The following is a 57,671-nucleotide window of genomic DNA, read 5'->3' as shown; positions in this document are numbered from 1 at the left end:
CCCGAACCCCTTCTCGTCGCCGACCGCGCTGCCGCCGCCCTATCCGGCGAACACTTACGCGATGAACCCGGCGCTGGTGGATGGCATCGGCTCGGGCGCCCACGGCCAGGTGTCCTCCGACCTGCTGCATGCCAACACGGCCTTCAACCCGAAATACAAGGCCAACAACGAAACCTATATGCTGAACTGGGCGCAGACGATCGCGCCCTGGCTGAAGTCGACCCTCGATGTCGGCTATGCGAGCACCTATCAGTTCACCCAGCAGAACTACAACGACTCGACACCCGAGAACATCAGCAGCCTGATCGGGCCCGCGGTCGCCGGCTTCGGCGTCCTGTTCGGCAATGGCAACGGCGCGCCGGGCCTCGTCAACGGCACGAACGCCACCGGCATCTACAATCCCTACTTCGCGCCCGCCGGCACGCTGCCGATCTCGAACACCTATTACAACGGCAAGTTCGGGTCCTATGCGGGCAGCATCGACCAAGCGCATGGCGTGCTCGCCAACACGCCCTATTTCATGGCCTATGACGAGGACCAGGGCTCGTCGCGCGAATGGACCGGCGAGCTTCGCGTGCAGACCAGCTTCGACGGCCCGCTGAACTTCTCGGCCGGCGCGTTCTGGATGTCCTATGACGGCCGCAACCAGTACTGGGTCGCGTCCGACGGCCTCGACTGGGAGTCGATCGCGCTCGGCGCCTTCACCGGCGGCAATTTCGGCAACGCCGCGCTGATGGCGGCGAACCCGACCTTCGACAGCGAGACCCGCCGCGGCGCGGTGCAGTCGCGGTCGGTCTTCCTGGAAGGCACCTATGACATCACCGACACGCTCAAGCTGATCGCCGGCGCGCGCTACAACGACGACCGCACGAGCACGCTGACCACGCCGATCCAGAACCAGCCCCTGTACATCGGCGGTCCGAACTCGTCCGTCGGCGGCGGCCTGCTGCTCACCAACGGCTTCTATCCGGTGGGAACGCCGAGCTGCGGCCCGAGCCAGGTCCAGACCGAGCCCGCGACCCTGCCTTGCGTCGGCTACCCGGGCGTGTTCCGGCTGCCCACCGACGTCACCGGCCAGGCGAACAGCGTGACCGACAAATGGACCGGCCGCGTCACGCTCAACTGGATGCCGCACCTGTCCTGGACCGACCAGTCCCTCGTCTACCTGACGCTGTCGCGCGGCGAGCTGGCCGGCGGCATCAACAAGACCAACACGGCGGCCACGCCGGCCGCGCCGCTGGTCTATCAGCCCGCCACGGTCGACGCGGCGGAGCTGGGCACCAAGAACACGCTGCTCGACGGCAGCCTGCAGGCCAACCTCGACGTCTGGTACTACAATTACGAGAACTACCAGGTCGGCATCATCTCGAACCGCCAGGCGCTCGAGCTCAACATCCCGGCCCATCTCTACGGCCTGGAAGGCGAGCTCGTGTGGCAGCCGCAGGACGATCTGTCGTTCAACCTGACGCTCAGCCTGACGCAGTCGCAAGCCGGCACGGCCTACCTCATCGACCAGCGCAACCCGACCGCCGGCCAGGCCAACTCCATCCTGGTCAAGGACATCACCAACGGCTCGCTCTGCGTGATCGTTCCGACCATGGCGCAGACGATCGGCCATACGCCGGGCGATTCCAGCGCGGCGCCCGCCAACACCCCCGGGGCGCATGTCAACAACTTCTACCTGCCCAATGGCGGCAACGCCGCCATCGACGCGCCCTACGGCGTTCCGCTGGTCAACTACGGCGTCTGCAACGCCGCGTTGCAGCCCCTGCTCGCCGCGGCCGGTTACTCCTACTCGACGGCGGTCAACAGCAAGACCGGCGCCGCGACGGGCATCATCGACGGCAACGGCATCGCGACCAATGTGAAGGGCAACCGCCTGCCGCAGATCCCGAACGGCCAGGTCGGCATCGGCGGGCAGTACACGTTCCACATCAACGAATACACCCTGGTCCCGCGCGTCGACTACTACTGGCAGTCGAGCATGGAAGCGCGCGTGAACAACGATCCCGGCTCCGACTATATCGGCGCCTGGGACACGATGAACGCGCAGATCCAGCTCAATGCGCCGGACAGCGCGTGGTACGCGAAGGTGTTCGCGACCAATGTCTTCGACAAGCACAACCCGACGGGCGAATACCTGACGGACCCGACCTCGGCCCTGTTCACCAACGTCTTCACGGAGGACCCGCGCGTCGTGGGCGTCTCGGTGGGCGCGAGCTGGTAGGTTTCGGGCTTGAACTCGCGGAAAAGGGCGCCGGCGACGGCGCCCTTTTTTGTTGCCTGCCGCTTGCGGCATCCCGACGCGTCCATATTGCTCATCGTTCGATGAATTTCGTTGACGGCTCAGCCGCCCGGATTTATTCATTGACTGGTGAATTAAATTGTTTGCGGCTGCGTTCCATCATTTGATGCGTCGCAACAAGCGTTTTACCCGTCGGAACGGCGCCTTACCCAGGGGACCCTCCGGCGGCAGAATCCCCCAGCCGGCGCTCCTCCTCGGGCAGGGCTGGGGGATGTTCTCCCTCCCGAATCACCTCCCGATTTCGTGTCGTCCGCCCTGGTTGCCGGGGCTTTGCCCCGACCGGCGTCCAAGGCAATCTCCTGCCGGCGATTTTGTCCGGAACGCGCATGCCCAGGCCTTTGAATGTGCTGTTCATCACGGCCGACCAATGGCGGGGCGAATGCCTGTCGGCCCTGGACCATCCGGTCGTGCGGACGCCGCATCTCGATGCGCTGGCGCGGGACGGGGTGCTGTTCGCGCGCCACTTCGCCAATGCGGTGCCTTGCGGCCCCTCCCGCACCTCACTGCACACCGGCATGTATCTGCAGAACCACCGCTCGGGCATCAACGGCACCCCGCTCGAGGCGCGGCATACCAACTGGGCCAAACAGGCCGCGGCGATCGGCTATGACCCCGTCCTGTTCGGCTATACCGACACCAGCATGGACCCGCGCGAATTGGCGCAGGACGATCCCTGGCTGCGCACTTATGAAGGCCCGCTGCCCGGCATCCGCCCGCTCGTGATGATGGGCGAGACGCCGTATCCCTGGACCGACTGGCTCAAGGCCCAGGGCTATCCGGTGCCCGAACCGATCTCAGGCGCCTACGGCCTGCGCGGCGACGGGCCGGACTATGAGGACGGCGCGGCGGTGCCCAAACCCCTGCTTTATCCGCCGGAAATGGACGAGCCCAACTTCCTCGCCGACCGCTGCATGGACTATATCCGCGGCGCCAAGGGCCCGTTCGTCGCGCATCTCTCGATCTTGCGGCCGCATCCGCCCTTCGTCGCGCCGGCGCCTTACAACGCGCTGTACGATCCGGCGGCCATGCCCGGCTTCTCCCGCCTCGCAACGCCGGACGACGAAGCGGCGCAGCATCCCTGGCTCGCGCATCAGCTGACGCGCCGCCAGTTCCGCGCCGGTGCCGACGAGAAGAAGCTGTGCCGGATGAAGGCGGTCTATTACGGCTTGATGAGCGAAGTGGATGCCGCGCTCGGCCGCGTCTTCGCCTTTCTGAAGGAAAGCGGCCGCTGGGACGATACGCTCATCATCTTCACCTCCGACCATGGCGAGCAGATGGGCGATCACTGGCTGCTTGGAAAATGCGGCTACTTCGACGCGTCCTACCGGATCCCGCTGATCGTGCGCGATCCGCGCCGGTCGGCCGATGCGGGGCGCGGCGGCGTCGTGACGCGCTTCACCGAGAACGTCGACGTCATGCCGACCCTGCTGGATGCGATCGGCGCGGAGATTCCGCTGCAATGCGACGGGCTTTCGCTGCGGCCCTTCATCGAGGGCCAGGGCGCGCCGCCGAACTGGCGGACGGAGGCGCATTGGGAGTTCGATTTCCGCGATCCCACCGACGACAGCGCCGAGCGCGCGCTATCCCTCACGCTGCACCAGTGCACGCTCAACGTGATCCGGGACGAACGCTTCAAATATGTGCATTTCACCAAGCTGCCGCCGCTGCTGTTCGACCTGGAGAAGGATCCCGGCGAGTTCGTCGATCGCGCCCGCGATCCGGACTATTTGGCGACCGTGCTCGAATATGCGCAGAAGCTGCTCTCCTGGCGCATGAACCATGACGAGCAGGTTTTGACGCATGTCGCGCTGACCCATGCCGGGCCGGTGGCGCGGCCGTCGGCCCGCTATTGAACGGCGCCCACACAAGCCTATCTTTCGCCAAACGAGGGGTTCTCATGCTGTCCATCCGCGACCTGGTCCACGTCTATCCAAGAGGCGTGCGCGCCCTCAATTCCGTCAGCCTCGAGATCCCGGCCGGGATGTTCGGTTTGCTCGGGCCCAACGGCGCGGGCAAGTCGACGCTGATGCGCTGCATCGCGACGCTGCAGACGCCCACCAGCGGCGAGATCCGGTTCGGCGACATCGACGTGATCCGCGAGCCGGAGAAGCTGCGCCGCGTCCTCGGCTACCTGCCGCAGGATTTCGGGGTCTATCCCCGCGTCTCGGCGCTCGACATGCTCGATCACATGGCCGTGCTCAAAGGCGTCACCGGCGCCCGCGAGCGGCGCGAGACCGTGGAGGCGCTGCTCAACCAGGTCAATCTCTGGTCGGTGCGCAAGAAGCCGGTCGCGGGCTTCTCGGGCGGCATGCGCCAGCGTTTCGGCATCGCCCAGGCGCTGATCGGCCGGCCTTCGCTGCTGATCGTGGACGAGCCGACCGCCGGTCTCGATCCGGAGGAGCGCAACCGCTTCCTCAATCTCCTGTCGGAGGTCGGCGAGCAGATCGTCGTGATCCTGTCGACCCATATCGTCGACGACGTCTCCGATCTGTGTCCGCGCATGGCGATCATCGCCGACGGCCGGATCGTCGGCGCCGGCGCGCCAGAGGACCTGACCCGCGCGCTCAAGGGGCGCGTCTGGAAGAAGACGATCGACAAGGACGCGCTCGACGCCGCGCGGGCGCGATATGCCGTGATCTCGACCCGGCTGGTGGGCGGCCGGACCGTCGTGCACATCGTGTCCGACAGCGATCCGGGCGACGGCTTCGCCGCGGTCGAGGCCGGTCTCGAAGACGTCTATTTCTCGACGCTGATCAACGCCCGCAAGGCGGCGTAATCGATGTTCGCCAAGATCGCCGGCTTCGAACTCCGCTATCAGATGCGCTCGCCCGTCTTCTGGGTTTCGGGCATCGTCTTCTTCCTGCTCACCTTCGGCGCCACCACCATCCAGCAGATCCAGATCGGTTCGGTCGGCGCGGTCTACCGGAACGCCCCGTTCGCGATCCTCACGGAACTGGGGATCATGTGCGTGTTCTTCATCTTCGCGCTGACCGCGTTCGTCGCGAACATCGTGGTGCGCGACGACGAGACCGGCTACGGCCCGATCGTCCGCTCCACCCGCATCACCAAGTTCGACTATCTCTTCGGCCGTTTCGCCGGCGCTTTCGCGGCCGGCGCCGTGCTCGCGCTGGCGCTGCCGCTCGGCATCTTCGTCGGCTCGCTCATGCCCTGGCTCGATCCGATGAAGATCGGGCCGTTTCGCCCGCAGGACTATCTCTACGCCTACTTCGTCGTGATGCTGCCGACCCTGTTCGTCCTGGGCGCGGCGTTCTTCGCGCTGGCGACGGCCACGCGCTCGATGATGGCGACCTATGTCGGCGTGATCGGATTCCTGGTTCTCTATTTCGTGCTGACGGCGCTGTTCCAGAAGCCGCAATACGATCACATCGTCGGCTTGCTGGAGCCGTTCGGCGTCGGGGCGGTCCAGGAGCTGACGAAGTACTGGACGACCTCCGACCGCAACGCGATGCTGCCGCCGCTGGCGGGCCTCATGCTCTACAACCGGGCGATATGGCTGGGGCTCTCCGTGCTCCTGCTCGCCGTCGCCTATGCCAGCTATCGCTTCGAGACCCGCGGCGCCAAGGCCGGCAAGGCGGAGAAGAAAGAGGCCGTCGTCGTCCGGGCGCATGTCGGCCCGCTGCCGGCGCCGCATTTCGACGCCGCGAGCCTGGCCGTCATGGGCTGGAAATGGACCCGCTTCGAGATGGCGCAGGTGTTCAGGAGCCCGGCCTTCTTCGTGCTGCTGGCGCTCGGCCTGCTCAATTCGCTGGGCGGCCTCGTCTTCGCGACCGAGCGCGCGGACTTCACGGTCCTGCCCGTCACCAACCTGATGATCCAGACGCTCAACGGCGCCTTCTCGATCATCCCGATGATCGTCGCGATCTACTACGCCGGCGAGCTCGTCTGGCGCGAGCGCGACCGCCGCACCCATGAGGTGTTCGAGGCCGCGCCGGTGCCCGACTGGGCCTTCGCGATTCCGAAGATCGTCGCCATCGTCCTGGTGCTGACGGCGATGATCGCGATCTCGGTCCTCGCGGGGGTCGCCGTGCAGGCCTCCAAGGGCTACTTCAACTTCGAATGGTCGCACTACCTGGTCTGGTACGTGGTCCCCAACGCGATCGAGGCGGTCGAGCTCGCGGTGCTCGCGATCTTCGTGCAGACCCTCTCGCCGAACAAATATGCCGGCTGGGGCGTGATGGTGCTGCTGCAGATCGTCCTGATCACCTTCGGCAATATCGGCTTCGAGCATCACCTGTATCTCTACGGCACCACGATCGGCGTGCCGCTCTCCGACATGAACGGCCAGGGCAAGTTCTGGATCGGCCGCGGCTGGTTCCAGGCCTATTGGAGCGCCTTCGCACTCATCCTCGCGGTGCTGGCCTACGGCCTGTGGCGGCGGGGCACCGAGACGCGGCTGCGGCCGCGCCTCCGGCGGCTGCCGCGCCGCCTGGCCGGCGCCGCCGGTGCTCTGCTGGCGCTCGGCGTCCTCGCCTGGGCGGGGAGCGGTGCCTATATCTTCTACAACACCAACATTCTCAACGAATACCGCACGAGCGAGGGCGACGACCAGTATCTCGCCGACTACGAGAACGCGCTCTACAGATTCCACACCCTGCCGACGCCGCGCGTCACCGACGTCGCGCTGACCGTCGCGATCTATCCGCACGATCCGCGCATCGTCACCACGGGCCACTATGTCGTGCAGAACAAGACCGGCAAGCCGCTGACCGAGATCCATGTGCGCTGGCGGCGCGACCTCAAGATGGAGGCGCTCGACGTCGAGGGTGGCCGCGTGAAGCGGGATTTCGGCCGCTTCAACTACGTGATCTACGCCTTCGACAAGCCGATGCAGCCGGGGGAGAGCCGCACCGTGGGCTTCACGACCGTCTGGGCCCAGAAGGGCTTCCGGAACCGCGGCAACCTCACGCGCATCGTCGACAACGGCACCTTCGTCGACAACACCGAGATCGCACCGGCGCTGGGCATGGACGAGAACATGCTCCTCACCGATCCGGTCAAGCGGCGCCGCTATCATCTGAAGCCGGCGCAGCTGCGGCCGCCCAAGCTGGGCGACAAGTCCGGGCCCTCGGTGGGTTTCTTCACCGATGCCGACTGGGTGAATACGGACATCGCGGTCTCGACCGTCGCCGACCAGACGCCGATCGCGCCGGGCTATCGCGTGTCGGAAACCGTGGCCGACGGCCGCCGCACGGTGCGCTTCAAGAGCGAAGCGCCGATCCAGTTCTTCTTCTCGGTGCAGTCCGCCGCCTATGTGCACAAGACGGCGAAATGGCACGACGTCGACCTGACCGTCTACTACGACCCGCATCATCCCTACGAGATCGGCCGGATGCTCAATTCGATGAAGGCATCGATGGACGTCTATACGAAGGCGTTCGGTCCCTACCAGTTCCGCCAGGCGCGCATCATGGAATTCCCGGGCTATGCCGATTTCGCGCAGTCCTTCGCCAATACGATTCCCTATTCCGAGAATCTGGGCTTCATCCAGGACGACCGGGCGATCCGGTCCGACACCGACAAGATCGATCTCGTCACCTTCGTGACGGCGCATGAGCTCGGCCATCAATGGTGGGGCCATCAGCTGAGCGCCGCGAACATGCAGGGCAGCACGATGCTGATCGAGACCTTCGCGCAGTACTCGGCGATGCTCGTCATGGAGCACCTCTACGGTCCCGAGCACGTCCGCAAGTTCCTGAAGGAGGAGCTCGACAACTATCTGCGCAGCCGCGGCAGCGAGGAGATCGAGGAGCTTCCGCTCGACCGGGTCGAGAACCAGGGCTACATCCACTACCGCAAGGGCGCGGTGATCATGTACCGCCTGAAGGAGACCGTGGGCGAGGCGGTCGTCGACCGCGCGCTGCGGCGCATGCTGGCGAAATTCGCCTTCAAGCCCGCGCCTTACCCCACGACGCTGGACTTCCTCAAGATCCTGCGCGAGGAAGCCGGCCCGAAATACGATGCGCTGATCGGCGACCTGTTCGACCGCATCACGCTCTACGACCTGCACGCCGACAGCGCGGTGTGGGCGCGGCGGCACGACGGCCGCTACGACGTGACGCTGACCGTCACGGCGCACAAATACTACGCCGACGGCAAGGGCAAGGAGACGGAAGCGCCGATGAATGAGGCGGTTCCGGTCGGCCTGTTCACCGCAAGCCCGTCGGCGGCCGATTTCGGCAAGGGCAAGATCCTCTCGCTGGCGCCCGTCGCGATCGTGTCCGGCCGGCAGGTCCTGCACTTGGTGACGGCGGCGCCGCCGAAATTCGCGGGCATCGATCCGTACAATGAGTGGATCGACCGCAATTCCGACGACAACGTCGTCGCGGCGGGTTCCGGCAGCGGAAGCTGACGCTCTGGCGCGGAGCGGCATTTTGGGGAATATGGTCGGCCGACCACCGGAGCCGGAAGTCTCCTTGGACTCGCTCGATCACCTCGACGGCGTATTGCCGGTCAATCAGGCCCGCAGCCGCGACGCCCGCGACCGGCTGCTGGCGGCGGGCGAGCGCGTCTTCGCCAGGGTCGGCTATGACGCGGCGCATGTGAGCGACATCGCCCAGGCCGCGGGCTGCTCCGTCGGCAGCTTCTATCGCCGGTTCCGCGACAAGGAGGCTTTCTTCAAGGCGCTGCATGCCCGCTTCACGGAGCGCAATTTCGACAGCGCGGCGCGTTTCTTCGCCATGCCGGAATGGGACGGCCGGCCGACCTCCGCCGTCCTGCGCACGCTGATCGGCAATACCGCGCATATCATGAAGCGCAATCACGGCTTCTTCCGGGCCCTGTTCCAGCGCTCGCTGGCGGGCGCCGGCGCCGATTACTGGCCGCGCATGCGGGCCGGGACGCAGCGCCAGGGCGAGCTGTTGGCGGCGTTCCTCGCGGCGCGGGGCCAGGGCGGCGGCGAAAGCTTCGTCCAGGATTGCGTCTTCGCGCTGCGCTCGGTCGACGGCACGCTGGTCCATCGCATGCTCAATGACGGCCCGGCCATCGAGGACGAGGTGCTGGTCGATTCGCTGTCGCGCATGGCGCTCGGCTTCCTGAACATTCCCGACGACGGACCGAAATTGCCCAGCCGCGAATGATGCTCCCGCCCGGGACGCTTCGAAGCCCTATCCCTCCGCCACCATCTTCGCCTCCAGCGCGCCGATCCGGTCGATCTCGATCCGCACCGTGTCGCCGGCCTTGAGGAATTGCGGCGGCTTCATCGACTGGCCGACGCCGCCCGGCGTGCCGGTGAACACCATGTCGCCCGGCTCCAGCGTCATCGCCTGGCTCAGATAGGCGATCTGGTCGAAGCAGTTGAACACCAGGTTCTTGGTGTTGGAGTTCTGCTTGATCTGCCCGTTCACCAGGCAGCGTATGCCCAGGGTGTGCGGATCGCCGATCTCGTCCGCGGTGACGATCCACGGGCCGATGGGCGCATGGGTGTCGAACGACTTGCCCACCAGCCATTGCGCGGTGTGGAACTGCCAGTCGCGCACCGAGACGTCGTTGCCGCAGGCATAGCCGAAGATCACCTCATGCGCCCTCTCCTTCGGCACGTGGCGGCAGCGCTTGCCGATCACGAACACCAGTTCGGCTTCCCAGTCGATGGCCGTCGAGGCTTTCGGAACCTGGATCGGATCGTAAGGCCCGTTGATCGCATTGCCGAGCTTGCCGAACCAGATCTGCTTCTGCGGCGTCTCGGCGCCGCTTTCCGCGATATGGTCGGCATAGTTGAGGCCGATCGCCATCACCTTCTGCGGCCGCGGCACCGGGGCTAGCAGATGGACGTCCTTGAGCGCGTAATGCGGCGGCTCCTCGGCCGCGCGGCGCGCCACCTTGTCCTTCAGCGCCGGCCATTGCGCGATCAGCGCGATCATGCCGGGCGCCAGGTCGGTCAGTTCGACGATGCCGTCGCCGCTGACGAGACCGGTCCGCTCGCTGCCGTCCGCTTCGAAAGTCACCAGCTTCATGTCGCGATATCCCCGAGTGTCGATGCAAAGAAATCCACGGCAAGCCGATGCGCCTGCCGCGCCGTCTCGGGATTATAGCGCATGATCACCGTGCCGCCCTTGCCCTGATTGCCGAACGGGTCGTTCACCTCCAGGTCGGCGCCCGGCATGTCGAAGCCGTGATGGCTGTCCGGCAGGACTTCGAGCGCGATCCGCGCGCGGTCGGCCGGCGCCAGCCCCGCCACCAGCTTGGCCGAGATGTCCGGGTCGTTGTCGTATTGATCGCGCGCGCCGGTGATCAGCAGCATGGGCGCATCGACCAGCTCGCCGAATTCGAACCCCGGCACCCGGTTATAGGCCCAGGTCGCGGGATAGACCGGCAGGAACGCCGCGAAATGCCCGCCGGGCAGGAAGGCGTCGTTTCGCGCCCGCGTCGCCGCGAACATGCAGACGACACCGCCGAACGAAAATCCCGCCACGCCGATCCGTGCCGGATCCACAGCCGGATGGGCCGTGAGAAAGGCCCGCGCGCCATAGAGGTCGGCCAGCGCATCGGCGGGCCGCGGCCGCCCCTCGGCGCCGCCTTTGAAATGCCGCGCCGCCCACAGGTCGGGCTCCAGCGTCACGCAGCCGGCGGCGTTGAGCGCGTCCGCATAGCCGCCCTCGCGTCCGGACGGCCCCGCCGAGCCATGCAGCAGGATGACGGCCGGATGCTGAGCGCGCCCGTCCTGCGGCACGCGCAAACGCGCGGCGATGGTGAGGGGTTCGGCGTGGAGCGAGGGGAACGCGATGTAGTGGAGAGAGATCATGCGACAGTCTAAGCGCCAATAAACTTACCTGTCATCCCGGACGGATGCGCAGCGTCCGATCCGGGACCCAATGAGCGTGATGCGCGATAGGTCCCGGCTCTGCGCGATGCGCACGCATCGCTTGGCCGGGACGACAAAGTGCACGCGCTAGCCCATCCGTTTCGCAGCCGCAAACGCCACGGGCATCGCCTGCGGCCCGGAGATGAAGTTCGACGGCAGCCATTTCGGCGGCGCCTTCAACCGGAAATCCTTCATCCGCGTCAGGACCTCGACCAGCATCGCGTCGATCTCGATCCGCGCGATGTGCTGGCCCAGGCAGCCATGCGGCCCGGTGCCGAAGGCGATGTGCGCGTTGGGCGTGCGCGACAGGTCGAGCTTGTGCGGCGCCGCGAATTTCGCCGGATCGCGGTTGGCGGCGCCGAAATACATCACGACCTTGTCGCCCGCCTTGATGTCCTGTCCGGCAAGCGCGACGTCGCGCGTCGCGCGCCGCCGCATATAGATCACCGGGCTCGTCCAGCGCAGCAGCTCCTCGCGCGCCGAAGGCAGGCGGCCGGGCAGGTCCTCCATCAGCCATGCGTGCTGATCGGGATTCTCCAGCAGTGCCAGCATGCCGGCCGACAAGAGGTTGCGCGTCGTGTCGCCGCCGGCGTCGATCAGCAGCAGGAAGAACAGCAGGAATTCGATGTCGTCCAGCTTCCTGCCGTCGACCTCCGCCTGCAGCAGCTTGGTGGCGAGATCGTCCTTCGGGCGCGCCCGCTTTTCGTCGATCAGCTTGCGGCCGTACTCGAACATCTTGAACACCGCGACCGCGCCCTCCTGCGTCGGCGTGCCGCCGGCGGTGGTGTGGATCGCCTCGGTGAGCTTGTAGAGCTCGCGCCCGTCGTCCAGCGGCATCCCCATCAGCTCGGCAATGACATAGGACGGCATCTCGCCGGCGACCTCGGAGACGAAATCGCATTCGCCGCGCGCGATCACCGCGTCGACGATCTGGCGCGCCAGCGCCTGCAGGCGCGGCGTGCGGCCGGCGGCGGAAGGCTGGGTGAACTCCTGGCGGATCAGCTTGCGGAACGCGGTGTGCTGCGGCGGATCCATCATCAGCATCATCTTGTGGCCGCCGAAGCTCGTCGCCTGGTCCGGCGCGTCCTGGATCATGATCGTCGGCTCCGACGAGAAGGCCTGGAAATCGCGGTCGACGTCATAGACGTCCTGCCAGCGCGTCACCGCCCAATAGCCGGGGCCGTTCGGCTCGGCCTGGAAGTGCAGCGGCGCGTTGGCGCGCAGCCAGTCATACTGCGCATGCGGATGGCCGGCGGCGAAGCTGTCGGGATTCCAAAGATCGATCTTCATGCCGTCGTCCTGCCTGTGAAGCACCCGTCGGCAATTCTGAGAACATCCGCGGCGCGCCGCAATCGCGTTGTCGGCCTGCCGCGCAGTCACTACAGTGCTGCAAACGGCGCGCGGACCAGGTTTCCGCAGCGTCATGCAGGGAGATACGCAATGCCGTGGAATTTCGGCGACATCCTGGACGCGATCGAGACCGTGCTGCCGCCGGACGCGCCGGCCTTCGTGCACGGCACGCGGCGGATCGGCTGGGGCGAAACCTCGAAACGGACCAACAACCTGGCCCGGGCGCTCATCGCGCGCGGCGCCAAACCGCGCGACAAGGTCGCGTTCTACATGCGCAACCGCCCGGAATATTGCGAGACGCTGGCGGCCTGCTTCAAGGCGCGGCTGACGCATGTGAACGTCAATTACCGCTACAAGGCGGACGAGGTGTTCTACATCTTCGACAATTCGGACGCCCAGACCGTGGTCTATGGTGCGGAGTTCCGCGACGTGATCGCCCAGATCCGGCCGCGTCTCGGCAAGGTGCGGAATTTCGTCGAGATATGCGACGGCGGCGAGCGCGCCGATTTCGCGCTGGATTTCGAGACGCTCGCGGCCGAAGGCGACGGCACGCCGCTGAAGATCGCGCGGTCGCCGCAGGACGAGTTCTTCATCTACACCGGCGGCACCACCGGCATGCCCAAGGGCGTGATCTGGACGCATGACGACCTGCGCGAGACCTCGCTGATCGCGCTGCGCAAGCTGGGCCCGGTGCCGGAGAACCTCGATGAGGTGGTGGCGGCGATCCGGCTTGCCGGTCCGGGCGGCCGGTTGCTGCCGGCCTGCCCGCTGATGCACGGCACGGGCCTGCTGATGGCGATGAGCGTCATGATGAGCGGCGGCTGCGTCGTCACGCTGGCGCATCCTTCGCTGAATCCGCACGAACTGTGGGCGGCGGTGGAGGCGAACAAGGTGATGACGGTTGTGATCGTCGGCGACGCCTTCGCCAAGCCCATGCTGGCGGCGCTGGAGGAACAGCCGGGGCGCTACGATATGTCCAGCATCGTGAACATCGTGTCCTCGGGCGTGATGTGGTCGCGCGAGGTGAAGAAGGCCCTGCTCGCGCACATGCCGCAGGCGATCATGGTGGACAGTTTCGGCTCGTCGGAGGCGGTGGGCTTCGGGACCTCGATGATGACGGCGGCCGGCGAGGTCGCGACCGCGAAATTCCAGATCGGCGACCGCTGCAAGGTGTTCGATGCGGAGGATCGCCCGGTGGTGCCGGGGTCGGGAACGCCCGGCATCATCGCGATGCCGCAGCCTATTCCGCTCGGCTACTACAAGGACGCGAAGAAGACGGCCGAGACGTTCAGGACGATCGGCGGCGTGCGCTATTCGATGCCGGGCGACTGGTGCGTGGTCGAAGCGGACGGTGCGCTGACCCTGCTGGGCCGCGGCAGCGTCTGCATCAACACCGCGGGCGAGAAGGTCTATCCCGAGGAGGTCGAGGAGACGCTGAAGCTGCATCCGGCGGTCGAGGACGCGCTGGTGGTCGGCGTGCCGGACGACAAATGGGGTCAGGCGGTGACTGCCGTGGTGGTGACCAGCGGCGATTTCGACGAAGAAGGCATCCGCCTGCACGTCCGCGAACGCCTCGCGGGCTACAAGACTCCCAAGCGGGTCCTGATCACCGGCGTCCCGTTAAGAGCCCCCAACGGCAAAGCCGACTACAAAAGCGCCCTGGAATTCGCGAAGAGAGAATTGGGCATCGTTTAAGCTCCTCCACCGCGAAGCGGGGGAGGGGGACCGCCGAAGGCGGTGGAGGGGGCAGCCACGCGTGCGATCCCTTCCAGCACATTCTCCATATTGTCTTTCTTCAAGACATCTACCGCCGGAATACGCAGTACGCGAATGCCCTGCTCCGCGAGCCACGCATCGCGCCGCTCGTCATGGGCAACGCGGCCTTCGTGACTCACACCGTCGACCTCCACCGCCAACCGCGCTTTCGCGCAGTAGAAGTCCAGCACATAAGGCCCTTCCGGATGCTGATGGCGGAACTGCAAGCCGCGAAGCTTTCGGCCGCGAATCTCGTCCCACAGAAGAATCTCCGGCAGCGTCATCTTCCGCCGCAGCTTGCGAGCCCGCTTGATCGACAACACCGGTGCGCGCATCTGCCCCCTCCACCATCGCTGCGCGATGGTCCCCCTCCCCCGCTTCGCGGTGGAGGAGCTCATCTGAGCACGCTTGGCCATCATGATCCTCCCCCGCGTTCACGGGGGAGGGGGACCGCCGAAGGCGGTGGAGGGGGCAGCCACGCACACCGATCTCGGTAACGCCTTACTCACGCCAGCATCCGCTCCAGCGTAGCCAATTCATCCGCTTCGCGCGACGGCTTGTCCCAGCGGATCCGGTTGATGCGCGGGAACCGCATCGCGACGCCGCTCTTGTGCCGGGTCGAGCGCTGCAGGCCCTCGAACGCGACCTCCAGCACCAGGCCGAAATCCCTGTCCGCCCGCACGCTGCGCACCGGGCCGAAGCGCTCCACCGTGTTGTCGCGCACGAACTTGTCGATCTGCTTGAGTTCCTCGTCGGTGAAGCCGAAATAGGCCTTGCCCACCGGCGTCAGCGCCCTGGTGCCATTCGCATCCTCGCGCCACACCCCGAAGGTGTAGTCGGAATAGAAGCTCGAGCGCTTGCCGTGGCCGCGCTGGGCATACATCAGGACCGCGTCGATCAGGTGCGGATCGCGCTTCCACTTGAACCACGGCCCTTTCGGCCGTCCCGCCTCATAGAGCGAATCCCAGCGCTTGAGCATCAGCCCTTCGGCGATCCTCGGATCGCCCTCCGGCGGCTCCGCGCGCAGCCGCGCGAGATCCTGCCACGACTCGAAAGGCTGCAGCGGCGACAGGTCGATACGCGAGGATTTCAGCCGCGCGACGAATGCTTCCAGCCGCTTGCGGCGCTCCGCGAAGGACAGTGCGCGGATGTCTTCGGCGCCGTCCATCAGCAGGTCGTAGGCGCGGATGCCGGCCGGGAATTTGGCGATGGTCTTGGGATCGGGGTTCTTGCGGTTCAGCCGCTGCTGCAGGTCGCCGAAGCTGTCGACCCGGCCGTCCTGCATCACCAGAAGCTCGCCGTCGATCACGCCTTCGAAATTGAGCGCCGCCATCACATCGGGAAAGGCGTGGCCGATGTCGTCGCCGGTGCGCGAATAGAGCCGCTTCTCGCCACGCTCGGAGGCGGCCTGCACGCGGATGCCGTCCCATTTCCATTCGGCGGCGTAGTCCTTCGCATCGTATTTCGCGAAATCGGTCGCCTCGTCGATCGCCTGCGCCAGCATCACCGGGCGGAAGCGCGCCGGCGCGTCGGGCGAAGGCTTGTCGCTGCGCTTCTCCAGCCAGGCGAAGAGGTCTTCGTAGGGCGGGCGCTGGCTGTGCCAGACCTCCTCGATCTCCGCGACGTCGATCCCGCCCAGATCGGCCAGCGCCTGTTTGGCCAGCCGCGCCGAGACCCCGACCCGCAAGCCGCCGGTGAGCAGCTTGAGCAGCGCCCAGCGCCCGTCCGCGTCCAGCGCGTCGAGCCAGTCTTCGAGCAGCCGCTGCACCTCGCCCCGCGACGCGCTGCGCAGCGCGTCGACCACCTCGGGCAGTTCGGGCTCGCGGTTGGCGCCGGGCCGCGCCGGCCAGATCAGCGCCACGGTCTCGGCCAGGTCGCCGACGAAATCATAGGACAGCGCGAAGAGCGCCGGATCGACCCGCGCCTCGACCGCCTTGCGGATGAAGCCCGGCTTGGCGGCGTCGAAGCTCAAGACGCCGGTCAGCGCCGCCAGCGCCCAGCCGCGCTCGGGATCGGCGGCCTCGCGCAGATAGTCGCGCACCAGGGTCAGCTTGGTGCTGCGCGACGGCGTGAAGGCGAGGCTGTCGAGCAGGCGGGCGAAGGCGCGCATCAGGCCTCGCCCTCGTTGGAATCGTAACCCACCAGAGACAGCGCCCGCGCCCTCTGGCCGTTGAGTTCGGCCCAGCGCAGCAGCGCCTCTTCCTCGCCATGGGTGATCCACAACTCGTCCGGCTTGAGCTCGGCGGCGGTGGCGGTGAGCTCGTCCCAGTCGGCATGGTCCGACAGGATCAGCGGCAGCTCGACACCGCCCTGCCGCGCCCGCGCGCGCACCCGCATCCAGCCCGAGGCGAAGCAGACGACGGGATCGGGGAAGCGCCGCGACCAGCGGTCCTGCGTCGCGCTCGGCGGCGCGATCACGATGGCGCCCGCGAAATCCTGCTTCTTGCCCGTGGTCGCCGGCGCCAGCGTCCCCAGTTCGATGCCGAAGCTTTCATACAGCGCGTTCAGCTTCTCCAGCGCGCCATGCACATAGATCGTCTTGTCGTAGCCCGCCTCGCGCAGCAGGCAGATCACCCGCTGCGCCTTGCCCAGCGCATAGGCGCCGACCAGGTGCGCGCGCTCGGGGAATTGCGCGACCGACTTCAGGAGCTTGGCGATCTCGTCGGTGTCCGGCGGATGGCGGAACACCGGCAGGCCGAACGTCGCCTCGGTGATGAACACGTCGCAGGGCACCGGCTCGAACGGCGCGCAGGTCGGATCGCGGCGGCGCTTGAAATCGCCGCTCACCACCATGGTCAGGCCCTTGCCCCGCACCACCGCCTGGGCCGAACCCAGGACGTGCCCGGCGGGCGCCAGGCTGATACTTATGCCGTTGATCTCGATCCGCTCGCCATAGGCGAGGCTTTGCGTCGCCGCCGCGAAATCCTCGCCATAGCGTGCTTCCATGATCGCCAGCGTCTCGCGCGTCGCGAGCACCTTGCCGTGCCCGGCGCGGGCGTGGTCGCCATGGCCATGGGTGATGAGGGCGCGGTCGACGGGGCGCACCGGATCGATATGGAAGTCGCCCGCCTTGCAGTAGAGCCCGGCGGGGCTGGGGCACAGAAGGTCTTCGTATTTGGGCATTGCGGGAGTGTAACGCGGGGAGGGGGAAGGGTATCCAGCCCATCCGTCAGGCGCACCCCAATCCTCCCCCTTTCAGGGCGAGGCCTTGATGCATCGCACCGATTTCATCGCGAGCGTCACCATCCATCGCCCGGCAGCGCGCCGGCATCGCCTATCGCCTCATAGGCCTGCGCCACCGCGAGACTGAACCTCGCCGCATGCGCCAGCGCACGCGGGAAAACGCCGTCCAGGCCCAGGAACAGCATCGTGTCGTTCGCCGCTTCGCCGGTCGTCGCCGCGCCAAGCTCCAGCAACCGGCCGCGCAGCGGATCGATCAGCTCGCCGCCATCGCGCGCCCGCGCCCGCACGAAGCGCATCCAGGCGGCGATGGGCACCGCGAGCCGGTCCAGCGGCCGTCCCGCCTCCAGCGCCGCTTCGATGGGCCCAAACAGCCGGTAAGGCAGCTTGAGCGAGCCGTCCCAGGCGATCTGGCTGAGCTGATGCGTGATGGCGGGATTGGCGATGCGCTCCAGCACCGTGTCGATATAGGCGGGCAGGTCGAGGCCGGGCGGTGGCGTCAGCGACGGCGCGATGTCCTCGCCGACCAGCGCCCGCGCGAACCGCGCCAGCATCGCATCGGCCATCGCATCGCGCGTGGTCTTGCGGCCGCGCAAAAGGCCCAGATAGGCGAGGGTCGAATGCGCCCCGTTGAGGATGCGCAGCTTGGCCTGCTCGTAGCCGGCGACGTCGCGCGTGACGGTCACGCCCGCGGCGGCCCAGTCCGGTCCCGGCATGCCGGGGCTGTCTTCCATCACCCATTGCACATAGGGCTCGCGCTGGACGGGGATCTGGTCGAGCACGCCCAGCCGGGCGGCGACGCGCGCCTTGAGCGCCTCGTCGCCCGCCGGCGTGATGCTGTCGACCATGGTCGAGGGGACATGCGCCTCGCCCTCGATCCAGCGCGCCAGATCGGGATCGCGCGCCTGGGCGAACTGCACCACGGCACGTTTCAGGCGCGCGCCATTGTCGGCGACATTGTCGCAGCTGATCATCGCATAGGGCGGCAGGCCGGCGCGGCGCCGTTGTGCCAGGCCTTCCACCAGCCAGCCGATCAGGCTCATGGGCGCCTGCGGCGCGGCAAGGTCATGGGCGATCTCCGCGCGGCCGGTGTCGAGGTCGCCGCTGCGGGTGAGGCAATAGCCGTTCTCGGTCACCGTCATCGTCACGGCCTGCACCGTTTCGGCGCGCAGCCGCGCAAGCACGTCTTCGGCTTGGCTGCGGGCGGCGAAGGCTTCGCGGATCGACCCGACCACGCGGTAGGCCGGCGCGCTGCGCATCTCGGCGATGGTGAAGAGGCCGTCTTGCGCCGTCAGTGCGTCGGTGATGCTGGTGCCACGCAAGGCGACGTCGCAGATGCCCCAGCGCGGATCGGCCTTGAGCAGCCGGTCGACATGGAAGGCCTGGTGGGCGCGATGGAAGGCGCCGGGACCGAAATGCACGATGCCGGTCCGCAGGGTGGCGCGATCGTAGTCCGGCCGCGCGACGCCCGCCGCGATCCGGCCCAGCGTTGCGTTCGAAAGACGGGAAGGAGGGGAAGCCGTGGTCACGCCAACACGATGCCTTTCGCGGAAGAGGCTGGCAAGGTAACCGGTATCATCATAGGATAACGGCCTTTCTCTTTCTCGGTGATTTGGTGACATCGCGAAAACGCGCCGGCCATCCCGTCGCCGCCGTCTCGGCGCCGCCGGAGGCCGGCCGGGCCAGGCGCCCGACGATCAACGACATCGCGCGTCTGGCGAACGTCTCCAAGAAGACCGTGTCGCGGGTGATCAACGAATCGCCCTTCGTGCGCGGGGAGACGCGCGAGAAGATCAGCGCCATCATCGCCGAGCTCGGCTTCGTGCCCGATCCCCAGGCCCGCGGCCTCGCCTTCCGCCGCTCCTTCCTGATCGGGATGATCTACGACAGCCCGACGCCGCAATATATCGTGAGCATGCAGCAGGGCATCCTCGATGCGATGAAGGGCACGAGCTTCGAGCTCGTGATCCGTCCCTGCAGCCGCCAGGATCCCGGTTTCCTCTCCGACATGCGCGCCTTCATCGAGCGGCACAAGCTGTTCGGCGTCGTCCTTCCGCCCCCGGTGTCCGAAGACGAGCGGCTGATCGCGATCCTCGACGAGACCGAATGCCCCTATGTCCGCATCGCCTCGATCGCGCTGGACATGCCCGACAGCATGGTGGTGACGCACGACCATATCGGCGGGCTCGAGGCGGCGCGCCATCTCGTGAAGCTCGGCCATGCGCGGATCGCGCATATCTCGGGCCCGTCCCTGTTCCGCTCGGCGCATGAGCGGCGCCGCGGCTTCGCCCAGGGACTCGGCGAAGCGGGGCTGAAGCTGTCGAAGGCGCTCGATCGCGAGGCGGCCTATTCCTTCGAGAGCGGCATCGAGAGCGCGGCCGCCCTGCTGGCGCTCGAGCCGCGGCCGACCGCGATCTTCTGTGGCAATGACGAGATGGCGGCCGGCGTCTACAAGGCGGCGCGCGATGCGGGGCTCGTCATCCCGCGCGACCTCTCGGTGGTCGGTTATGACGACAGCGCACTGGCCTCGCGGCTCTATCCCTTGCTGACCACGGTGCGGCTGCCGATCCGCGACATGGGGCGGATGGCGGCGGCCAAGCTGATCGCCACGACGCGCGAGCGGCGCACCAACACCGGCGACAAGACCGAAATCGTACCCACCCTTGTCGTGCGCGAATCCACGGCCGCGCCGCCGAAATAATCCCGGCCCACGCCCACCGTCATTGCCCGCGGATGCGGCGGACAACCGGCGCCCATTGTCATGATTCGAAAATCTCGCGCGGGATAACGCGGAACAAGATCGCCTCTCGTCCTTGATTTGTCTGCATTCGAACAAATCTTGTCCCCCCTTTCCGGACCGGCCCCATACTCCGCGCGTCGGAAACGCTTGAGGATGGTATGATCTAACCGCGTGCAGCATGAGCCCATACAGGTCGGGGCGCGCGCTCGTGCTCGCCCGCGCGAACAACGCCTCGCGGATGCCGCTTCCAACAAGAAGGCCCGGCAGCGCGAGTGCGGGACGGCACAGGACTGTGGGGAGACGCGATCAGTGCCTGTCGGTGCGCCGGATGCGGCCCGCCGCTGGCCGGCGGCGCGCGCCAGGGACGGAAACGCGCAGGCGATTCCGTCCTTTATTTCTTTACGAGACTGTCATCCCGGACGGACGCGCAGCGTCCGATCCGGGACCCATCGCGCAAATATCTCGATGGGTCTCGGATCGGCGCGATGCTGGCGCATCGCTTGGCCGGGATGACAGGCAAGGACACCCTATGCCCCCGTCCGCGCCTTGAAGAAGGCGATCACGCGCCGCTCGGTCTGCTTGCTGGGCCCGTCGGGGAGAAGCTCGTTGAGATGGATCGTCAGCACCGAATGCGGCGCCATGCCGGTCTCCTTCGCGGCGTGCTCGTCCGCAAGCTCGACGATCTCCATCTTGTCGCCGAAGGTCTTCTTGAGGGTCGCGAAGCGCGCATCGGGCACCAGCCGGTCGGAGGGAAAGCGCAGGGCCATCGCCGAGAGGTCCTCCTTGTCGAAGCGGTCCTTCACGCAGGAGATTTCCGCCGGCGACAAGCCGATGCCGGCGCGGCGTTCGGCGCCGAGGGCGAAGGGCAGGGAAGGCTGCGACAGGACCGGCGCGACGACCGCGGGCTCGGTCATCATCGCGAGCGCGAAATTGCCGGTGAAGCACATGCCGACCGCGCCGACGCCGCGGCCGCCGCATTCGCCATGCGCCTTCCGCGCCAGCGCCCGCAGCCAGTCGACGATCGGGCTCGAGCGGTCGGACGACCAGACGTCGAACTCGCGGCGGATGCAGACCGCCTTGAAGATCTCGCGCATCGCATAGCCGGGCGTGGCGACCTTGCCCGGCGTGCCGAACAGGCTGGGGAGGAACACCGTCATCCCGGCCTCCACCACATGATCGGCGAAGCGCACCACCAGGGGATGCAGGCCGGGCATTTCGTGGATCACGATCACGGCCGGGCCCGTCCCGCGGCGGTACACCGGCCGGGTCCAGCGCCCGTCGCTGAAATCGAACTGCGTATAGTCCTTCAGAACATCCGCTTCGGCCATGACCGTCCCCCCAAGGTTCCCTCCGAACCTAGCAACGGGTTAATCGCGGCGTAAGGCTTGCAGGCCATCCTTCCGTCATGAGCCGCCTGGGACAGATCGCGCGTGGGCTCGGCCGCTTCATACCGGCCGAAGCGGCGCGGCCGTTCGGCCGCCCGGCGGCGGTGCTGTTCCACGGCGTTGCGCCGGCGACGCGCGATCCGAAGCTGCAGACCAACCATCACGAGACGGCCGATTTCGTCGCGATCGCGCGCAGTTTGAAGGCGAATTTCGACGTGCTGCCGCTGGCCGCGCTCGACGACGTGCTGAAGGCGCCGACGCGGCATCCGCGCGCGCTGTTCCTCATGTCGGACGACGGCTACGCCAATACGCTGAGCGTCGCGGCGGACATCCTGGAAGAGCTTGCGCTGCCCTGGACCTTGTTCGTCAGCACCCACCACATCGATACCGGGGCGCGCAACCCGATCTTCCTGGCGCAGCTGTTCGTCCGGCGGGCGCCGGCCGGCCGTTACGCCATCCCGCATCTGCCGCAGCCGCTGGTCCTCGGCACGGCGCGCGATGCGCAGGCGGAGCAGATCGTCTGGCAGCTCCGGGCGCTCGACATGGTGAGCGCGCAGCAGGCGGTCGACGCGATGATGGCGCAGTTCGATCCCGTCCGGTTGGCGGACCTGCTTGCGACCTTCGACTCGGAGCGCTTCCTCGATTGGGACGGGGTGCGCGCGCTGGCGCGCCGCGGCGTGACCATCGGGGCGCATGCCCATCGGCATTGGCCGATGAACGCCTATCAGGCCCCGGCGATGCTGCGCGAGCAGGCCGTGCTCGCCAAAGGCCGGGTCGAGGCGATGGTCGGGCCTTGCCGATATTTCGCCTATCCCTTTGGGAACACGGGCGATGTCTGCCGGGAGGCGTGGCAGGCGGTGCGCGACGCGGGCTACGATTACGGCTTCACGACACTGTCGGGCACGCTCGATGCGGCGGCCAATCCGTTCCTCCTGCCGCGCTACGGCCTGGCGCCCCGGGCCTCGCATCTGCCGACCCTGATCTCGCTGCTGCGCGCCGGCAATCCGCGCCTGGCGCGCTGGCAGCGCTCATTGGCGGGGTAGGAGTCTCGCGGCGGGACTCGTTCCCGGCGGCCGTCTTCCTTTACGCGCGTTAAGCCTGCAACGGCACGCTTCCGTGCCAAAGCGGCACGGAAGCGTGCCCGGGGGCGCTGGCCCGCCCGATGCAATCCATCTCTCGCAACACAGCGAGAGACGGCCGTGAGCCTGCAGAAGCAATTCGCCCAAGACGTGACCGCCGCGCGCCCCGGTGCGGATGTGCTGTGGGTCGCTTCCAACGACATCGCCAAGGCCTTCCAGCTTTCGCCCGAGAATCTGTGGCGCGCCCCCGCCAATCTCGACAGCCGGCCCGCCCGGCTGCAGCCCATCCTCAAGCGCCTCCTCGACCTGGCGATCGCGCTGCCGGCGCTGGTGATCTTGTCGCCGCTGCTGGCGCTGCTGGCGCTGATCGTCCGCCTCGACGCCGGCGGCCCGGTCTTCTTCCGCCAGACGCGCCTCGGCCAGGGCGGAAGGCCCTTCGACATCTTCAAGTTCCGCACGATGACCGTGATGGAGAACGGCGATACCGTCATCCAGGCGACGCAAGACGACTGCCGCGTGACGCGCTCGGGCAAATGGCTGCGCGCGACCAGCCTCGACGAACTGCCGCAGCTGCTCAACGTCATCGCGGGCGACATGTCGCTGGTCGGGCCGCGGCCGCATGCCCGCGCCCATGACCGGCACTATGCCGGCCTGATCGCGAACTACACGCTGCGCCAGACGGTGAAGCCGGGCGTCACGGGCTGGGCCCAGGTGAACGGCCATCGCGGCGAGACCCCGACGGTCGGGACGATGCGCGCCCGGGTCGATTTCGACATCTGGTACGCCAAGAACGCCGGTCTCGGCCTGGATCTGCTGATCCTCGCCCGCACCCCGTTCGAAGTGCTGCGCGCCCGGAACGCCCATTGATGAACGCCGCGCTTCAAACCCGTCCGCAGCCCGAACGCCGCGCCTTCCCGCGCCCGGCCAACGACCAGTATGCCGAGGTGGTGGTCGGCGGCCTCAAGACCGCCTGCGTCAGCCGCGAGCAGATGACCCAGATCATGGTCGAGGATTGCTTCGTGGCGCGCCGCCGCGAGCAGGCGCCGAAGCTGGTCTTCGCCTCCAACGGGCACGCCATCGCGATGGCGGCGACCGATCCGAGCTTCCGCGCGCTGTTCGCGCAGGCCGACATGATCCATGCCGACGGCCAGCCGGTGGTGTGGGGCGCGAAACTCGCCGGCACGCCGATCCCAGAGCGCAGCGCGACGACCGATTACATCCACGATGCGGCGAAGGCCGCGGCGGCCTTCGGGCTGCGCGTGTTCCTGCTCGGGGCGACGGAAGCGGCCAACGCGGCCTGCGCCGACATCCTGCGCTTCACCTATCCGGGCCTGCAGATCGTCGGACGGCGCAACGGCTACTTCAAGCGCGGCGAGGACGCGGCGATCTGCGCGGCGATCAATGCTTCGGGCGCCGACATCGTCTTCGTGGGCCTCGGCGTGCCGCTGGAATACGAATTCTGCGTCCGCAACAAGCATCGCCTGAAGGCTGGCTGGATCGTGACCTGCGGCGGCTGCTTCAATTTCGTCACCGGCGATTACAGGCGGGCGCCGCGCTGGATGCAGGACTGGGCGCTGGAATGGCTGTACCGCCTGGCGCGCGAGCCGAAGCGGCTGTTCTGGCGCTATGCGGTGACCAATCCGCTGGCGGCGTTCCTGATCCTGACACGGTCGCACCCGGCCGTTTAGACCCTGTGGAACAAGGATTTTCCACCGTCCGATTGGCATCGGGCTTGCAACCTCGTCTCCCAACAGGAGACAGCCCTTGCAAACCGCGACACTCGCAAATCCCGCCGCCGGCCTCGAGCGCGTTGCGGCCGTTCCTTCGCCGTTCGTGAAGCCCCTCGCGATCGCGCGCCGCTACGCCCTGTCCGTCGCGGGCCCGCTCGCCATGTCCGGGGCGCATTTCGCGGCCGCCGTGCTCGTGCTCCACACCCTCTCGCCGATCCATTTCGGCTTCTTCTCCTTCGTGATGACGATCGTGCCGTTCTGCATCAGCGCGGCCGCCGCGCTGATCGGCGCGCCGACCACCATCGGCATCCGCAAGCGCGGCGCGGTCGATGCGGCGGAACTGGCGACCTTCCAGAAGGCGAATCTGCTGCTTGCGCTCTTCGCTTTCGCGGTCGTGACGGTGTCGCTGGCGGCAAGCGGCTTGGGCTTCGAAACCGCGGCGATCTTCGGTCTCTACGGCGCGACGATGAGCCTGCGCTGGCTGGGCCGGGTCTACGCTTACGCCACGGATGCGCCGGGCCGCGCCGCGGGTTCGGACGTCGTCTACGGCGTCTTGCTGGTCCTGGGTCTCGGCATCCTCTATCTCGCCGACCGCATGACGATGACCTATGCCGCGGTCGTGCTGTTCGGCGCTGCCGCGGCGAGCCTCCTGATGTTCGACAGGTCCTATCTCGTGAAGCAGCTCGCGCCGTCTGCCGCCGGCCGCCTTGCCGACTATGCGCCGGTGTGGCGCGATCTCACCCGCTGGTCGCTGCTCGGCGTCGCGGCGACGGAACTCACGATCAATGCGCATGCCTATTTCGTGACCTTCTTCTCCGGCCCGGGCGCCTTCGCGCTGCTGGCGCTGGGCAGCCTGCTGATGCGGCCGGTGGCGGTGGTTCTCTCCGCGTTGCCCGACATGGAGCGGCCGGTGATGGCCAAGGCCATCGGCGCCGGCGACGTCGCCCGGGCTTTCCAAGCCGTTAAGGAATTTCGAACCGCCGCGGCCGCAGTGTTGGCCGGCACCATCCTTCTCGCGGCGGCCCTCTTGCTCTGGTTCCCCTCCATCGTCCTCAAGCAGGGTTATGACGCCGGTTCGGCGTGGACGATCCTCGCGATCTGGGTGGCGATCATGGCGATCCGCGCCCTGCGCACGCCGGACGCGGTGTTCCTCCAGGCGGCGGGCGAATTCCAGACGCTCGCCGCCATCGGCATGAAGGCGTCGGTCGTCTCGCTCGCCGCGACGCTCGCCCTGCTGCTGGCGTTCGGTCCGATCGCCTCGCTGCTCGGCATCGTCGCCGGCGATCTGGCGATGACCGCGGCGATCCTCAAGCGCCGCCGCGGCTGGCAGACCGCCCATGCCTGAGGTGACGGTCGCCATCCCGAGCTTCCGCCGCCCGCGCGGGCTCGCCCGCCTGCTGGCCGGACTGGCCAAGCTCGAGACGGCCGCGAAGGTCAGCATACTCGTTGCCGACAACGACGCGGAGAAGCATGAGGGCTTCGATCTGTGCGGCAAGCTGCGCGACTATCGCTGGCCGCTGCGCTGCGTGGTCGTCGAGGCGCGCGGCATCGCGCAGGCGCGCAACGCACTGGTTGCGGCGGCGCTGTCCGATCCGCGCATGGAATTCCTCGCCATGCTCGACGACGACGAGTGGCCCGAGCCGCACTGGCTGGACGCGCTGCTGGCCGCGCGGGCCAAGACCGGCGCGGATGTGCTGCAGGGCTCGATCCTGTTCGACTTCGAATCGCGTCCCGGTGTGTGGGCCGAGAGCTTCGACGGCATGGCGGATATCCGCCAGCCGAGCGGCCCGGTCGACATGCTGCAAGGCGCCGGCAATCTCCTGATGACGCGCGGCGCGCTTGAGAGCCTGGCGCAGCCCTGGTTCGATCCCGCCTTCGCGCTGACCGGCGGCGAGGATCGCGATTTCTTCACACGCCTGAAAGCCGCAGGCGCGCGCTTCGCCTGGTCGGACGAGGGGCTGGCACACACCTTCGTGCCGGCAAGCCGCACGAGCTTCAAATGGGCGCTCGGCCGCGCCTATTCCATCGGCAATTCGGACATGCGGGTGTTCCTGAAATACGGGCCGAGCCTGGCGGCGCAGGCGCGAGAAATCGCCAAGATCTTGGGCGCGCTCTTGTTGTCGCCGGTGCTGTTCGCCATCCTCGCCTTCGACGCGAATCGGCGCGCCGATGCGTTGCGCCGCCTGTTCCGCGCTGCTGGCAAGGCGGCTGCGCTGTTCGGACGGCGATACAACGAGTATTCCGTGACCCATGGCGAATGAGGGCATTGCCACCGGCGTTGCACCCTTACGGCCCGGTCTCGACACGCGCATCGGCGAGGTCGGGTTCGTTCTCGTCCTGCTGCTCATCTTCGTCGGCCTGACGCCGTTCGACGCGCGCACCAGCGCCGCGATCGCCGCGCGCGACGCCGCCACCGCTTCGGGCGATGTGCTGCGCCAGGTGGCGTTCCTCGGAACGTTCGTGCTGATCCTCTATGCCGCGCTGCGGCAGCGCGGCGTTTTGGCGATCACGGCGGTGCCGCCGCTGGTCGGATTGCTGCTGCTGTGGTGCCTCGCTTCGTCGCTGTGGACGGACGAGCCCGCGATCGTCGCGCGCCGCGCCGTGCTGGCGGCGATCTTCGTGCTGTCCATGCTGCTCTCGGTCGACACGCTGGGCGTGACGCGCTCCCTGACGATCTGGCGCAACCTCATGGCGGTGCTGATCCTGACCGACATCGCGTCGTGTCTCGTCGTTCCGGCGGCGGTGCACCAGCCGAGCGATCTCGAAGCCGGCCTTGCGGGCGCCTGGCGCGGGCTGCACAGCCATAAGAACCAGGCCGGCTCGATCGCGGCCTGCGCGACGGCGCTGTTCTTCTTCTTCGCGCTGGAGACGCGGCGGCGCAGCGACATGCTGCTCTGCGCCGCGTCGCTGTTCTTCCTGGTGATGACGCGCTCGAAATCCTCGCTCGGCCTGCTGCCCGTGGCGCTGATCGCCGGCGGGCTCTATCGCGTCGCCTGGCGCAACAAGCTCGACCGCGCGATCGCCGGCGTCGCGGCGGTGCTGCTGGCGGTCGTCGTGACCGGCGTCGTGTTCTACGAGTGGAGCTTCATCGCGCGCGTCCTGGAAGACCCGCAGCAATTCACCGGCCGCGCGGCGATCTGGTCGGCGGAGCTCGCCTATATCCACGACCATCCGCTGCTGGGCGCGGGCTTCGGGTCGTTCGGCAACACGGGGGTGCGCTCGCCGATCTACTATTATGTCGGCCCCGGCTGGGTGTCGCAGATCGGCGAGGGCCATAGCGGCTATCTGGAGATGCTCGTCACCATCGGCGGCATCGGCTTCGCGATCAGCGTCCTGGCACTGGTGGTGCAGCCCTTCGCGCAATTCTGGCGCGCCGACCGCACCGACGCGAATTTCAACGCGATGCTCTTCACGCTGTTCACCTTCGACATGCTGCACAATTTCATGGAGTCCGATTTCATCCAGGTGACGTCGGCGCAATGGGGACAGATCCTGCTCATCATCGCCCTGCTGCGCCTCTCGGCCCGCGAGATGCGCGAGCGGGTGCGGCCGTGACGCCGTTCTTCTCGGTGGTGATCCCGGTCTACAACCGGGCCGATGTGCTGGGCGCGGCGCTGGCTTCGGTGCTGGCGCAAAGCGATCCCGATTTCGAGATCCTCGTCATCGACGACGGTTCCAGGGACGATCCCGGCGCGACCGTGAGCGCGGCGCACGACGCGCGCATCCGCTATATCCGGCAGGACAATGGCGGCGGCGGCGCGGCGCGCAACACCGGCATCCGCAATGCGCGGGGCGCTTTCATCGCGTTCCTGGATTCCGACGACGTGTTCCTGCCGCATCATCTCGCGACCATGCGCAGGCTGCTCACCGGCACGGAACGGACGGCCGGCTATGCGCGGATCCTCGTCGACCGCGGCGGCGGCAAGACCATCGTCAAGCCGCCGCGCGCCCTGGCGTCCGGCGAAGACATGGCGAGCTACCTGCTTTGCGACCGCGGCTTCGTGCCGACCATCACGACGGTGGTGCCGGCGGCGCTGGCGCGCGAGACGCTCTATGACGAGAATCTGCGCGAGGCGGAAGATACCGATTTCGCGATCCGGCTGGCGCTCGGCGGCTGTCGCTTCGCGATGGCCGAGGCGCCCGGCGCGGTGTGGAAGGATCATTTCGATCCCCGGCGCCAATCGGCCGGCCGCAGCACGGAACGCCTGGCGGCCTGGCTGGAGAAGATGAAGCCGCGCATTCCGCGCAAGGCGTATCTGGGCGGGCGCGGCTGGGCGGTCGCCAAGGGCGTCGTGCCGGCGCGGCCGTTGCGAGCACTCTTTTATTATACGGCGGCCTTGCTGGCCGGCTGCTACCGGCCGCGACTCGCCGTCATCGTCTTTCTTCAGATATTCCTGCCCGACCGCGCCTATCGCGCGCTGGCCGATGGCGCGATCGGCCGGCTCGGCATCGGCAAGCCGGTCGCGGTGCCATGATCACGCGGCGCATCGCACTGGCGGGCGTCGCCGCGCTCGCGGCCGCGCCGATGGTGGCGGCGGCGCTGCGGCCCGAGATCGCGGAAGACACGGCGCCGCTGCGCGCCCTCGCGGCCACGAAGGGCCTGCTGTTCGGCGCGGCCAACAACAATTACTGGCTGCGCGACGCCGATTTCGCCGCCGCGTCGGCGCGCGATTGCGGCATCCTCGTGCCGGAATACGAGCTCAAGCGCTTTCTCACCGAACCGGTCCGCGGCGCGTATGATTTCTCGGCGTCGGACGCGCTGCTCGGCTTTGCCGAGCGTCACGCGATGCTGTTCCGCGGCCACACGCTGCTCTGGTTCGCCGCCAACCCGCCCTGGCTGGAGGATGCCGTGGCCCAGGCGAAGGACGAGACGGTCTTCACCCGCTACATCGCGGCGGCGGCTGGGCATTATCGCGGGCGGATGCATTCCTGGGACGTCGTCAACGAAGCGATCGAGCCGCAGGACGGCCGCGCCGACGGCCTGCGCGAGACGTTCTGGCTGAAACGGTTCGGACCCGCCTGCATCGACCACGCTTTCGCAACGGCCCGCGCCGCCGATCCGCAGGCGCTGCTGGTCTACAACGACTACGGCCTGGAGAGCGACACGCCCGATCACGACGCGCGGCGGCGCGCGACGCTGAAACTGCTCGAAGGCCTGGTGGCGCGCGGCACCCCGGTGGGTGCGCTCGGTCTGCAGGGCCACATCACGGCTTTCGGGCCGGCCATCAATCAGGCGAAGCTCGCGGCGTTCCTGCGCGAAGTGCAGGCGATGGGGCTGCGCATCCTGATCACCGAGCACGATGTCGACGATGGCGGCGGGCCGGTCGATTTCCCGGCGCGCGATCGCGGCGTGGCGGATGCGAGCCGGCGCCTGCTCGATGTGGCGCTCGACAATCCCGCGACCGTCGCGCTGCTGACCTGGGGGCTGTCCGACCGCTTCCTCAAGCCGGAAGGCGCGCGCGATACCTGGCTGCGCGGCACGCCGCGCAGCCTGCCCTTCGATTCCGCGATGCAGCCGACCGCGATGCATGCCGCCATCGCGCAGGCCTTGGGCGGCGCGGCCGCGCGCGGCTAGGCGGCCTTCTTCGCGACGGCGCTTATCGTGCGGCGCTTGAGATGGGCGCAGAGGCGCGGCGCGGCGAATTCGGCGCCGACCATGAAGCGCAGCAGCGGCCCGAAGCTGTTCGCCGCCGACAGGCCGAGGAAGTGAAGATCGGGCACCGAGGTCTCGAAATTGTCCGACAGGATCGGCGTGCCGTCGACCTGATCGATCGCATCGCGCAGTTCGTCGTCGAGGAAGGGCAGGCGCTTGAGGTCCGGCTTGTAGCCGGTCGCGGCGACGACGTGGTCGGTCATCACGATCTGGCTGGCGCCGCTCTCGTCGGTCAGGTCGAGCGCGACGCGGCCGTCGACCATGTCGGCGCGCACGAGATGCCGGCCGAGCAGGGTGGCGATCCGGCCGGCGATCTTCTCGCGGGTGAACCAGCCGGGCGCCGGTCCGAGATGACGGCGGGTGATCTCGAGGCGCAGCTTCTGCGGCAGGCGATGGAACAGCAGCGGCGCGTTGGTGCAGAAGAAGGAGCGCCAGCCCGGACCGATGCCGGTATCGGGCTTCTGCAGCTGGCCGAGGATGGTGGGCGGCGCGTTATCGGGCGCGACGTGGAACGCGATGCTCTTGCGCCGCGCGACGATGCGGACCTTGGCGCCGGCTTCCTGGAGCGCGATGGCGGTGTCGATGGCGGACGCGCCGGCGCCCAGGATCGTCACGTCGCGGCCGCGGAAACGCTCGGCCGTGTTGTGGTCGAAGGAATGCGAGGCATGATCGGGGCCGAGATGCCAGAGCTGCTCGGGCAGGCTCTTGTACCAAGTGATGCCGACCGCCATCACGACATGTCGCGCCTGGACGACGACGCCGGTCTCGAGAGTCAGCGAATAGCCATGTGGCGCGCGTTCGACCTTGACGACGTTGTGCGGTTCGAGCGACGGGACATAGGTCCGGGTGAACCAGTCGGCATAGGCGACGAAGTCGTCGACCTTCACCGGGATGTTCTGCGCGGAATAGGCGATGCCGTTGGCGGCGCACCAGGCTTCCAGCGTGGACGCCTTGTCGGGCGCCGAGAGGTTGGAGGCGAAGCCTTCGGACTTCAGGCACATGCCGGCCGGCATGTGGTCGCGCCAGGTGCTCATCGGCTTGCCGAAGATGCGGAAGCCGATGCCGGCGTCCCGCAGATGGGCGGCGAGGGAAAGGCCGTAGGGGCCGGCTCCGACGATGGCGACGTCGACGATGCTGTTCATGACAACCTTCCGAAACAGGGGCAATGTTCCAAAGCGGCACAAATCTCGTTTCGAGACGGACGAAATCCGCATTTCGCCGGCCCGCGGAACGGCTGTTCCAACCTTCATGCCATTCAGGATTGGTTGAGACCGGCGCATTACATTGCCGTCATGAGCCCCCGGACTCTCCTCGTCACGACCGTGCATTGGCCCTCGACCGCGAGGCTGACGGGCGCGTTCGCGGGCGTCGGCGCCCATGTCGAAGCGCTGCTCCCCGACGGTCACGTCGCGGCCCGCAGCCGCTTCCTGAGCCGGCGTCATGCCTATCGCCCGCTGTTCGCCGCGGCATCGTTGCGCCGCGCCGTCGCAAGCGCCGCGCCGGATCTCATCGTCCCCTGCGACGACCGCGCCCTGGCGCTGGTCCTGGATTATGCCGCGCGCAACCCGCGCAGGGCCGCGGTCGTCGAGCGTTCGCTGGGACGTCTTGCAAGCTATGCGACGCTGATGGCGCGGAGCGATTTCGTCGCTGCGGCACGGGCGCTGGATATCGCGGCGCCGCAGACCGTCCAGGTCGCCGGCGAAGCCGCGCTTGAACTCGCGCTGTCGCGCCTGGGCTTCCCGGCCGTGCTGAAGGTCGACGGGAGCTGGGGCGGCGACGGGGTCGTCATCGTGCGCAATCTCGAACAGGCGCGGCTGGCCTGGCGGCGCCTGGCCTTTGCGCCGTCGCGTCTTCGCAGCGTGGCGCGCGCGGTCCTGCGGCGCGATGCGCACTTCCTGCAGGCCGCGCTGCATCCCGCGCCGGTGGCGGTCAGCCTCCAGCGCTTCGTGGCGGGGACGCCGGCGACCAGCGCCTTCGCCTGCTGGAAGGGGCGCGTGCTGGCGAGCATCCATGTGGATGTGCTGGAGACGCTTCACGTCAATGGTCCGGCCACCGTCATGCGGCGCATCGATTGTCCGCGCATGGAGCAGGCGGCGATCCGGCTGGCCGAGCGATTCGGCCTGTCGGGCCTGCATGGGCTCGATTTCGTCCGCGATGCGGACGGCCAGCCGCATCTGCTGGAGATGAACCCCAGGGCGACACAGTCCTGCGCCTTTGCCTTCGGAGCCGGTCACGACCTTCCGGCGGCGCTGGCCGCCTGCGTGGCGCCGGCGCTCAAGGGGGCGAGAGCGCTCCTGACCGAAAATCCCGTTTTGGCGCTGTTTCCGCAGGAATGGCGCCGCGATCCGCAAAGTGGCTGGCTGCACACGGCCTATCCGGACGTGCCATGGGACGATCCGGACGTGCTGCGCGCGTGTCTTGAGCCCGGCCAGCCGACCCCGGACCGGCGGGACGGACCGGGCCTGCCGGAGGCATTAACCCTTCGTCAGGCGGTCGGGCAGTAAATCCTTCAGGAGAAGCAAAAGGCTCGCACGTGTTTGGCGCGGCGGGAACGGCATGTCGTCCCAGGGGATTAACCCAAGACTGGCCGAAGGCCCTGGTTCGCCAGCGCCGCCGATCACCTTTGCCGATATCCTGGCCATCCTGCGCAACCGGCTCGGCCTGATCGCGCGGGTCACCGCCGCGGTCGTCGTGCTGGCCGTCATCGTCGTCCTGCTGATGCCGACGCGCTACGCCTCGTCTGCGGTCGTGATGCTCGATCCGCGCAAGAACATGGTGGCGGACAGCTCCGCGGTGCTCACGCAATTGCCGACCGATCCGGCGTCGCTGCAGAACCAGATTCAGATCCTGCAATCGCGCGACCTCGCGGCCGAGGTCATCGCCAAGCTCAAGCTCTATGACGATCCGGAGTTCAACGGCGCGCTGCAGCCCAGCGCCACCGGCCAGCTATTGGCACAGCTCAACCCGAGAAACTGGTTCGCAGGCCCGGCCGCGCCGGCCAGCGCCGCGATCCAGCGCGATGCGATCATCGATGCCTTTCTCGGCCATCTCTATGCCGAGACGAACGGGCTATCGACCACGATCACCGTGACCTTCTCGTCGCGCGATCCGGCCAAGGCGGCGCTGATCGCCGACACCATTGCGCAGGCCTATGTCGGCGACCTGGTCGATGCGAAGCTCAATGCGTCCGACGAGACGAGCACCTGGCTGACGCAACGCATCCGAGATCTCGGCCGCCAGGTCGAGATCCAGGAAGCCGCCGCGCTGACATACCGGGCGCAGCACAATCTGGACTCGAGCACCGGCGGCACGTCGCTGATCGAGGCGCAGCTCGGCGGCATCAACGGCCAGATCGTGCAGGCCCGCGCCGACCTCTCGGCCAAGGTCGCGGTCTACAGCCAGGTGCAGACATTGCTGAAGGCCGGCAACCCCGCCGACATTTCGCAGATCATCGCGTCGCCGCTGATCATCCAGCTTCGCACCCAGCAGGCCGATCTGCTGCGCCAGCAGGCGGCACTCGCCATCCCTTATGGCCCCAAACATCCCAAGCGCATCGCGATCGAGAGCGAGCTCAAGGACCTCGACCAGAAAATCAGCGAGGAGGCGGCACGCGTCGCCAGTGGCCTCGCCAACGACGTCGCCGTGGCGCGCGCCCAGCTGAACTCGCTGCAAGGCAGCCTGAACGCGACGCAGCATCAGGCGTCCGGCCAGGACATGACCGCGGTGAAGCTGCGGGCGCTGGAAGCCGACGCGGCTTCGACCCGCAAGCTCTACGAGTCCTTCCTCGGCCGCCTGACCTCCATCCAGGACCAGGAAGGGCTGCAATATCCCGACGCGCATGTGATCAGCCGCGCCCCGGTCCCCAGCGCACCGAGTTCGCCGTCCCGGGTGCTCATCGTGCTGGCGTCGATTCCCGCGGGGCTGCTGCTGGGCTGTCTCTTCGCCTTGCTGTCGGCACGCTTTGCGCCGGCGCCGCGCCGTCTGGTGCCGCAGGTCCAGCCTATGCCGCGGCCAAGACCCGCTCCGGCGCCGCCCCAGCCGGCCTTCCGTGCCCCCGCGATCCTTGCTGAGGTGCCGGGCGCGCTGGCGGAAGGCGCTGCCGATCACATCGTCGACTGGCCGGCTTCGCCCTTTTCTCGCGCCGTGGGCGCCCTGCTGGGCCGCATCGCCCCGACACGCCCCGGCAGTGCCGGCAGGATCGTTGCCGTGACCACCTCCGAACAGGAAGGTGCCGGCCCGACCGTGGCCTTGGCGCTGGCGCGCGCGGCCGCGGCCGCCGGTATCCGTACCATCCTGGTGGACGGCCATCTGCAACATCCGGTGCTCACCGAAGCCGCGCGGGTACGGGCGGAAGGGGGAATGCTGGACGTGCTGGCCGGCGCCACCACGGTCAATCAAGCCCTGCTGCGCGATCCCAAATCCAAAGCGCTGATCCTGGCCGCGACCCGTCCGCCCCGCGATCCGGCAGCGGTGCTGGCCTCGCCCAAGACGGCCGAGCTTTTCGCCCATCTGCGGCGGATTTCCGACCTGGTCATCGTGGCGGTCCCTCCGGTCCTGGCCTCGGCCGAGGCCCCCGGTTTTGCCCGGCTCTGCGATGCGGTGGTGATGGTCGCCCGGCCGGAGGAAGCGCCGCGACCCGGCCTCGGCGCCGCCCTCGAGACCTTGGGCCGCTGGCGGGCGCCGCCCGTCGGTCTGGCCTGGGTCCGCTGACGCGGCCATTTACCTCATTCGCGGAGATGGATGCCAATTTAGGCGGTTTGCCCGAGGTTTGGCTTGCCCTCCCCCCTGCCTTCCCGTTAAGTGCGCCCCGCTTCGAAGATTTGGGGGCCAAGGCCTTATGCTTGACTGGAATAGCACATCCGCACGCGTCACCTTTGGGGTGCTGCTGGTGCTGGTCGGCCTCATCGCCGGCTGGTTCCTGCACCGAAGCCTCTTCGCGACGCCGAACATCCCGATCGCCGCGCAATACGACGATTGGCGTCTCGCCTGTCCCAAGCTGGCCGACAAGAACGACAAGGCCGCGAAGGACGCGACCTGCGATATCCAGTCGGACGTGGTCGACGACAAGAGCCATACGACGCTGGCGCAGTTCGTCCTGCTCCGCATCAAGGACGTCGACACGCTGATCGTCACCGTGCCGTACAACATCCTGCTCGAGCCCGGCATCGGGATCGCCTTCGACGGCGACAAGCCGACCGACAAGCCGCAGGTCTTCCACTTCGAATATTGCAACGGCATGGGCTGCGTCGTGCGCATCCCGACCTTCAACAAGGACCTGCTGGGCAAGATGACCACCGTCAAGGGCGGCCGCATCCTGTTCGCCGGTCTCGATGGCAAGCCGGTTTATTTCCCGTTCTCGCTCAAGGGCTTCGCGGACGCCCATCGGGTGTTCCTCAATACGGAAGCCAAGCGGCACTCCTGGTTCAAGAGGCTGTGGTCATGATTTCCCTTCGCAAGAGCCTTGTCGCCGCGTTTGCGCTGAGCCTGCTGTCCTTCGGGACGGCCTTCGCCCAGGACGCTCCGGCCGCGCCCGGCGGCGCCCCGGTCAAGCCGACCGACACCAAGCAGTTCGGCGACTGGATGGTGCGGTGCTATCCGGTCAATTCGCCGTCGCCCTGCGACATGTTCGAGCTTCTGGCCAACAAGCAGAGCGGCCAGCGCATCCTGTCGATCTCGATCGCCTATGTGCCGTCGAACGACCGGCATGTGATCCAGATCGCGGTGCCGCTGGGCGTCTCGATCCCCAAGGGCCTGTTTCTGTCGGCCGACAGCTACAGCTCGAACCAGCTCCACTATCGCCGTTGCGACCGCGGCGGCTGCTATATCGAGATGCTGATGCCGAACGAGGCGGTGTCGCAGCTCGGCAGCAGCACCGGCGGCGGCAAGATCCGCGTCTTCATCGAGGCCAAGGCCATCGACATCCCGTTCTCGCTGAACGGCTTCTCGGATGCGCATGGCACGATGGTCGACCTCGCGCGCAAGAAGACCGGCAAGGGCGGCGAAGCCGCCGCACCGGCTGCGCCGACCGACAGCGCGCCTGCGCCCACGGCGCCGGCGCCTTCGGCACCTGCGCCGACGACGCCTGACAACGACCCGTCGCGCGTGCCGTAGCCGGCAGTGTCCGACCATACGAAACGACGGGCGGGCCGGATTCCGGTCCGCCCGTTTTTCGTTTCAGCCGAACAGGGCGTGCCACAGCCTGCCGAGCGGACCCAGCGCCGCCGTGCCCAGTGCGCCGATCGCCAGCAGGGCGGCCGCCCAAGGGAAGGCCGACGTGACGTTCGCGATCTGGAACGGCCAGAAGCGCATCTGCGAGATGCCGGCCACGATCGGCACCGTGGCGCGGAACGGGCCCAGGAAGCGTCCAAGGAAGATCGCCCAGACGCCCCATTTGCGAAAGAAGGCGAGCGCCTTGTCCATCTGCTCGCGGTAGTGCGAGACCGGCCAGATCGCCAGGGCGTGCGCCTTGTAGCGGTGGCCGATCCAATAGGAGATCCAGTCGCCCAGAACGGCGCCGATCACCGCCGCCAGCCAGATCGGGACGGGATCGATCCCGGTCGCCTGGATCACGACCCCCAGGCCGATCAGGATCGTGGTGCCGGGCACCAGGAAGGAGAGACCTACGAAGGACTCGCCGAAGGAGACCGCAAAGGCGATGGCGAAGGCGGATTCGGGGTGGGCCTTGGCGAAGTTCAGCAGCCAGTCGGCCGACTCGCCGATCCAGGCGAAGAAACCATGCATGTCCAGGGAGCCCTGTCGGTGGAGGAACGCCAAACGGCAGAATTTGTTACATCTTGGATATGGTGGCTTTTAGGCGGCCTGTCCAATGTTGGCCGCGACACTTTCGACAAAATTCGGAACTATCGGTTTGTTAATTCACCTCTCGGCAGGGGCATCTGCCAAGTTTCTGCTTCACAAGCGAGATCACGATGAGCAATCCCGGCAGCCTCAAGGGGGGCTTTGACGCGGCGGCCGAGCATGCCGGTCGCGCGTGGCGCTGGAGCGCCGACCGCATTCCCGGCGGCAAGCTCGCCCTCTGGATCCTCGTCCTGCTGCTGATCGTCGGTCTGGTCGGCTGGCGCGTCTATTCGGTGGCCTCTGCGGAGCAGAAGACCGGCCGTTTCGGTGGCGCGACACAGGCGGTCGGCGTGGCGGCGGCCGCCAATGGCGACATGAACATCACCCTGAACGCGCTCGGCACCGTGACGCCGTTGGCGACCGTGACCGTCCGCCCGCAAGTCGGCGGCCAGATCGTGAAGTTCTATTTCACCGAAGGCCAGATGGTGAAGGCGGGCGACGTGCTGGCGCAGATCGATCCGCGCCCTTATCAGGCCGCGCTCGACCAAGCCAAGGGCCAGCTCGCGCGCGACGCCGCGACATTGCAGAACGCGCTGGTCGACTTGGCGCGCTACAAGTCCCTGAGCGACCAGAAGGCGATCTCGCAGCAGCAATACGCGACCCAGCTCGCGACCGTGAAGGCGGACCAGGGCGTGGTCGCGGCCGACCAGGCCAATGTCGACGCCGCCGCGATCAATCTGGGCTTTGCCCGCGTGACCTCGCCGGTGGCGGGCCGCGTCGGCCTGCGCCAGGTCGATATCGGCAACACCGTCTCCGCCGGACAGACCAACGGCATCGTGGTGGTGACCGAGGAACAGCCGATCTCCGTCCTGTTCTCCCTGCCCGAGGACAATATCGCCGACGTGATGGCGCGCATCGCGAGCGGCGCGACGCTGACCGTCTATGCCTATGATCGCGGCCAGACCCAGCTTCTTGCGACCGGCACGCTGTCGACCGTCGACAACCAGATCGACACGACGACGGGCACGGTGAAAGCACGCGCGATGTTCGACAACGCCAAGGGCGAGCTGTTCCCCAACCAGTTCGTCAATGTGCGCCTGCTGGTGAACACGCTGCACGACCAGACGCTCATCCCCGTCGCGGCGGTGCAGCGCGGCTCGGACGGCAATTACGTGTTCGTGGTGCAGCCGGACAAGACGGTGGCGCAGCGCGCCGTCACGCTCGGGCCCGGCGACGCGACGCATGTGAGCATCACCAAGGGGCTCAAGCCCGGCGACACGGTGGTGATCGACGGCGCCGACCGCTTGCGCGACGGCGCGACCGTCACGCTGCCGAACGCGACCGCGCCGGTCGCCGCACCCAGCGCGGCGGGCGGCGGCGCGGCGGCGGGCGGCGACACCGACCAGGCGGCGCGGCGCGCCAAGATGCAGGCGATGATGAAGCAGTATTGCTCCGCCGACCTCGCCAAATACTGCCCCGGCAAGACCGGCCCGGATCTCTTCATGTGCCTGCGGGAGAACCGCGACAGCTTCAGCGATCCCTGCCTGCAGGCGCTCAAGAAGATGCGCCGCGCCGGCGGCCGCGGTGGTCATCACGGCGGCGGGGGAGGCGGCGGACCGTAGGACCGGCGCCTCCACATGAACCCCTCAGCTCCCTTCATCGTCCGGCCCGTCGCGACATCGCTCCTGATGATCGCGATCCTGCTCGTCGGGCTCGTCGGCTACTCCTATCTGCCGCTCTCGGCGTTGCCGGAGGTCGATTACCCGACCATCCAGGTCCAGACCTTCCTGCCCGGCGCCTCGCCGGAGGTGATGACCTCCTCGGTCACCGCGCCGCTGGAGAAGCAATTCGGCCAGATGCCGGGGCTCAACCAGATGTCGTCGGTCAGCTCGGCCGGATCGTCGGTCGTCACCCTGCAGTTCGATCTCAGCCTCAATCTCGACATCGCCGAGCAGGAGGTCCAGGCGGCGATCAACGCCTCGGGCAACCTGTTGCCGCAGAGCCTCCCGGCGCCGCCGGTCTATGCCAAGGTCAATCCGGCCGACGCGCCGATCCTCACCATCGCGATCACCTCCAAGACGATGCCGCTGACCGAGGCGCAGGAGCTGGCGGATACGCGCATCGCGCAGAAGATCTCCCAGCTCTCCGGCGTCGGCCTCGTCAGCATCGCGGGCGGCCAGAAGCCGGCGGTGCGCGTGCAGGCCAATCTGCAGGCACTGGCCTCCTACGGCCTCAACATCGACGACCTGCGCACCACCATCGCCAATGCGAATTCGAACGCACCCAAGGGCAGCTTCGACGGCGCGGCGCAGTCCTACACGATCGACGCGAACGACCAGCTCCAGTCGCCGGACGACTACAAGGCCATCGTGGTCGCCTATCGCAACGGCGCGCCGGTGTATCTGTCCGACGTGGCGACGGTGGTGGAGAGCGCGGAGAACGTGCAGCTGCTCTCCTGGATGAACCGGACGCCGGCGATCCTGCTCAACGTCCAGCGCCAGCCGGGCGCCAATGTCATCGCGGTGGTGGATTCGATCAAGGCGATGCTGCCGCAGATCAAGGCGGGGCTGCCCGCCGGCATCGACATGACGGTGCTGACCGACCGCACCACGACGATCCGCGCCTCGGTGTCGGACGTCGAGTTCGAGCTCTTCCTCGCCGTCGTGCTGGTCGTGCTGGTGATCTTCCTGTTCCTGCGCAACATCCCGGCGACCTTCATCCCAAGCCTGTCGGTGCCGCTGTCGATCGTCGGCACTTTCGCGGCGATGTACCTGCTGGGCTATTCGCTCAACAACCTGTCGCTGATGGCGATGACCATCGCGGCCGGCTTCGTGGTCGACGACGCCATCGTGATGATCGAGAACATCACGCGCTATCTCGAGGAGGGCGACTCGCCGCTCGAGGCGGCGCTCAAGGGCGCGGGCGAGATCGGCTTCACCATCGTGTCGCTGACCGTCTCGCTGATCGCGGTGCTGATCCCGCTGCTCTTCATGCAGGAGGTCGTGGGCCGGCTGTTCCGCGAGTTCGCGGTGACGCTCGCCATCACCATCCTGATCTCCGCCGTGGTGTCGCTGACCCTGGTGCCGATGCTCTGCGCCAAGCTGCTGCGGCGCCACAAGGAGCCCAAGCCCGGCTCGCTGGCGGCCAAATCGGAAGAGTATTTCAACCGGGTGATCGCCGAATATGACCGGCTGCTGACCTGGGTGCTGGACCGCCAGCCTTTGACGCTGCTGATCGCGGTCGCGACGCTGGTGGTGACCATCATCCTCTATATCGTGATCCCCAAGGGGTTCTTCCCGACCCAGGACACCAGCCTCGTCCAGGGCATCACCCAGGCCGGCCCGACCGTGTCCTTCGCGGAGATGTCGCGGCGGCAGCAGGCGCTGGCCGACGCGTTGCTGAAGGATCCCAGCGTCCAGAGCGTGTCGTCCTTCATCGGCGTCGACGGCACCAACAACACGCTCAACAGCGGCCGTTTCCTGATCAACCTGGTGCCGAAGGATGCGCGCGGCGTCAGCATCACGCATGCGGTGCGCGACATCCTCAAGCGCGCCAGGGCCGTGCCGGGAATCTCGCTCTACCTCCAGCCGGTGCAGGATCTCACGATCGATTCCACGATCAGCCGGGCGCAATATCAGTTCGTGCTCGAAGATGCGAACTCGGCCACGCTGCGCCAGGCGATTCCCGGCCTGATCCAGAAGCTCGCGGCGCGGCCGGAGCTCGAGAACGTCTCGACCTCCTACCTCGACCGGGGTCTGTCGGCGACGGTCGTGGTGGACCGGGACACCGCGGCGCGCTTCGGCATCACCGCCGCGACGATCGACAACGCGCTCTACGACGCCTTCGGCCAGCGCATCATCTCGACCATCTTCACCCAGTCGAACCAGCGCCGTGTGATCCTCGAAGCCGATCCGGGAATCCAGAACTCGCTGGCCTCGCTCGGCGACATCCATCTGCCGTCGGCGGGCGGCGGACAGGTGCCGCTGTCGGCCTTCGCGCATGTCGAGCCGACGCCGATGCCGCTGGAGGTCGATCACCTGGGCCAGTTCCCCGCCGCCTCGATCTCGTTCGACGTCGCCAACGGCTATTCGCTCGGCGCGGCGGTCGATGCGGTCAAGCAGGCGGAGGTCGATGCCGGCCTGCCCGCCAGCATCTCGACCGAGTTCCAGGGTTCGGCGCTCGCCTTCCAGTCCGCGCTGTCCAACGAGCTGCTGCTGATCCTGGCCGCGATCGTCACGGTCTATATCGTGCTGGGTGTGCTGTATGAGAGCTTCATCCATCCCGTCACGATCTTGTCGACGCTGCCCTCCGCCGGCGTCGGCGCGCTGCTGGCGCTGATCCTCACCGGCAACGACCTCGGCATCGTATCGATCATCGGCATCATCCTGCTGATCGGCATCGTGAAGAAGAACGCCATCATGATGATCGACTTCGCGCTGGAGGCCGAGCGCAACGAGGGCAAGAGCCCGCGCGAGGCGATCCACCAGGCGGCGCTGCTGCGCTTCCGCCCGATCCTCATGACCACGGTGGCGGCGCTGTTCGGCGCGCTGCCCCTGATGGTGGGCAGCGGCACGGGCTCGGAGCTGCGCCATCCGCTCGGCATCTCGATCGTCGGCGGCCTGCTGGTGAGCCAGCTCCTGACGCTCTTCACCACGCCGGTGATCTACATCTATTTCGACCGGCTCGGCGGCCAGATCCGCGACTGGCGGGCGCGGCGGGCGACCGCATGAGCTTCTCCGAGACCTTCATCCGCCGTCCCATCGCCACCACGCTGCTGACGATGGGCCTGGCGATGGCGGGCGGCGTCGCCTATTTCCTGCTGCCCGTCGAGCCCTTGCCCAATATCGACGTGCCGGTGATCTCGGTCTCCGCCTCGATGCCCGGCGCCAGCCCGGAGACGATGTCGACCAGCGTGACGACGCCGCTGGAGCGCCATCTGGGCGTCATCGCCGATGTCGACGAGATGACCTCGACCAGTTCGGTCGGGACCGCGCGCATCACGCTGCAATTCGACTCCAAGCGCAACATCGACGGCGCGGCGCGCGACGTGCAGGCGGCGATCAACGCGGCGCGGGCCGACCTGCCGGCGGCGCTGCGCTCCAACCCGACCTACCGCAAGATCAATCCGGCGGACCAGCCGATCCTGATTCTCACCCTGACCTCGGCGACGCTGACGCCGGGACAGATCTACGATTCCGCCTCGAACATCCTGCAGCAGAAGCTCTCCACGGTGGACGGCATCGGCCAGGTGCAGATCGCCGGCGGCTCGCTCCCCGCGGTGCGGGTGGAGCTCAATCCGCGGGCGCTGTTCAAATACGGCATCGGGCTGGAGGATGTGCGCGCCGCGCTCTCCGCCGCCAATGCCAACGCACCCAAGGGCGCGATCGAGCAGGGGACCCAGCGCTACCAGGTCTATGTCAACGATACCGCGACGCAGGCCAGTCAGTACCGCACGCTGATCATCGCCTACCGCAACGGCGCCGCGGTGCGCCTCAACGACATCGCCGCGGTCGAGGACGGCGTCGAGGACGTGCGCAATATCGGCATGGCGAACAACAAGCCGGCCATCCTCGTCATGCTGTTCCGCACGCCGGGCGCCAATATCGTGGCGACGGTGGCGGCGGTGAAAGCAGCGCTGCCGCAGCTCAAGGCGGCGCTGCCGCCGGCGGTGAACCTCGACATCGCGGTCGACCGCACCGGCGCGATCCACGACTCGCTGCGCGACGTGCAGCGCACGATGATCGTCTCGATCCTGCTGGTGATGTTCGTCGTCTACGTGTTCCTGCGCGACGGGCGGGCCGCGATCATCCCTTCGGTGGCCGTGCCTCTGTCGCTGATCGGCACCTTCGGCGCGATGTATCTGATGGGCTACACGCTCAACAATCTGTCGCTGATGGCGCTGACCGTGGCGACGGGTTTCGTGGTCGACGACGCCATCGTGGTGCTCGAGAACGTCAAGCGCCATCTGGAAGACGGCATGCCACGCCTGCAGGCGACGATCCAGGGTACGCGCGAAGTCGCGTTCACCGTCCTTTCCATGAGCATCTCGCTGATCGCCGTGTTCCTGCCGATTCTGCTGATGGGCGGCGTGGTCGGGCGCTATTTCAACGAATTCGCCATGGTACTGACCATCGCGATCTCGATCTCGCTGCTGGTCTCTCTCACCACCACGCCGATGCTCTGCGCCATCCTGGACATCCATCGTCCGGAGCGGAAGCATGGCTGGCTGCTGCGGCAGTCCGAACGGGCGTTCAATGCCGCCCATGGCTTCTATGCACGCACGCTGGCGGTGGCTCTGCGCATCCCCGGCTGGATCGCGCTCATCCTCCTGGTGACGATCATCCTGAACTTCGTCCTCTATTACTGGGTGCCCAAGGGCTTCTTCCCCGACGAAGACACCGGCCAGGCCTTCGGCGGCATCCGCGGCGGCCCGACGATCTCGTTCCAGCTCATGAAGGACAAGTTCCAGTCGTTCATGAAGATCATCAGCCAGGACCCGGCGGTGGCGACCGTCACCGGCACGATCGGCGGCGGCGGCGGCGGGCCGCGCGGCGGCGCCACCAACACGGGCAACGTCTTCATCCAGCTCAAGCCGCTGGATCAACGCGGCGGCCTCAGCACCGACGACGTGGTGCAGCGCCTGACGCCGAAATTCGCCAATGTCACCGGCGCGCGGCTGTTCCTGGCCGGCGGCCGCGACGTGCGGGTCGGCGGACGGCAGGGCAACGGCAACTACCAGTATTCGATCACCTCCGACACGCTCGAGGAGCTCGAGCAGTGGATGCCCAAGATCACCGACGCGCTGTCCGATCTGGACGAGCTGGACCAGGTCAATTCCGACCGCGGCGACCAGGGGCTAGAGGTCGCGCTCAAGATCGACCGGCCGACCGCGGCGCGGCTGGGCATCAACGCGACGCAGATCGACAACACGCTCTACGACGCCTTCGGCCAGCGCCAGGTCTCGACGATCTACAACGAGCTCAACCAGTACCATGTGGTGATGGAGGTCGCGCCGGAGTTCTGGCAGAGCCCCGAGACGCTGAAGGACATCTATGTCAGCAAGTCCGGCGGCTCGATCAGCGGCACCCAGGCGACCGGCGCAGTGGCGGGCACCACCGACCTCTCGACTGCTGCGGGATCGCTCACGACGGCGAGCGCGACCGGCTTGACGGCGACCGCCTCGGTGGCGGCCGATGTGGCCGCCGATCTCGTGCGCAACCAGCAGGCGAACGCGCTGGTCAACAGCGCGCGGGGCGGCGCCTCGACCGGCTCGTCGGTCTCGACCGCGCAGGAGGTGATGGTGCCGCTGTCGGCGATCGCGAGCTATGGCCCCGGCACCTCGCCGCTCGGGATCAACCATCAGGGACCGTTCGTCGTCGCGACCTTCTCCTTCAACACGGCCAAGGGCGTCTCGCTCAGCGCGGCGACGGCGGCCATCCAGAAGAAGATGGCGGACATCAAGACGCCGGCTTCGATCCAGGGCGTCTTCGCCGGCACCGCGAAAGTGTTCCAGGAATCGCTCGACAGCCAGCCGGTGCTGATCCTCGCGGCCCTGGTCACGATCTATATCGTGCTGGGCATCCTGTACGAGAGCTATGTCCATCCGCTGACGATCCTCTCGACGCTGCCTTCGGCGGGGGTCGGCGCGGTGCTGGCGCTGTTCCTGTTCAACGTCGAGTTCAGCCTGATCGCGATGATCGGCGTCATCCTGCTGATCGGCATCGTCAAGAAGAACGCGATCATGATGATCGACTTCGCGCTGGCGGCGGAGCGGAACGAGGGCCTCAGCCCGCGCGATGCGATCTACAAGGCCTGCCTGCTGCGCTTCCGGCCCATCATGATGACGAGCTTCGCCGCGATCCTGGGCGCCATGCCGCTCGCCTTCGGCTACGGCACGGGCGCCGAGCTGCGCCAGCCGCTCGGCATCGCGATCGTGGGCGGGCTTCTGGTCAGCCAGATCCTGACGCTCTACACGACGCCGGTGGTCTATCTCTACCTCGACGGCTGGCGGATGCGGCGCAAGGCGTCCTGGGACCGCTTCTACACGCGGCTCATGGGCGATGCGCCGCCGCCCGCGGCGGCGGAGTGAGCCGTCCGCTTGCGGAAGCGGAGGACTTCAGAGATTCGGCAGGTTCTCGGTATCCGGCGCGCCGTTGCGGATTTCCGCGTTGCGGTGCTGGCGGTACAGGCTGCGCGTGGTCGCGTAGAGGTCCACCGAGGTCCGTTCGATCTGGTCCAGCGAATCCACATTGCGGGCGCGCAGGTCGATGACGCCGACGCCGGCGCGGATCATGTAGAACAGCGTGGAGTTGTTGAACGTGATGTAGGTGAACGGGTCCAGCGCGATATCGCCGCCCATGCCCACGACGTCGCGCGGGTTGCTCGGCCCCGCGAAGGGCAGCACGAGATAAGGGCCTTCGCCGGTGCCCCAGACGCCGAGCGTCTGGCCGAAATCCTCGTCATGGCCGGGGAGGCCCATCTTGGCTCCCACATCGACCAGGCCGCCGATGCCGATCGTCGAATTCACCAGGGTACGGCCGAGGGTCTCGCCGCCGCGGGTGAACTCGCCCTGCAGAAGGTCGTTGGCGAAGACCACCGGCGAATCGAGATTGGTGAGGGCGTTGTGGATACCCTGGCGCGCAAACTCCGGCACCGCATGGTTGTAGAACACCCCGACCGGCCGCGCGACCGCATGGTCGACGTCCTGGTCGAAGGAGAAGATCGAGCGGTTGGTCTGCTCGTAGGGATCGTTCTGGCCGGTCGGATCGTCGGTCGCGCAGCCGGACAGGGCGGTGGCGAGCGCCAGAACCGCGAAAGAAGAAAGAACTCGCTTCATGCCCTTGGCCAATCCGCTGTGTGATGAGAATCGTCTGGAACTTCGAATATAACTCAGGATATTGGGATTAGTGCCCCGGTTGGACAAGGGGCCGCGACAAAGCGTCAAAGCCGGTCGTCAGATTCCGCCGTACCACGTGTATCCCTGATCCTCCCAGTAGCCGCCTCTTCCCCCTCCTATACCCGCATAGCTTTCCACCAGATCAATGCGCTGGACATATTTGGGCATTTTATAGCCAAGTTGACGCTCCGCTCGCACGCGGATGGGCGCACCGTGTTCGACGGGCAACACCTGGCCATTTAATTCATAGGCGAGAATTGTCTGTGGATGGGTCGCCTCCAGCAGGTCGAGGCTCTCATAGTAGAACGGACGGGGCACGGGATTGCCCTGGGCGTCGACATCCTCCACGCCCATCGGATCGGCGCAATAGAACACGACATAGCGCGCCTCGGGCCGGGGCCGGGCCAGGGCGAGGATCGCGCTCAGCGGCGCGCCCTTCCACTCGCCGATGCAGCTCCAGCCTTCGACGCAGTCGTGGCGCGTGATCTGGGTGCGGGCGGGCAGGGCGCGGATCTCGGTTAGCGAAAGCTTAAGCGGCCGCTCGACAAGGCCGCCCACCGGGATGATCCAGTTCTTGAATCCCTCGCTCAGATGGACGGCATAGTCGTTGGTGTTGGGGTTGAGGGTGCCGTTGGCGCGAAACACCGGCGCGATGTCGGCCTTGCTGAACTCCGGCGCCAGCGCGTGGCCGCCGGCGAACAGCCGCTGGGCGCGGCGGGTGAGATTCTCGACCTCGCCCAGAAGGCTCAGGACGAACGGCGATTGCGACAGGTCGGTGCAGCCGGCCAGCACCAGCGTGCCCAGCGTCGCGGCGCCGCGGATCAGGAACGAGCGGCGGGGCAGCCTCGGATTCTCAGACATCCTTGCCCTCCTTCTCGACGGCGAACCAGCCGGTGATCATGGAGCGCAATCCGTTCAGCGGGGCTGAGACGATCAGCGCGGCGATATGGATGAAGAGGAAGCCGACGAAGGAGAAGGCGACGATGAAGTGGATCGTCCGCGCGCTCTGCCGGCCCCCGAACAGCGTGAGCAGGAACGGGAATGCCGAGTCCAGGGTCGGCGACATGGTGAGCCCGGTCAGCACGATCAGCGGACCCAGCACGAAGACCACGACGAAATAGGTCAGGCGCTGGAGCCCGTTATAATGCTTCGCAGCCTCGCCCTTGGGGAATTGCAGCCTGGCATGACTGGCGATCTCCCGCGGCAGGTGGCGGATGTCGTCGCGGGTCGGCACCAGTTCGCGGTAATGTCCGCTCCAGAACAGATAGATGAAATAGAGCAGGCCGTTGATCACCAGAAGCCACGCGAAGGCGAGATGCCAGAGCCGCCCCATCGCGAGGTCGGGCGACTGATAGGGCAGCGTCACCCATGCGGGGAAGCCGCGCACCGTCTTCACGCCGTCCGTGTCGGAGGCGCCGAGCACGCCGTCGGTGTTGAACCTCCAGGGGCCGATCTGCGTCATGCCCCAGAAGTGCTCATCGGTGCCGTCGGCATAGAGCGACAGGAGGTGATGATCCGGATTGGAGCTGATCCCCCAGTCGAGCGCGGGCGAGGCGTTGAAGATCTGCAGCCCGCTCATCAGCATGACCAGCATGCACAGCGCATTGATCCAGTGCAGCAGCCGCACGGCGATGCCATGGCGATAGAACAGGTAGCGCGGCCGGCGCGGCGTGTGGGGCGGAAGGCGCAGCACATGGCGCACGCCGTCCACGAGCAGGTCCCAGGTCTGGGCACCCGGTTTCCCCCGCGGCAGCGACGGGCTCGTGTCTGTCATGAACCTGTCTGCCTCCCTTGAACCGCCGCGCAGCATAGCAGGCCCAAGCCCCATTTCGCCGCAGTTGCCCAATCCGTTACAGGCTTTCACTATCGTCCCAAAAGGCCCGCAAGAGGCCGGGATTCGGGAGAACGAGATGGCGACACTCGCGCGCGACGGCGTAAATCTGCACTATGAGGTCCATGGCGACGCTGGGCCGGTCATCCTGTTGACCCACGGCTATTCCGCCACGGCGCAGATGTGGCGCGGCCAGGTCGCGGCGCTGAGCAAGGGGCACAAGCTCGTGGTCTGGGACATGCGCGGCCACGGCCAGAGCGACTATCCGCAAGACCAGGACGAATACAGCGAGGAGAAGACCGTCGCCGACATGGCCGCGCTGCTCGATGCGGTTGGCGTGAAACAGGCCATCGTCGGCGGCCTGTCGCTGGGCGGCTACATGTCGCTCGCCTTCGCCGCCAGCCATCCCGAGCGCGTCAGCGCGCTCCTCATCATCGACACCGGCCCCGGCTTCAAGAAGAACGAGGCGCGCGAAGGCTGGAACCAGAACGCCCGCCGCACGGCGGAGCGCTACGACAAGGACGGCCTCGGTCCGCTCGGCTCCGCCAGCGCCGAACGCCGCACCGCCCAGCACCGCGACGCCACCGGTCTCGCCCGCGCCGGCCGCGGCATGCTGACCCAGAAAAACGCCCGCGTGATCGAAAGCCTGCCCGCGATCAAGGTGCCGTCGCTGGTCGTGGTCGGCGAAAAGGACACCCCCTTCCTCGCCGCGTCCGACTACATGGCCGCGAAAATCCCCGGCGCGCAAAAAGCCGTGATCCCCGACGCGGGACACGCGGCCAATATCGACAATCCCGAGGCATTCAACGCGGCTATCGAAACGTTTTTGGGTGGTCTTGCATAAGGCTCACTGCCAAAACATCGTCATGGCCGCCCTCGTGGCGGCCACCCATGAACACCCATGCAGCAGGGAGATCATGGGTCGCCGGCACAAGGCCGGCGATGACGACGACAAAATGCACTCAGATGAATTTGAAGGAGCACCCCATGGCCTCGAAGATCGCCACCGACACACGCCTCGATCCGCGCATCCGCGCCATGCTCGGCGGTTTCGACCTGCCCGCACAGGGCGACGTCGCGAGCCGCGAGGATCTGGTCGCCGAGATGAACTCCGACGCCGCGCAGGCGATGTCCAAGCAGGTCGAGGCGATCTTCGAAGCCTTCGACAATGAGGACCTCGCGCCTTCCAAGGGCCTGCGCATCAGCGAAGAAAGCCTCGTTTCGGCGCCCGACGGCAACACCATCCTGATGCGCTTCGTGCGTCCCGACACCGATGCGGTCGTGCCTTGCGTCTACTACATCCATGGCGGCGGCATGGCGACGCTGTCCTGTTTCATGGGCAGTTATCGCGCCTGGGCCAAGATCATCGCGGCCCGCGGCGTCGCGGTGGCGATGGTCGAATTCCGCAACGCGGTTGTGCCCTCGCGCGTGCCGGAGACGGCGCCGTTTCCGGCCGGGCTCGACGATTGCGTCTCGGGCCTCAAATGGGTGCATGCCAATGCCGGGCGCCTGAAGATCGACACCAGGCGCGTCATCGTCGCGGGTGAGAGCGGCGGCGGCAATCTCACGCTCGCAACCGGCCTGACGCTGAAGCGCGAAGGCAAGCTTGGTCTCGTGAAAGGTCTCTATGCGCTCTGCCCCTATATCGCGGGAAAGTGGCCGCTGCCCGAGCATCCGTCCTCGACCGAGAACGAAGGCTTGCTGCTCAACCTGCACAACAATCGCGGTGCGATGGGCTACGGCATGAAGGCGTTCGAGGCGAAGAACCCGCTTGCATGGCCCGGCTTCGCAAGCATCGACGACGTGACGGGCTTCCCGCCCACCGTCATCACCGTCAACGAATGCGATCCCCTGCGCGACGAGGGCATCGGCTTCTACCGACTGCTGCTGAAGGCCGGCGTGGCGGCGCGCTGCGTCCAGCTCATGGGCACCACCCATGCGGTCGAGACCATGGCCGCAATCTGCCCCGACCTCAGCCGCGCCGCCGCCGCCGACATCGCCAACTTCGCCACGAATTAGGAGCTCTCATGGTTGATCGCGTCAAAGGCAAAGTCGCCCTCGTCACCGGAGGCGCGTCGGGCATCGGCCGCGCCAGTGCGCTCCTGCTTGCCAAGGAAGGCGCCGCCGTCGCGGTGACCGACATCCAGGACGACCAGGGCAAGGACGTCGTCGCCCAGGTCAAGCGCGAGGGCGGCGACGCGATCTACCTGCACCACGACGTCGCGAGCGAAGAGGCCTGGGAAAGCGTGGTCGCCGAGGTGAAATCGCATTTCGGCACGCTGCATGTGCTGGTGAACAATGCCGGCATCGCCATCGCGGCCTCAGTGCTGACCATGACGCTGGCCGATTGGCGGCGGCAGCAGGCGATCAATCTCGACGGCGTGTTCCTCGGGGTGAAGCACTCGCTGCCCCTGATCCGCGCCAGCGGCGGCGGCTCCATCATCAACATCTCCTCGCTCGCCGGCCTCAAGGGCGCGCCGACGCTCGCCGGCTATTGCGCCACCAAGGGCGGCGTCAGGCTCTTCACAAAGGCGGTGGCGATGGAATGCGGCGCGGCGCGCGACAATGTCCGCGTCAATTCCGTCCATCCCGGCATCATCGAGACCCCGATCTGGCTCGGCATCATCCCCGGCGCCGGCGCCCCGGGCGCCAACGCCCCCGATCTCGACGCGATGAGCGAGACCGTCGTGCCCATCGGCTCCAAAGGCGTCCCCGAAGACATCGCACAAGGCGTCCTCTACCTCGCCAGCGACGAAAGCCGCTACGTGACCGGCAGCGAACTGGTGATCGACGGCGGCATGTCGACGCGGTAGGCGGCGCGTCACGCATTCGTCCGTTAAAAAAGTTGTCATCCCGGCCAAGCGATGCGGAAGCATCGCGCTGAGCCGGGACCCATCGCGCAACCCGCTCGATGGGTCCCGGGTCTCGCTGCGCTCGCCCGGGATGACAGTGGTTTTTTGATTTCACCCTGAGCTCAAGCGGTAACGCTTGCTGTCACATCTCTTTCATCATCATTCCCGCCTGCGCGGGCACGACAAAATGATTCTGCCCGACGGGATTTTTCTCTAAAGTTTCCCTCGTCGCAGGGGACACACGCCGTGACTGACATCGCAGCTGGTGCGCCCCGGCGCGCGACTCCGTTCGCGCCGTATCACAAATGGGACCGCAATTTCTTCCTCGCGCTGGTGCTGGCGATCTGGCTCGGCATCGTGATGGGCTTCGGCGGCGAGATCGCCGAGCACATCCAAAGCCACGCGCTGGCCTATCCCTGGATCGTTCACGTCCACGCCGTCGCCTTCGTCGGCTGGCTGGTGCTGCTCACCACGCAGGTGATGCTGATCCGTCTCAAGCGGCCGCAGCTCCATTACCGCCTCGGCGCCGGGATGATGGCGCTCGCCGCCTTCATGGTGGTGATCGGCCCCGCGACCGCGATCTACATGCAGCGGCTGCAATTCGGCACCAAGGACAGCGACCCCGCCTTCCTCGCCGTGCAGCTCTTCGACATCGTTGCCTTCGCGGGCCTGGTGACCGCCGGTTACCTGCTGCGCAACACCGCGTCGGCGCACAAGCGGCTGATGCTGCTCTCGACGCTCTTCATCTCCGACGCCGGCTTCGCGCGCTGGCTCGGCCACCCCATCGGCGTCCTGCTGGGCAGCTATGACGGCTTCTGGCCCTTCCTGGCCGAAGGCTATCTCGTCCCCGACATCCTGATCCTCACCCTCGGCGCCTACGACCTCGCCACCCGCAAGCGGCTCTATCCGGCGTACCTCTGGGGCGCCGCCTGGGCCTTCGCCCTCCAGCTCATCGTCGGCCTCCTCTATTACGCCCCCTGGTGGAAGACCACCGCGACCCACCTGATCGGCCACTGACGCCCACACGCCCCAGACCGCCTTGCCCGGGAAAATGACACCGGTTACCATAGTCGAAATGACAAGCAATTCCCGGCGGGGCAGAGTGCGCCGCCAATCGGGAATCGGGAGCACAACATGGCCAGGGACCGGCTCAAGACCTTGAGCGCCATCATCGACCAGGGCGTGATCCCGGTCTTCTACCATCCCGACGTCGAGGTCTGCGCCAAGGTCATCCAGGCCTGCGCCAATGGCGGCGCCAAATGCATCGAGTTCACCAACCGCGGAGACTTCGCGCCCCACACCTTCCTGGAAGTCACTCGGCACTTCGCCAAGGCGGATGATAGCGTTATCATGGGTGTCGGTTCGGTGGTCGATGCCCCGACCGCCGGCATCTACATCGCCAATGGGGCCAATTTCGTCGTGGGACCGATGACCAATCCCGAGGTCGCCAAGCTCTGCAACCGCCGCGGCATTCCGTATTCACCGGGCTGCGGCAGCGCGACGGAGATTTCCGAAGCGCAGGAGCTGGGCTGCGAGATCGTCAAGGTCTTCCCGGGCTCCAGCGTCGGCGGCCCCGACTTCGTCAAGAACGTGCTTGGTCCGATGCCCTGGACCAAGATCATGCCGACCGGCGGCGTCGACGCGACGGAAGAGAGCCTGCGCGCCTGGTTCGGCGCCGGCATCGTCGCCTGCGGCATCGGCTCGAACCTCATCACCAAGAAGCTGCTCGACGCCAAGGACTATGCCGGCATCGAAAGCAAAGTCCGCGACACCGTCCAACTGATCAAGAAGATTCGAGGCCATGGCTGACGTCCTGAACATCCGTCCCGCGTCCGACACCAAATGGGACTGTGTCTCCTTCGGCGAGGTGATGTTGCGCTTCGATCCCGGCTTCGGCCGGGTGCGCAACGCCCGCCAGTTCACGGTCTGGGAGGGCGGCGGCGAATACAATGTCGCACGCGCCATGCGCAAGTGCTGGGGCAAGCGCGCCGCGGTCGTCACCGCGCTGCCGAACAACGATCTGGGCTGGCTGGTCGAGGACTTCATCCTGCAGGGCGGCGTGGACATGTCGCACGTCGTCTGGCGCGAGCATGACGGCATCGGCCGCAACACGCGCGTCGGACTGAACTTCACCGAGAAGGGCTTCGGCATCCGCGCCGCGCTCGGCTGCTCGGATCGTGCCAATTCGGCAGCGTCGCAGATCCGTCCCGGGGAAGTGAACTGGGAGAAGCTGTTCGGCGAGGAAGGCGTGCGCTGGTTCCATACCGGCGGCATCTTCGCGGCGCTGGCGCCCAACACGTCGGAGGCGGTGATCGAAGCGGTGGAAGCCGCGCGCAAGCACGGTACCGTGGTGTCCTACGACCTCAACTATCGCGCCTCGTTGTGGAAGTCGCAGGGCGGCCAGGAGGGCGCGCGCAGGATCAATCGGCACATCGCGAGCCATGTCGACGTGATGATCGGCAACGAGGAGGATTTCACCGCCTGTCTCGGCTTCGAGGTCGAGGGGATGGACGAGCATATCTCGGCCATCGATCCTGCGAACTTCAAGAAGATGATCGCGACGGCAGTGAAGACCTATCCGAACTTCAAGGTCGCGGCGACGACATTGCGCAATGCGAGAACCGCGACCTTCAACGACTGGTCCGCGATCCTCTACGCCGGCGGCGAATTCCATCAGTCGATGATGCGCGAGAATCTGGAGATTTACGACCGCGTCGGCGGCGGCGACGGCTTTGCCTCAGGTCTCGCCTATGGCTTTTTGGAAGGCAAGGGGCCGCAGGCGGCGGTGGAATATGGCGCAGCGCACGGCGCGCTGGCCATGACGACGCCCGGCGACACCTCCATGGTCAATGCCAAGGAGGTCGAGGCGGTGATGAAGGGCAAGGGCGCGCGGGTTGTCCGCTGAGCATGGTTCCGCTGACGCTTCATCCCGATCGTTTCTTTCCCGCCGATCCGGCGACGCGCGCAGTGGCGCGGGCGTTGTTCGCGCGGGCCGAGGCGCTGCCGATCCTCTCGCCGCACGGCCACACCGATCCCAGATGGTTCGCGACCGACGTGCCGTTCGAGGACGCGACGAGCCTTCTGCTGTGGCCGGACCATTATGTGCTGCGCTTGCTCTATTCGCAGGGCATCACGCTCGCGCAATTGGGACTGCAGCAGCCGGCGGCGGACCGCCGCGCCGCGTGGCGGATTTTCGCGGCCCATTATCACCTGTTCCGCGCCACGCCTTCGCGGCTGTGGCTCGACCATGTCTTCGCGACCGTGTTCGGCCTGGAGCGGCGGCTGAGCGCCGAAACGGCGGACCTGTACTATGACGCCATCGGCGCGGCGCTCGCGACGCCGGCCTTCCGGCCGCGGGCGCTGTTCCAGCGCTTCAACATCGAGAAGATCGCGACGACGGAAGGTGCGCTCGACCCGCTAGCCGATCACGATGCGCTTGCGCGCGACTGGCCGGGCCGCGTGATCACGACCTATCGTCCCGACGATGTGGTCGACCCCGACAGGCCGGAGTTCGCTTCCAACCTGGCGCAATTCGGCGCGCTGACGAAACAGGACACGGCAAGCTGGGCCGGCTACCTGCAGGCGCATCGCGAGCGCCGGGCCTTCTTCCGCGCCCGCGGCGCGACCGCGACCGATCACGGTCACTGGACGGCGCGCACCGCGAATCTTTCGGCGGCGGAGGGTCAGGCGCTGCTCGACCGGCTGCTGCGCGGCCGCCGCGAATCCGGCGATGCCGAGCTGTTCCGCGCCGCCATGCTGACCGAGATGGCGAAGATGTCGTGCGACGACGGCATGACCATGCAGATTCATCCCGGCTCCTTCCGCAATCACAACGCGGCCCTGTTCGCCGCATACGGCCCCAATGTCGGCGCGGACATTCCGGTCGCCATCGAATATGCCGCGGCGCTGAAGCCGATGCTCGACGTCGTGGGCAACCGGTCCGACCTGACGGTCATCCTGTTCACGCTGGACGAGACCAACTATGCGCGCGAACTGGCGCCGCTCGCCGGGCACTATCCGGCGCTGAAGCTCGGACCGGCCTGGTGGTTCCACGACTCGCCCGAAGGCATGCTGCGTTTCCGCCGCCAGGTCACCGAAACCGCCGGGTTCTACAACACGGTCGGCTTCAACGACGACACCCGCGCCTTCCTCTCGATTCCCGCGCGCCACGATCTGGCGCGCCGTATGGACGCCGCCTACCTCGCCGAGCTCGTGATCGCGCATCGCCTCGACGAGGACGAAGCGCATGAGATCGTCGTCGACCTCGCCTACAACCTCGCCAAAGCCGCCTATAAACTCTGACCGAACCGGGACCTCCGCCATGGCCAAGATCACGTCCGCACGCGTCATCGTCACCTGTCCGGGACGAAATTTCGTCACCCTGAAGATCGAGACCTCGGACGGCGTGACCGGGCTGGGCGACGCGACGCTGAACGGCCGCGAGCTCGCGGTCGCAAGCTATCTCACCGACCATGTGATTCCCTGCCTGATCGGGCGCGACGCGCAGCGGATCGAGGACGTCTGGCAGTTCCTCTATCGCGGGGCCTATTGGCGGCGCGGGCCGGTGACCATGTCGGCGATCGCCGCGGTCGACACCGCGCTGTGGGACATCAAGGGCAAGGTCGCGGGCCTGCCGCTCTATCAGCTGCTGGGCGGCGCGAGCCGCGAGGGCGTGATGGTCTACGGCCATGCCAACGGCAAGACGATCGAGGAGACCGTCGACGAAGCGTTGAAATACCAGGCCGAAGGCTACAAGGCGGTCCGCCTGCAATCGGGCATTCCGGGGCTGGCCTCGACCTACGGCGTGTCGAAGGACAAGAAATATTACGAGCCCGCCGATGCCGACCTGCCGACCGAGAATGTCTGGTCGACCGTCAAATACATGCGCACCGTTCCGGCGCTGTTCGAAAAGGCGCGCGAGAAGCTCGGCTGGGACGTCCACCTGCTGCATGACGTGCATCACCGCCTGACGCCCATCGAGGCGGGGCGGCTGGGCAAGGATCTGGAGCCCTATCGCCTGTTCTGGCTGGAGGATGCGGTCGCGGCCGAGAACCAGGCAGGCTTCCGCCTGATCCGCCAGCACACCACGACGCCGCTCGCGGTGGGCGAGGTGTTCAACACCATCTGGGATGCCAAGCAGCTCATCGAGGAGCAGCTGATCGATTACATCCGCATGACCGTGGTGCATGCCGGCGGCATCACCCATCTGCGCCGCGTCGCGAGCCTTGCCGATCTCTACCATGTGCGCACCGGCAGCCATGGCGCGACGGACTTGTCGCCGGTCTGCATGGCCGCGGCATTGCATTTCGATCTCTCGGTGCCGAATTTCGGCATCCAGGAGTACATGCTCCATACCAAGGAGACGGACGCGGTCTTCCCCCATGCCTACACCTTCCAGGACGGCATGTTCCATCCCGGCGAAGCGCCGGGCCTGGGCATCGAGATCGACGAGGCGCTCGCGGCGAAATATCCCTACAAGCGCGCCTATCTGCCGGTGAATCGTCTCGAGGACGGTAGTATGACCAACTGGTGAGCACGCTCCTTTCGCCACCGGTCTTTCGTCTCGCGGCCCGCGACGGCAACCATCTGACGCTGCAGAGCGACGGCACCGCCGTCGCGCATGTCTTCGTGCTGGAAGACGATATCATCCGCGTGCTGGTGCTGCCGGACGGCCGGTTGCGGCAGCCGAAGAGCTGGACCATCGCGCCGGGACAGGAGGACGTGGCCGCCGAAGGCCGCGACCGCTTCGACCTGACGGGCTTCGCGCTGCCGCCCTTCGCGTTGCGCGAGTCGGAAGACATGCTGGTCGTCCAGACCGCCTGCCTGCGTCTGACGATTCGCCTCGCTGGATTCTTCTGTGCCTGGGACGTCTGCGAGGATCCGGCACGCGGCTTCCTCGACATCCTGCGCGACCGGCCGACCCAGGCGTACAATTTCGGCTGGTGGGACGATCGCGTGCATCACTATCTCGTCCGCGATCCGGCGGAGCGGTATTTCGGGCTCGGCGAGCGCAGCGGCGAGATGGATCGTGCCGGCCGCCGCTTCCGCCTGTGCAATGTCGACGCGATGGGCTACGACGCGCGGACCTCCGATCCGCTTTACAAGCACATCCCGTTCTACATCACCCGGCGCGACAAGGCCGCCGCCGGGCTGTTCTACGACACGCTGTCGGACTGCACCTTCGATATGGGCTGCGAGCGCAGCAATTATCACGGCCTGTTCCGCGGCTTCGTCGCCGATCATGGCGATCTCGACTACTACGTCATCGGCGGCACGATCGGCGGCATCGTGCGCCGGTATACCTGGCTGACGGGCAGGCCCGCGCTGCCGCCGCGCTGGGCGCTCGGCTATTCCGGCTCGACGATGTCATATACCGACCAGCCGGACGCGCAGGCGCGGATGGCGGAGTTCCTCGCGAAATGCGAGGAGCACGACATCCTGTGCGACTCTTTCCACCTGTCGTCGGGCTACACATCGATCGGCGCCAAGCGCTACGTCTTCCACTGGAACCGCGACAAGTTTCCCGATCCCGCCGCCTTCGTGCGCTCCTATGCCGAGAAGGGTGTCCGTCTCATCCCCAACATCAAGCCGGCCCTGCTGCATGATCATCCGCTGTTCGCGGAGGCGCGAGACAACGGCCTGCTGATCACGGATGCGAACGGCGAACCCGAATGGGTGCAGTTCTGGGGCGCGGTCGGGGCGTATCTCGACTTCACCAATCCGGCGACGGCGGACTGGTGGGCGGGAAAGGTGACGTCGGCGCTGCTCCATGTCGGCATGGCCGGCACCTGGAACGACAACAACGAATTCGAGATCGTGAGTCCCAAGGCATTGGCCCGCAATTTCGGCGCGCCGGCACCCGCGGTCGAATCCAAGCCGCTGCAGACGATGCTGATGCTGCGCGCCTCTCGCGCGGCGCAGGTCGCGCAGGCGCCGCAGACCCGGCCGTTCCTGGTCAGCCGCGCGGGCGCCGCCGGCATGCAGCGCTATGTCCAGACCTGGTCGGGCGACAATTATACGAGCTGGGAAACGCTCCAGTACAATATCCGCATGGGACTGGGACTGGCGCTCAGCGGCGTCTCGAACACGGGTCACGACGTCGGCGGGTTCGACGGGCCCAGACCCGACGCCGAACTGTTCGTGCGCTGGGTCGCGTTCGGCATCTTCATGCCGCGCTTCTCGATCCATTCCTGGAACACCGACCGCACTGCGAACGAGCCCTGGATGCATCCCGAGGTGACCGCGCATGTCCGCGACCTGATCAAATTCCGCTACCGGCTGCTGCCTTATCTCTACGAC

Annotated in this window: 44 protein-coding genes (2 of these 44 running past the window's edge); 31 read left to right on the top strand and 13 right to left on the bottom strand. The window is 67.1% G+C overall.

What is annotated here, in order from left to right:
* The 5 genes from WDM91_14725 to WDM91_14705 all read left to right on the top strand — a co-directional run.
* A protein-coding gene (locus tag WDM91_14725) for a TonB-dependent receptor (protein MEI9995848.1) crosses the window boundary here: on the top strand, window positions 1-2,227 show its 3' portion. It extends 1,055 nt beyond the left edge of the window; the window shows 2,227 of its 3,282 coding nt (coding positions 1,056-3,282); the start codon falls outside the window, past its left edge; it ends in the stop codon at window positions 2,225-2,227.
* 404 nt (window positions 2,228-2,631) lie between these two features.
* Complete coding sequence (locus WDM91_14720) at window positions 2,632-4,158, top strand: alkaline phosphatase family protein (GenBank protein ID MEI9995847.1); 1,527 nt, start codon at window positions 2,632-2,634, stop codon at window positions 4,156-4,158.
* A gap of 44 nt (window positions 4,159-4,202) precedes the next feature.
* Entirely contained in the window at window positions 4,203-5,081 is an 879-nt protein-coding gene (locus WDM91_14715) for an ABC transporter ATP-binding protein (protein ID MEI9995846.1), read from the top strand.
* Window positions 5,082-5,084: 3 nt separating this feature from the next.
* Window positions 5,085-8,675 (top strand): M1 family aminopeptidase, encoded by a 3,591-nt coding sequence (locus WDM91_14710; protein MEI9995845.1) that lies wholly within the window; start codon window positions 5,085-5,087, stop codon window positions 8,673-8,675.
* Window positions 8,676-8,739: 64 nt separating this feature from the next.
* A complete protein-coding gene (locus WDM91_14705) occupies window positions 8,740-9,402 on the top strand; it encodes a TetR/AcrR family transcriptional regulator (protein ID MEI9995844.1) in 663 nt (220 codons plus the stop codon).
* A 27-nt stretch (window positions 9,403-9,429) separates the two neighbouring features.
* On the opposite strand, the gene WDM91_14700 is transcribed toward WDM91_14705, so the two are convergent.
* From WDM91_14700 to WDM91_14690, 3 genes are all read right to left on the bottom strand, one after another.
* A complete protein-coding gene (locus tag WDM91_14700; protein MEI9995843.1) occupies window positions 9,430-10,275 on the bottom strand; it encodes a fumarylacetoacetate hydrolase family protein in 846 nt (281 codons plus the stop codon).
* On the bottom strand, window positions 10,272-11,063 hold the full coding sequence (locus WDM91_14695; protein ID MEI9995842.1) for a dienelactone hydrolase family protein: 792 nt from the start codon (window positions 11,061-11,063) through the stop codon (window positions 10,272-10,274). The genes WDM91_14700 and WDM91_14695 overlap by 4 nt, the downstream gene beginning before the upstream one ends.
* Window positions 11,064-11,210: 147 nt before the next feature.
* A complete protein-coding gene (locus tag WDM91_14690) occupies window positions 11,211-12,413 on the bottom strand; it encodes a cytochrome P450 (protein ID MEI9995841.1) in 1,203 nt (400 codons plus the stop codon).
* 150 nt (window positions 12,414-12,563) lie between these two features.
* On the opposite strand from WDM91_14690, the gene WDM91_14685 reads away from it, so the two are divergent.
* On the top strand, window positions 12,564-14,168 hold the full coding sequence (locus WDM91_14685; protein MEI9995840.1) for an acyl-CoA synthetase: 1,605 nt from the start codon (window positions 12,564-12,566) through the stop codon (window positions 14,166-14,168).
* On the opposite strand, the gene WDM91_14680 is transcribed toward WDM91_14685, so the two are convergent.
* The 4 genes from WDM91_14680 to WDM91_14665 all read right to left on the bottom strand — a co-directional run bounded on the left by WDM91_14680 (window position 14,165) and on the right by WDM91_14665 (window position 18,937).
* Window positions 14,165-14,563 (bottom strand): DUF559 domain-containing protein, encoded by a 399-nt coding sequence (locus tag WDM91_14680; protein ID MEI9995839.1) that lies wholly within the window; start codon window positions 14,561-14,563, stop codon window positions 14,165-14,167. The genes WDM91_14685 and WDM91_14680 overlap by 4 nt on opposite strands.
* A gap of 170 nt (window positions 14,564-14,733) precedes the next feature.
* Complete coding sequence (locus WDM91_14675; GenBank protein MEI9995838.1) at window positions 14,734-16,338, bottom strand: cisplatin damage response ATP-dependent DNA ligase; 1,605 nt, start codon at window positions 16,336-16,338, stop codon at window positions 14,734-14,736.
* On the bottom strand, window positions 16,338-17,351 hold the full coding sequence (locus WDM91_14670; GenBank protein MEI9995837.1) for a ligase-associated DNA damage response exonuclease: 1,014 nt from the start codon (window positions 17,349-17,351) through the stop codon (window positions 16,338-16,340). The genes WDM91_14675 and WDM91_14670 overlap by 1 nt, the downstream gene beginning before the upstream one ends.
* A 116-nt stretch (window positions 17,352-17,467) precedes the next feature.
* Complete coding sequence (locus WDM91_14665; GenBank protein MEI9995836.1) at window positions 17,468-18,937, bottom strand: mannitol dehydrogenase family protein; 1,470 nt, start codon at window positions 18,935-18,937, stop codon at window positions 17,468-17,470.
* Window positions 18,938-19,023: 86 nt separating this feature from the next.
* On the opposite strand from WDM91_14665, the gene WDM91_14660 reads away from it, so the two are divergent.
* Window positions 19,024-20,109 carry a LacI family DNA-binding transcriptional regulator gene (locus WDM91_14660; protein ID MEI9995835.1) on the top strand — a complete coding sequence of 362 codons (1,086 nt, stop codon included), beginning with the start codon at window positions 19,024-19,026 and terminating at the stop codon, window positions 20,107-20,109.
* A 566-nt stretch (window positions 20,110-20,675) separates the two neighbouring features.
* Here the strand turns inward: WDM91_14660 and WDM91_14655 are convergent.
* Window positions 20,676-21,476, bottom strand: coding sequence for a dienelactone hydrolase family protein (locus WDM91_14655; protein MEI9995834.1), 801 nt, complete (start codon window positions 21,474-21,476; stop codon window positions 20,676-20,678).
* Between the two features lie 77 nt (window positions 21,477-21,553).
* On the opposite strand from WDM91_14655, the gene WDM91_14650 reads away from it, so the two are divergent.
* The 8 genes from WDM91_14650 (at window position 21,554) to WDM91_14615 (ending at window position 29,917) form a co-directional block, all read left to right on the top strand.
* Entirely contained in the window at window positions 21,554-22,576 is a 1,023-nt protein-coding gene (locus WDM91_14650; GenBank protein MEI9995833.1) for a polysaccharide deacetylase family protein, read from the top strand.
* Window positions 22,577-22,732: 156 nt separating this feature from the next.
* Complete coding sequence (locus WDM91_14645; GenBank protein ID MEI9995832.1) at window positions 22,733-23,479, top strand: sugar transferase; 747 nt, start codon at window positions 22,733-22,735, stop codon at window positions 23,477-23,479.
* Window positions 23,479-24,300, top strand: coding sequence for a WecB/TagA/CpsF family glycosyltransferase (locus WDM91_14640; protein ID MEI9995831.1), 822 nt, complete (start codon window positions 23,479-23,481; stop codon window positions 24,298-24,300). Before WDM91_14645 ends, WDM91_14640 begins: the two co-directional genes overlap by 1 nt.
* A 76-nt stretch (window positions 24,301-24,376) precedes the next feature.
* Window positions 24,377-25,687: a hypothetical protein gene (locus tag WDM91_14635; protein ID MEI9995830.1), complete on the top strand. Its 1,311-nt coding sequence runs from the start codon at window positions 24,377-24,379 to the stop codon at window positions 25,685-25,687.
* On the top strand, window positions 25,680-26,603 hold the full coding sequence (locus tag WDM91_14630) for a glycosyltransferase (protein MEI9995829.1): 924 nt from the start codon (window positions 25,680-25,682) through the stop codon (window positions 26,601-26,603). The genes WDM91_14635 and WDM91_14630 overlap by 8 nt, the downstream gene beginning before the upstream one ends.
* The gene (locus WDM91_14625; protein MEI9995828.1) at window positions 26,593-27,897 is read left to right on the top strand and encodes an O-antigen ligase family protein; all 1,305 of its coding nucleotides are present in this window, start codon (window positions 26,593-26,595) and stop codon (window positions 27,895-27,897) included. Before WDM91_14630 ends, WDM91_14625 begins: the two co-directional genes overlap by 11 nt.
* Complete coding sequence (locus WDM91_14620; GenBank protein MEI9995827.1) at window positions 27,894-28,817, top strand: glycosyltransferase family A protein; 924 nt, start codon at window positions 27,894-27,896, stop codon at window positions 28,815-28,817. The genes WDM91_14625 and WDM91_14620 overlap by 4 nt, the downstream gene beginning before the upstream one ends.
* A complete protein-coding gene (locus WDM91_14615; GenBank protein ID MEI9995826.1) occupies window positions 28,814-29,917 on the top strand; it encodes an endo-1,4-beta-xylanase in 1,104 nt (367 codons plus the stop codon). Before WDM91_14620 ends, WDM91_14615 begins: the two co-directional genes overlap by 4 nt.
* Here WDM91_14615 and WDM91_14610 read toward each other — a convergent pair.
* Window positions 29,914-31,137 carry an NAD(P)-binding domain-containing protein gene (locus tag WDM91_14610; protein ID MEI9995825.1) on the bottom strand — a complete coding sequence of 408 codons (1,224 nt, stop codon included), beginning with the start codon at window positions 31,135-31,137 and terminating at the stop codon, window positions 29,914-29,916. The genes WDM91_14615 and WDM91_14610 overlap by 4 nt on opposite strands.
* Window positions 31,138-31,287: 150 nt before the next feature.
* Between WDM91_14610 and WDM91_14605 the strand changes: the two genes are divergently transcribed.
* The 4 genes from WDM91_14605 (at window position 31,288) to WDM91_14590 (ending at window position 36,106) form a co-directional block, all read left to right on the top strand.
* The gene (locus WDM91_14605) at window positions 31,288-32,499 is read left to right on the top strand and encodes an ATP-grasp domain-containing protein (GenBank protein MEI9995824.1); all 1,212 of its coding nucleotides are present in this window, start codon (window positions 31,288-31,290) and stop codon (window positions 32,497-32,499) included.
* A gap of 52 nt (window positions 32,500-32,551) precedes the next feature.
* Window positions 32,552-34,705, top strand: a complete 2,154-nt coding sequence (locus WDM91_14600; GenBank protein ID MEI9995823.1) for an exopolysaccharide transport family protein — start codon at window positions 32,552-32,554, stop codon at window positions 34,703-34,705.
* A 127-nt stretch (window positions 34,706-34,832) separates the two neighbouring features.
* Window positions 34,833-35,438, top strand: a complete 606-nt coding sequence (locus tag WDM91_14595) for an invasion associated locus B family protein (protein ID MEI9995822.1) — start codon at window positions 34,833-34,835, stop codon at window positions 35,436-35,438.
* Window positions 35,435-36,106: an invasion associated locus B family protein gene (locus tag WDM91_14590; protein ID MEI9995821.1), complete on the top strand. Its 672-nt coding sequence runs from the start codon at window positions 35,435-35,437 to the stop codon at window positions 36,104-36,106. Before WDM91_14595 ends, WDM91_14590 begins: the two co-directional genes overlap by 4 nt.
* Before the next feature lie 63 nt (window positions 36,107-36,169).
* Here the strand turns inward: WDM91_14590 and WDM91_14585 are convergent, their stop codons facing one another.
* Entirely contained in the window at window positions 36,170-36,736 is a 567-nt protein-coding gene (locus WDM91_14585) for a DedA family protein (protein ID MEI9995820.1), read from the bottom strand.
* A gap of 188 nt (window positions 36,737-36,924) precedes the next feature.
* Between WDM91_14585 and WDM91_14580 the strand changes: the two genes are divergently transcribed.
* The 3 genes from WDM91_14580 to WDM91_14570 are packed head-to-tail and all read left to right on the top strand — an operon-like array spanning window position 36,925 to window position 44,882.
* Entirely contained in the window at window positions 36,925-38,415 is a 1,491-nt protein-coding gene (locus WDM91_14580; protein MEI9995819.1) for an efflux RND transporter periplasmic adaptor subunit, read from the top strand.
* A gap of 15 nt (window positions 38,416-38,430) precedes the next feature.
* Entirely contained in the window at window positions 38,431-41,523 is a 3,093-nt protein-coding gene (locus WDM91_14575; protein ID MEI9995818.1) for a multidrug efflux RND transporter permease subunit, read from the top strand.
* Window positions 41,520-44,882 carry an efflux RND transporter permease subunit gene (locus WDM91_14570; GenBank protein ID MEI9995817.1) on the top strand — a complete coding sequence of 1,121 codons (3,363 nt, stop codon included), beginning with the start codon at window positions 41,520-41,522 and terminating at the stop codon, window positions 44,880-44,882. Before WDM91_14575 ends, WDM91_14570 begins: the two co-directional genes overlap by 4 nt.
* A 27-nt stretch (window positions 44,883-44,909) precedes the next feature.
* Here WDM91_14570 and WDM91_14565 read toward each other — a convergent pair whose 3' ends face one another.
* The 3 genes from WDM91_14565 to WDM91_14555 all read right to left on the bottom strand — a co-directional run bounded on the left by WDM91_14565 (window position 44,910) and on the right by WDM91_14555 (window position 47,463).
* Window positions 44,910-45,629 carry a VacJ family lipoprotein gene (locus WDM91_14565; protein MEI9995816.1) on the bottom strand — a complete coding sequence of 240 codons (720 nt, stop codon included), beginning with the start codon at window positions 45,627-45,629 and terminating at the stop codon, window positions 44,910-44,912.
* Between the two features lie 117 nt (window positions 45,630-45,746).
* A complete protein-coding gene (locus WDM91_14560; GenBank protein ID MEI9995815.1) occupies window positions 45,747-46,550 on the bottom strand; it encodes a molybdopterin-dependent oxidoreductase in 804 nt (267 codons plus the stop codon).
* Window positions 46,543-47,463 carry a cytochrome b/b6 domain-containing protein gene (locus WDM91_14555; protein MEI9995814.1) on the bottom strand — a complete coding sequence of 307 codons (921 nt, stop codon included), beginning with the start codon at window positions 47,461-47,463 and terminating at the stop codon, window positions 46,543-46,545. Before WDM91_14555 ends, WDM91_14560 begins: the two co-directional genes overlap by 8 nt.
* A gap of 136 nt (window positions 47,464-47,599) precedes the next feature.
* Here WDM91_14555 and WDM91_14550 point away from each other — a divergent pair, with 136 nt between their 5' ends.
* The 9 genes from WDM91_14550 to WDM91_14510 all read left to right on the top strand — a co-directional run.
* On the top strand, window positions 47,600-48,364 hold the full coding sequence (locus WDM91_14550) for an alpha/beta fold hydrolase (protein ID MEI9995813.1): 765 nt from the start codon (window positions 47,600-47,602) through the stop codon (window positions 48,362-48,364).
* A gap of 143 nt (window positions 48,365-48,507) precedes the next feature.
* On the top strand, window positions 48,508-49,539 hold the full coding sequence (locus tag WDM91_14545; protein MEI9995812.1) for an alpha/beta hydrolase fold domain-containing protein: 1,032 nt from the start codon (window positions 48,508-48,510) through the stop codon (window positions 49,537-49,539).
* A gap of 8 nt (window positions 49,540-49,547) precedes the next feature.
* Window positions 49,548-50,333, top strand: coding sequence for a glucose 1-dehydrogenase (locus WDM91_14540; GenBank protein ID MEI9995811.1), 786 nt, complete (start codon window positions 49,548-49,550; stop codon window positions 50,331-50,333).
* 285 nt (window positions 50,334-50,618) lie between these two features.
* Window positions 50,619-51,389, top strand: coding sequence for a hypothetical protein (locus WDM91_14535; protein ID MEI9995810.1), 771 nt, complete (start codon window positions 50,619-50,621; stop codon window positions 51,387-51,389).
* A gap of 117 nt (window positions 51,390-51,506) precedes the next feature.
* The gene (locus WDM91_14530) at window positions 51,507-52,181 is read left to right on the top strand and encodes a bifunctional 4-hydroxy-2-oxoglutarate aldolase/2-dehydro-3-deoxy-phosphogluconate aldolase (protein MEI9995809.1); all 675 of its coding nucleotides are present in this window, start codon (window positions 51,507-51,509) and stop codon (window positions 52,179-52,181) included.
* Window positions 52,174-53,277, top strand: a complete 1,104-nt coding sequence (locus tag WDM91_14525; GenBank protein ID MEI9995808.1) for a sugar kinase — start codon at window positions 52,174-52,176, stop codon at window positions 53,275-53,277. The genes WDM91_14530 and WDM91_14525 overlap by 8 nt, the downstream gene beginning before the upstream one ends.
* A gap of 2 nt (window positions 53,278-53,279) precedes the next feature.
* Entirely contained in the window at window positions 53,280-54,674 is a 1,395-nt protein-coding gene (gene uxaC, locus WDM91_14520) for a glucuronate isomerase (GenBank protein MEI9995807.1), read from the top strand.
* Window positions 54,675-54,693: 19 nt separating this feature from the next.
* Window positions 54,694-55,905: a D-mannonate dehydratase ManD gene (gene manD, locus WDM91_14515; GenBank protein ID MEI9995806.1), complete on the top strand. Its 1,212-nt coding sequence runs from the start codon at window positions 54,694-54,696 to the stop codon at window positions 55,903-55,905.
* On the top strand, window positions 55,902-57,671 hold the 5' portion of the coding sequence (locus WDM91_14510; protein ID MEI9995805.1) for a glycoside hydrolase family 31 protein. Its footprint extends 585 nt past the window's final position; only the first 1,770 of its 2,355 coding nucleotides appear in the window; the start codon lies at window positions 55,902-55,904; its stop codon lies beyond the right edge, outside the window. Before manD ends, WDM91_14510 begins: the two co-directional genes overlap by 4 nt.

Source organism: Rhizomicrobium sp., from assembly GCA_037200385.1.
Classification (GTDB): domain Bacteria; phylum Pseudomonadota; class Alphaproteobacteria; order Micropepsales; family Micropepsaceae; genus Rhizomicrobium.
This window is presented reverse-complemented; position numbering and strand designations above follow the sequence as displayed.

Bases quoted from the DNA above. Each gene is read 5' to 3' on its own strand.
- WDM91_14675 (MEI9995838.1), bottom strand. From the start codon at position 16,338: ATGCGCGCCTTCGCCCGCCTGCTCGACAGCCTCGCCTTCACGCCGTCG.
- WDM91_14550 (MEI9995813.1), top strand. From the start codon at position 47,600: ATGGCGACACTCGCGCGCGACGGCGTAAATCTGCACTATGAGGTCCAT.
- WDM91_14715 (MEI9995846.1), top strand. From the start codon at position 4,203: ATGCTGTCCATCCGCGACCTGGTCCACGTCTATCCAAGAGGCGTGCGC.
- WDM91_14570 (MEI9995817.1), top strand. From the start codon at position 41,520: ATGAGCTTCTCCGAGACCTTCATCCGCCGTCCCATCGCCACCACGCTG.
- WDM91_14700 (MEI9995843.1), bottom strand. From the start codon at position 10,275: ATGAAGCTGGTGACTTTCGAAGCGGACGGCAGCGAGCGGACCGGTCTC.
- WDM91_14530 (MEI9995809.1), top strand. From the start codon at position 51,507: ATGGCCAGGGACCGGCTCAAGACCTTGAGCGCCATCATCGACCAGGGC.
- WDM91_14655 (MEI9995834.1), bottom strand. From the start codon at position 21,476: ATGGCCGAAGCGGATGTTCTGAAGGACTATACGCAGTTCGATTTCAGC.
- WDM91_14710 (MEI9995845.1), top strand. From the start codon at position 5,085: ATGTTCGCCAAGATCGCCGGCTTCGAACTCCGCTATCAGATGCGCTCG.
- WDM91_14690 (MEI9995841.1), bottom strand. From the start codon at position 12,413: ATGAAGATCGATCTTTGGAATCCCGACAGCTTCGCCGCCGGCCATCCG.
- WDM91_14595 (MEI9995822.1), top strand. From the start codon at position 34,833: ATGCTTGACTGGAATAGCACATCCGCACGCGTCACCTTTGGGGTGCTG.
- WDM91_14545 (MEI9995812.1), top strand. From the start codon at position 48,508: ATGGCCTCGAAGATCGCCACCGACACACGCCTCGATCCGCGCATCCGC.
- WDM91_14600 (MEI9995823.1), top strand. From the start codon at position 32,552: ATGTCGTCCCAGGGGATTAACCCAAGACTGGCCGAAGGCCCTGGTTCG.
- WDM91_14560 (MEI9995815.1), bottom strand. From the start codon at position 46,550: ATGTCTGAGAATCCGAGGCTGCCCCGCCGCTCGTTCCTGATCCGCGGC.
- WDM91_14685 (MEI9995840.1), top strand. From the start codon at position 12,564: ATGCCGTGGAATTTCGGCGACATCCTGGACGCGATCGAGACCGTGCTG.
- WDM91_14585 (MEI9995820.1), bottom strand. From the start codon at position 36,736: ATGCATGGTTTCTTCGCCTGGATCGGCGAGTCGGCCGACTGGCTGCTG.
- WDM91_14565 (MEI9995816.1), bottom strand. From the start codon at position 45,629: ATGAAGCGAGTTCTTTCTTCTTTCGCGGTTCTGGCGCTCGCCACCGCC.
- WDM91_14640 (MEI9995831.1), top strand. From the start codon at position 23,479: ATGAACGCCGCGCTTCAAACCCGTCCGCAGCCCGAACGCCGCGCCTTC.
- WDM91_14615 (MEI9995826.1), top strand. From the start codon at position 28,814: ATGATCACGCGGCGCATCGCACTGGCGGGCGTCGCCGCGCTCGCGGCC.
- WDM91_14720 (MEI9995847.1), top strand. From the start codon at position 2,632: ATGCCCAGGCCTTTGAATGTGCTGTTCATCACGGCCGACCAATGGCGG.
- WDM91_14525 (MEI9995808.1), top strand. From the start codon at position 52,174: ATGGCTGACGTCCTGAACATCCGTCCCGCGTCCGACACCAAATGGGAC.
- WDM91_14670 (MEI9995837.1), bottom strand. From the start codon at position 17,351: ATGCCCAAATACGAAGACCTTCTGTGCCCCAGCCCCGCCGGGCTCTAC.
- WDM91_14650 (MEI9995833.1), top strand. From the start codon at position 21,554: ATGAGCCGCCTGGGACAGATCGCGCGTGGGCTCGGCCGCTTCATACCG.
- WDM91_14590 (MEI9995821.1), top strand. From the start codon at position 35,435: ATGATTTCCCTTCGCAAGAGCCTTGTCGCCGCGTTTGCGCTGAGCCTG.
- manD (MEI9995806.1), top strand. From the start codon at position 54,694: ATGGCCAAGATCACGTCCGCACGCGTCATCGTCACCTGTCCGGGACGA.
- WDM91_14630 (MEI9995829.1), top strand. From the start codon at position 25,680: ATGCCTGAGGTGACGGTCGCCATCCCGAGCTTCCGCCGCCCGCGCGGG.
- uxaC (MEI9995807.1), top strand. From the start codon at position 53,280: ATGGTTCCGCTGACGCTTCATCCCGATCGTTTCTTTCCCGCCGATCCG.
- WDM91_14580 (MEI9995819.1), top strand. From the start codon at position 36,925: ATGAGCAATCCCGGCAGCCTCAAGGGGGGCTTTGACGCGGCGGCCGAG.
- WDM91_14605 (MEI9995824.1), top strand. From the start codon at position 31,288: ATGAGCCCCCGGACTCTCCTCGTCACGACCGTGCATTGGCCCTCGACC.
- WDM91_14555 (MEI9995814.1), bottom strand. From the start codon at position 47,463: ATGACAGACACGAGCCCGTCGCTGCCGCGGGGGAAACCGGGTGCCCAG.
- WDM91_14610 (MEI9995825.1), bottom strand. From the start codon at position 31,137: ATGAACAGCATCGTCGACGTCGCCATCGTCGGAGCCGGCCCCTACGGC.
- WDM91_14625 (MEI9995828.1), top strand. From the start codon at position 26,593: ATGGCGAATGAGGGCATTGCCACCGGCGTTGCACCCTTACGGCCCGGT.
- WDM91_14540 (MEI9995811.1), top strand. From the start codon at position 49,548: ATGGTTGATCGCGTCAAAGGCAAAGTCGCCCTCGTCACCGGAGGCGCG.
- WDM91_14695 (MEI9995842.1), bottom strand. From the start codon at position 11,063: ATGATCTCTCTCCACTACATCGCGTTCCCCTCGCTCCACGCCGAACCC.
- WDM91_14575 (MEI9995818.1), top strand. From the start codon at position 38,431: ATGAACCCCTCAGCTCCCTTCATCGTCCGGCCCGTCGCGACATCGCTC.
- WDM91_14680 (MEI9995839.1), bottom strand. From the start codon at position 14,563: ATGCGCGCACCGGTGTTGTCGATCAAGCGGGCTCGCAAGCTGCGGCGG.